Source organism: Enterococcus saccharolyticus subsp. saccharolyticus (genome assembly GCF_029023825.1).
In the GTDB taxonomy this organism is placed as follows: domain Bacteria; phylum Bacillota; class Bacilli; order Lactobacillales; family Enterococcaceae; genus Enterococcus_F; species Enterococcus_F saccharolyticus.
On record NZ_CP118957.1, the window covers coordinates 240780 to 298450 of the forward strand.

General features: G+C 38.8%; 67 protein-coding genes (2 of these 67 cut by a window edge). 59 read left to right on the forward strand and 8 right to left on the reverse strand.

Annotated elements, in window-relative coordinates; genetic code table 11:
* From PYW32_RS01350 to PYW32_RS01395, 10 genes are all read left to right on the forward strand, one after another.
* Window positions 1-79, forward strand: partial view of a cytidine deaminase gene (locus PYW32_RS01350; protein ID WP_016176323.1) — the 3' end only. 317 nt of this gene lie to the left of the window's left edge; 79 of the gene's 396 nt are visible here — the last part of the coding sequence; the start codon falls outside the window, past its left edge; it ends in the stop codon at window positions 77-79.
* 58 nt (window positions 80-137) lie between these two features.
* A complete protein-coding gene (locus PYW32_RS01355; protein WP_016176322.1) occupies window positions 138-1223 on the forward strand; it encodes a BMP family lipoprotein in 1086 nt (361 codons plus the stop codon).
* Window positions 1224-1304: 81 nt separating this feature from the next.
* Window positions 1305-2369 (forward strand): BMP family lipoprotein, encoded by a 1065-nt coding sequence (locus PYW32_RS01360; RefSeq protein WP_016176321.1) that lies wholly within the window; start codon window positions 1305-1307, stop codon window positions 2367-2369.
* A 197-nt stretch (window positions 2370-2566) separates the two neighbouring features.
* Window positions 2567-4105, forward strand: coding sequence for an ABC transporter ATP-binding protein (locus PYW32_RS01365; protein WP_102035483.1), 1539 nt, complete (start codon window positions 2567-2569; stop codon window positions 4103-4105).
* Complete coding sequence (locus PYW32_RS01370; protein WP_016176319.1) at window positions 4098-5231, forward strand: ABC transporter permease; 1134 nt, start codon at window positions 4098-4100, stop codon at window positions 5229-5231. The genes PYW32_RS01365 and PYW32_RS01370 overlap by 8 nt, the downstream gene beginning before the upstream one ends.
* Entirely contained in the window at window positions 5231-6187 is a 957-nt protein-coding gene (locus PYW32_RS01375) for an ABC transporter permease (RefSeq protein ID WP_016176318.1), read from the forward strand. The genes PYW32_RS01370 and PYW32_RS01375 overlap by 1 nt, the downstream gene beginning before the upstream one ends.
* A gap of 123 nt (window positions 6188-6310) precedes the next feature.
* A complete protein-coding gene (gene deoB / locus PYW32_RS01380; RefSeq protein ID WP_016176317.1) occupies window positions 6311-7477 on the forward strand; it encodes a phosphopentomutase in 1167 nt (388 codons plus the stop codon).
* Between the two features lie 10 nt (window positions 7478-7487).
* The gene (locus PYW32_RS01385; RefSeq protein ID WP_016176316.1) at window positions 7488-8306 is read left to right on the forward strand and encodes a purine-nucleoside phosphorylase; all 819 of its coding nucleotides are present in this window, start codon (window positions 7488-7490) and stop codon (window positions 8304-8306) included.
* 15 nt (window positions 8307-8321) lie between these two features.
* Window positions 8322-9026 (forward strand): purine-nucleoside phosphorylase, encoded by a 705-nt coding sequence (gene deoD, locus PYW32_RS01390; protein ID WP_016176315.1) that lies wholly within the window; start codon window positions 8322-8324, stop codon window positions 9024-9026.
* Window positions 9027-9049: 23 nt separating this feature from the next.
* Window positions 9050-10234, forward strand: a complete 1185-nt coding sequence (locus PYW32_RS01395) for an iron-containing alcohol dehydrogenase (protein ID WP_016176314.1) — start codon at window positions 9050-9052, stop codon at window positions 10232-10234.
* Between the two features lie 43 nt (window positions 10235-10277).
* Here PYW32_RS01395 and gpmA read toward each other — a convergent pair whose 3' ends face one another.
* Window positions 10278-10946 (reverse strand): 2,3-diphosphoglycerate-dependent phosphoglycerate mutase, encoded by a 669-nt coding sequence (gpmA, locus tag PYW32_RS01400; RefSeq protein ID WP_016176313.1) that lies wholly within the window; start codon window positions 10944-10946, stop codon window positions 10278-10280.
* Window positions 10947-11255: 309 nt separating this feature from the next.
* Between gpmA and gpmI the strand changes: the two genes are divergently transcribed.
* Window positions 11256-12779, forward strand: a complete 1524-nt coding sequence (gpmI, locus tag PYW32_RS01405; protein ID WP_016176312.1) for a 2,3-bisphosphoglycerate-independent phosphoglycerate mutase — start codon at window positions 11256-11258, stop codon at window positions 12777-12779.
* Between the two features lie 126 nt (window positions 12780-12905).
* Here gpmI and PYW32_RS01410 read toward each other — a convergent pair whose 3' ends face one another.
* Window positions 12906-13481, reverse strand: a complete 576-nt coding sequence (locus PYW32_RS01410; RefSeq protein WP_016176311.1) for a recombinase family protein — start codon at window positions 13479-13481, stop codon at window positions 12906-12908.
* A gap of 97 nt (window positions 13482-13578) precedes the next feature.
* The gene (gene rpiA / locus PYW32_RS01415) at window positions 13579-14256 is read right to left on the reverse strand and encodes a ribose-5-phosphate isomerase RpiA (protein ID WP_016176310.1); all 678 of its coding nucleotides are present in this window, start codon (window positions 14254-14256) and stop codon (window positions 13579-13581) included.
* 304 nt (window positions 14257-14560) lie between these two features.
* On the opposite strand from rpiA, the gene rpsL reads away from it, so the two are divergent.
* The 10 genes from rpsL to PYW32_RS01465 all read left to right on the forward strand — a co-directional run bounded on the left by rpsL (window position 14561) and on the right by PYW32_RS01465 (window position 24913).
* On the forward strand, window positions 14561-14974 hold the full coding sequence (gene rpsL, locus PYW32_RS01420; protein ID WP_016176309.1) for a 30S ribosomal protein S12: 414 nt from the start codon (window positions 14561-14563) through the stop codon (window positions 14972-14974).
* A 62-nt stretch (window positions 14975-15036) separates the two neighbouring features.
* Window positions 15037-15507 (forward strand): 30S ribosomal protein S7, encoded by a 471-nt coding sequence (gene rpsG / locus PYW32_RS01425; RefSeq protein ID WP_016176308.1) that lies wholly within the window; start codon window positions 15037-15039, stop codon window positions 15505-15507.
* Window positions 15508-15572: 65 nt separating this feature from the next.
* Window positions 15573-17657, forward strand: a complete 2085-nt coding sequence (gene fusA / locus PYW32_RS01430) for an elongation factor G (RefSeq protein ID WP_016176307.1) — start codon at window positions 15573-15575, stop codon at window positions 17655-17657.
* A 150-nt stretch (window positions 17658-17807) separates the two neighbouring features.
* Window positions 17808-18995, forward strand: coding sequence for an elongation factor Tu (gene tuf, locus PYW32_RS01435; protein ID WP_016176306.1), 1188 nt, complete (start codon window positions 17808-17810; stop codon window positions 18993-18995).
* A 247-nt stretch (window positions 18996-19242) separates the two neighbouring features.
* Window positions 19243-19557: a PTS cellobiose transporter subunit IIB gene (locus PYW32_RS01440; protein WP_016176305.1), complete on the forward strand. Its 315-nt coding sequence runs from the start codon at window positions 19243-19245 to the stop codon at window positions 19555-19557.
* A gap of 20 nt (window positions 19558-19577) precedes the next feature.
* The gene (locus tag PYW32_RS01445; RefSeq protein WP_016176304.1) at window positions 19578-21581 is read left to right on the forward strand and encodes a BglG family transcription antiterminator; all 2004 of its coding nucleotides are present in this window, start codon (window positions 19578-19580) and stop codon (window positions 21579-21581) included.
* Between the two features lie 13 nt (window positions 21582-21594).
* A complete protein-coding gene (locus tag PYW32_RS01450) occupies window positions 21595-21909 on the forward strand; it encodes a PTS cellobiose transporter subunit IIA (RefSeq protein ID WP_016176303.1) in 315 nt (104 codons plus the stop codon).
* A 37-nt stretch (window positions 21910-21946) separates the two neighbouring features.
* Window positions 21947-22459 carry a hypothetical protein gene (locus tag PYW32_RS01455; protein ID WP_016176302.1) on the forward strand — a complete coding sequence of 171 codons (513 nt, stop codon included), beginning with the start codon at window positions 21947-21949 and terminating at the stop codon, window positions 22457-22459.
* Window positions 22460-22473: 14 nt separating this feature from the next.
* The gene (gene celB, locus PYW32_RS01460; RefSeq protein WP_016176301.1) at window positions 22474-23826 is read left to right on the forward strand and encodes a PTS cellobiose transporter subunit IIC; all 1353 of its coding nucleotides are present in this window, start codon (window positions 22474-22476) and stop codon (window positions 23824-23826) included.
* 190 nt (window positions 23827-24016) lie between these two features.
* Window positions 24017-24913: a helix-turn-helix transcriptional regulator gene (locus tag PYW32_RS01465; protein ID WP_016176300.1), complete on the forward strand. Its 897-nt coding sequence runs from the start codon at window positions 24017-24019 to the stop codon at window positions 24911-24913.
* 25 nt (window positions 24914-24938) lie between these two features.
* On the opposite strand, the gene PYW32_RS01470 is transcribed toward PYW32_RS01465, so the two are convergent.
* Complete coding sequence (locus tag PYW32_RS01470; protein WP_016176299.1) at window positions 24939-25664, reverse strand: nitroreductase family protein; 726 nt, start codon at window positions 25662-25664, stop codon at window positions 24939-24941.
* Window positions 25657-27090, reverse strand: coding sequence for an aminotransferase-like domain-containing protein (locus PYW32_RS01475; RefSeq protein ID WP_016176298.1), 1434 nt, complete (start codon window positions 27088-27090; stop codon window positions 25657-25659). Before PYW32_RS01475 ends, PYW32_RS01470 begins: the two co-directional genes overlap by 8 nt.
* 100 nt (window positions 27091-27190) lie before the next feature.
* On the opposite strand from PYW32_RS01475, the gene thiD reads away from it, so the two are divergent.
* The 35 genes from thiD (at window position 27191) to truA (ending at window position 46599) form a co-directional block, all read left to right on the forward strand.
* On the forward strand, window positions 27191-28009 hold the full coding sequence (gene thiD / locus PYW32_RS01480) for a bifunctional hydroxymethylpyrimidine kinase/phosphomethylpyrimidine kinase (RefSeq protein WP_016176297.1): 819 nt from the start codon (window positions 27191-27193) through the stop codon (window positions 28007-28009).
* A gap of 2 nt (window positions 28010-28011) precedes the next feature.
* Window positions 28012-28560, forward strand: a complete 549-nt coding sequence (locus PYW32_RS01485) for an ECF transporter S component (RefSeq protein ID WP_016176296.1) — start codon at window positions 28012-28014, stop codon at window positions 28558-28560.
* 299 nt (window positions 28561-28859) lie between these two features.
* Entirely contained in the window at window positions 28860-29168 is a 309-nt protein-coding gene (gene rpsJ / locus PYW32_RS01490) for a 30S ribosomal protein S10 (RefSeq protein WP_016176294.1), read from the forward strand.
* Between the two features lie 21 nt (window positions 29169-29189).
* Window positions 29190-29819 carry a 50S ribosomal protein L3 gene (gene rplC / locus PYW32_RS01495; RefSeq protein ID WP_016176293.1) on the forward strand — a complete coding sequence of 210 codons (630 nt, stop codon included), beginning with the start codon at window positions 29190-29192 and terminating at the stop codon, window positions 29817-29819.
* A 29-nt stretch (window positions 29820-29848) separates the two neighbouring features.
* The gene (rplD, locus tag PYW32_RS01500) at window positions 29849-30472 is read left to right on the forward strand and encodes a 50S ribosomal protein L4 (RefSeq protein WP_016176292.1); all 624 of its coding nucleotides are present in this window, start codon (window positions 29849-29851) and stop codon (window positions 30470-30472) included.
* Window positions 30472-30759, forward strand: a complete 288-nt coding sequence (locus tag PYW32_RS01505) for a 50S ribosomal protein L23 (protein WP_016176291.1) — start codon at window positions 30472-30474, stop codon at window positions 30757-30759. The genes rplD and PYW32_RS01505 overlap by 1 nt, the downstream gene beginning before the upstream one ends.
* A gap of 37 nt (window positions 30760-30796) precedes the next feature.
* Window positions 30797-31627 carry a 50S ribosomal protein L2 gene (rplB, locus tag PYW32_RS01510; RefSeq protein WP_016176290.1) on the forward strand — a complete coding sequence of 277 codons (831 nt, stop codon included), beginning with the start codon at window positions 30797-30799 and terminating at the stop codon, window positions 31625-31627.
* Window positions 31628-31669: 42 nt separating this feature from the next.
* On the forward strand, window positions 31670-31948 hold the full coding sequence (rpsS, locus tag PYW32_RS01515; RefSeq protein ID WP_016176289.1) for a 30S ribosomal protein S19: 279 nt from the start codon (window positions 31670-31672) through the stop codon (window positions 31946-31948).
* Between the two features lie 20 nt (window positions 31949-31968).
* Window positions 31969-32316 (forward strand): 50S ribosomal protein L22, encoded by a 348-nt coding sequence (rplV, locus tag PYW32_RS01520; RefSeq protein ID WP_016176288.1) that lies wholly within the window; start codon window positions 31969-31971, stop codon window positions 32314-32316.
* Between the two features lie 13 nt (window positions 32317-32329).
* Window positions 32330-32986, forward strand: a complete 657-nt coding sequence (rpsC, locus tag PYW32_RS01525) for a 30S ribosomal protein S3 (protein ID WP_016176287.1) — start codon at window positions 32330-32332, stop codon at window positions 32984-32986.
* A gap of 2 nt (window positions 32987-32988) precedes the next feature.
* A complete protein-coding gene (gene rplP / locus PYW32_RS01530) occupies window positions 32989-33423 on the forward strand; it encodes a 50S ribosomal protein L16 (protein ID WP_010734464.1) in 435 nt (144 codons plus the stop codon).
* The gene (gene rpmC / locus PYW32_RS01535; RefSeq protein WP_016176286.1) at window positions 33413-33601 is read left to right on the forward strand and encodes a 50S ribosomal protein L29; all 189 of its coding nucleotides are present in this window, start codon (window positions 33413-33415) and stop codon (window positions 33599-33601) included. The genes rplP and rpmC overlap by 11 nt, the downstream gene beginning before the upstream one ends.
* Before the next feature lie 24 nt (window positions 33602-33625).
* Window positions 33626-33892 (forward strand): 30S ribosomal protein S17, encoded by a 267-nt coding sequence (gene rpsQ / locus PYW32_RS01540; RefSeq protein WP_016176285.1) that lies wholly within the window; start codon window positions 33626-33628, stop codon window positions 33890-33892.
* Between the two features lie 59 nt (window positions 33893-33951).
* Window positions 33952-34320 carry a 50S ribosomal protein L14 gene (gene rplN / locus PYW32_RS01545; protein ID WP_016176284.1) on the forward strand — a complete coding sequence of 123 codons (369 nt, stop codon included), beginning with the start codon at window positions 33952-33954 and terminating at the stop codon, window positions 34318-34320.
* A gap of 35 nt (window positions 34321-34355) precedes the next feature.
* Window positions 34356-34667, forward strand: coding sequence for a 50S ribosomal protein L24 (gene rplX / locus PYW32_RS01550; protein WP_016176283.1), 312 nt, complete (start codon window positions 34356-34358; stop codon window positions 34665-34667).
* A 28-nt stretch (window positions 34668-34695) separates the two neighbouring features.
* Entirely contained in the window at window positions 34696-35235 is a 540-nt protein-coding gene (gene rplE / locus PYW32_RS01555) for a 50S ribosomal protein L5 (protein ID WP_016176282.1), read from the forward strand.
* 18 nt (window positions 35236-35253) lie between these two features.
* Window positions 35254-35439, forward strand: coding sequence for a type Z 30S ribosomal protein S14 (locus PYW32_RS01560; protein WP_007207616.1), 186 nt, complete (start codon window positions 35254-35256; stop codon window positions 35437-35439).
* 35 nt (window positions 35440-35474) lie between these two features.
* Window positions 35475-35873 carry a 30S ribosomal protein S8 gene (gene rpsH / locus PYW32_RS01565; protein ID WP_016176281.1) on the forward strand — a complete coding sequence of 133 codons (399 nt, stop codon included), beginning with the start codon at window positions 35475-35477 and terminating at the stop codon, window positions 35871-35873.
* A gap of 31 nt (window positions 35874-35904) precedes the next feature.
* Entirely contained in the window at window positions 35905-36441 is a 537-nt protein-coding gene (rplF, locus tag PYW32_RS01570; RefSeq protein WP_016176280.1) for a 50S ribosomal protein L6, read from the forward strand.
* 58 nt (window positions 36442-36499) lie between these two features.
* Complete coding sequence (gene rplR, locus PYW32_RS01575; protein ID WP_016176279.1) at window positions 36500-36856, forward strand: 50S ribosomal protein L18; 357 nt, start codon at window positions 36500-36502, stop codon at window positions 36854-36856.
* A 20-nt stretch (window positions 36857-36876) separates the two neighbouring features.
* Entirely contained in the window at window positions 36877-37377 is a 501-nt protein-coding gene (gene rpsE / locus PYW32_RS01580; protein WP_016176278.1) for a 30S ribosomal protein S5, read from the forward strand.
* Between the two features lie 14 nt (window positions 37378-37391).
* Window positions 37392-37571, forward strand: a complete 180-nt coding sequence (rpmD, locus tag PYW32_RS01585; protein WP_016176277.1) for a 50S ribosomal protein L30 — start codon at window positions 37392-37394, stop codon at window positions 37569-37571.
* A 45-nt stretch (window positions 37572-37616) separates the two neighbouring features.
* Window positions 37617-38057 carry a 50S ribosomal protein L15 gene (gene rplO, locus PYW32_RS01590; protein ID WP_016176276.1) on the forward strand — a complete coding sequence of 147 codons (441 nt, stop codon included), beginning with the start codon at window positions 37617-37619 and terminating at the stop codon, window positions 38055-38057.
* Entirely contained in the window at window positions 38057-39349 is a 1293-nt protein-coding gene (gene secY, locus PYW32_RS01595; protein ID WP_016176275.1) for a preprotein translocase subunit SecY, read from the forward strand. The genes rplO and secY overlap by 1 nt, the downstream gene beginning before the upstream one ends.
* Window positions 39350-39410: 61 nt before the next feature.
* Window positions 39411-40055: an adenylate kinase gene (locus tag PYW32_RS01600; protein WP_016176274.1), complete on the forward strand. Its 645-nt coding sequence runs from the start codon at window positions 39411-39413 to the stop codon at window positions 40053-40055.
* A gap of 188 nt (window positions 40056-40243) precedes the next feature.
* Window positions 40244-40462: a translation initiation factor IF-1 gene (gene infA, locus PYW32_RS01605; RefSeq protein WP_002288695.1), complete on the forward strand. Its 219-nt coding sequence runs from the start codon at window positions 40244-40246 to the stop codon at window positions 40460-40462.
* A 32-nt stretch (window positions 40463-40494) separates the two neighbouring features.
* The gene (gene rpmJ / locus PYW32_RS01610; protein WP_010742772.1) at window positions 40495-40611 is read left to right on the forward strand and encodes a 50S ribosomal protein L36; all 117 of its coding nucleotides are present in this window, start codon (window positions 40495-40497) and stop codon (window positions 40609-40611) included.
* An 18-nt stretch (window positions 40612-40629) separates the two neighbouring features.
* The gene (gene rpsM, locus PYW32_RS01615) at window positions 40630-40995 is read left to right on the forward strand and encodes a 30S ribosomal protein S13 (RefSeq protein WP_016176273.1); all 366 of its coding nucleotides are present in this window, start codon (window positions 40630-40632) and stop codon (window positions 40993-40995) included.
* Window positions 40996-41022: 27 nt separating this feature from the next.
* A complete protein-coding gene (rpsK, locus tag PYW32_RS01620) occupies window positions 41023-41412 on the forward strand; it encodes a 30S ribosomal protein S11 (protein WP_016176272.1) in 390 nt (129 codons plus the stop codon).
* An 80-nt stretch (window positions 41413-41492) separates the two neighbouring features.
* Window positions 41493-42431, forward strand: a complete 939-nt coding sequence (locus PYW32_RS01625) for a DNA-directed RNA polymerase subunit alpha (protein WP_016176271.1) — start codon at window positions 41493-41495, stop codon at window positions 42429-42431.
* 23 nt (window positions 42432-42454) lie between these two features.
* On the forward strand, window positions 42455-42835 hold the full coding sequence (gene rplQ, locus PYW32_RS01630; protein ID WP_016176270.1) for a 50S ribosomal protein L17: 381 nt from the start codon (window positions 42455-42457) through the stop codon (window positions 42833-42835).
* A 446-nt stretch (window positions 42836-43281) separates the two neighbouring features.
* The gene (locus PYW32_RS01635; protein ID WP_016176269.1) at window positions 43282-44121 is read left to right on the forward strand and encodes an energy-coupling factor ABC transporter ATP-binding protein; all 840 of its coding nucleotides are present in this window, start codon (window positions 43282-43284) and stop codon (window positions 44119-44121) included.
* Entirely contained in the window at window positions 44097-44963 is an 867-nt protein-coding gene (locus PYW32_RS01640; RefSeq protein WP_016176268.1) for an energy-coupling factor ABC transporter ATP-binding protein, read from the forward strand. The genes PYW32_RS01635 and PYW32_RS01640 overlap by 25 nt, the downstream gene beginning before the upstream one ends.
* Window positions 44953-45750 (forward strand): energy-coupling factor transporter transmembrane component T family protein, encoded by a 798-nt coding sequence (locus PYW32_RS01645; protein WP_016176267.1) that lies wholly within the window; start codon window positions 44953-44955, stop codon window positions 45748-45750. The genes PYW32_RS01640 and PYW32_RS01645 overlap by 11 nt, the downstream gene beginning before the upstream one ends.
* Before the next feature lie 108 nt (window positions 45751-45858).
* Window positions 45859-46599, forward strand: coding sequence for a tRNA pseudouridine(38-40) synthase TruA (truA, locus tag PYW32_RS01650; RefSeq protein ID WP_016176266.1), 741 nt, complete (start codon window positions 45859-45861; stop codon window positions 46597-46599).
* Window positions 46600-46641: 42 nt separating this feature from the next.
* Here the strand turns inward: truA and glnA are convergent, their stop codons facing one another.
* Window positions 46642-47982, reverse strand: a complete 1341-nt coding sequence (glnA, locus tag PYW32_RS01655) for a type I glutamate--ammonia ligase (RefSeq protein ID WP_016176265.1) — start codon at window positions 47980-47982, stop codon at window positions 46642-46644.
* A gap of 318 nt (window positions 47983-48300) precedes the next feature.
* Between glnA and gltB the strand changes: the two genes are divergently transcribed.
* Together gltB and PYW32_RS01665 are read left to right on the forward strand one after the other, a co-directional pair.
* Window positions 48301-52785: a glutamate synthase large subunit gene (gene gltB / locus PYW32_RS01660; protein WP_016176264.1), complete on the forward strand. Its 4485-nt coding sequence runs from the start codon at window positions 48301-48303 to the stop codon at window positions 52783-52785.
* Between the two features lie 7 nt (window positions 52786-52792).
* Window positions 52793-54235: a glutamate synthase subunit beta gene (locus PYW32_RS01665; protein WP_016176263.1), complete on the forward strand. Its 1443-nt coding sequence runs from the start codon at window positions 52793-52795 to the stop codon at window positions 54233-54235.
* Between the two features lie 54 nt (window positions 54236-54289).
* Here the strand turns inward: PYW32_RS01665 and PYW32_RS01670 are convergent, their stop codons facing one another.
* A complete protein-coding gene (locus PYW32_RS01670; RefSeq protein ID WP_245558502.1) occupies window positions 54290-56845 on the reverse strand; it encodes a YfhO family protein in 2556 nt (851 codons plus the stop codon).
* A gap of 182 nt (window positions 56846-57027) precedes the next feature.
* On the opposite strand from PYW32_RS01670, the gene PYW32_RS01675 reads away from it, so the two are divergent.
* A complete protein-coding gene (locus tag PYW32_RS01675; RefSeq protein WP_016176261.1) occupies window positions 57028-57471 on the forward strand; it encodes an 8-oxo-dGTP diphosphatase in 444 nt (147 codons plus the stop codon).
* A gap of 37 nt (window positions 57472-57508) precedes the next feature.
* Here the strand turns inward: PYW32_RS01675 and PYW32_RS01680 are convergent, their stop codons facing one another.
* Window positions 57509-57671 carry the 3' portion of a hypothetical protein gene (locus PYW32_RS01680; protein ID WP_016176260.1) on the reverse strand. It continues 380 nt past the right edge of the window, so 163 of the gene's 543 nt are visible here — the last part of the coding sequence; the start codon falls outside the window, past its right edge; the stop codon is at window positions 57509-57511.

Genomic DNA, 57671 nt, shown 5'->3' on the forward strand with positions numbered 1-57671 from the left:
GGTCGGTGATGATGGTGTAACCAAAGAAACAACTGTGGGAGAGTTATTACCGTATTCTTTCACGAACAAAGATTTATAAGAATTAACAGTCAGTGACTGTTGAAAATAAAACTATTTTAGTAGGGGGCTTTATACAGATGAAAAAAGCAAAATTATTTAGTTTTGGTGCTGTAGCAATGGCGAGCGCTTTGTTGTTAGGTGCATGTGGTAACGGAGGAAATAGTGCAGGTACAGATGGGTCTGACGGAGGAAATTCAGGAGACAAACCCGCAGCTACAATTGCGTTAATTACCGATACAGGTGGGGTAGATGACCGTTCATTTAACCAATCAGCTTGGGAAGGTTTCAAAGAGTGGGGCGATGAAAATGGTTTCTCTCGTGGTGCGAATGGCTACCAATATTTCCAATCTGCAAATGAATCTGATTATGTACCAAATATTGACCAAGCCTTAAATGCTGGTTTCAATACAATTTTTGGTATTGGTTATAAACTACAACCTGCGATTAAAGAACAAGCAGAATTAAACCCAGATACAAACTTTGTTATTGTCGATGAAGTTATTGATTTACCAAACGTTGCTTCAGCAACATTTAAAGATCATGAAGCTTCTTACTTAGCCGGAATCGCTGCTGCATACACAACAGAAACTGGAACAGTTGGTTTTATTGGTGGTGTTGAAGGGGAAGTTATCGACCGTTTTGAAGCTGGTTTTAATGCTGGTGTGGAAGCTGCTGCTAAAGAATTAAATAAAGAAGTCGAAGTGAAAAACCAATATGCTGGTGATTTTGCTGCGCCGGATAAAGGTCGTTCAATTGCACAAGGGATGTATGCACAAGGTGCAGATATTATCTTCCATGCTTCAGGTGGTACAGGAAACGGTGTCTTCCAAGAAGCAAAAGCTCGTAACGAATCTGGCGATGAAAAAGTTTGGGTAATCGGAGTAGACCGTGACCAAACAGCTGATGGTGATTACAAAAAAGATGGAAAAGATGAGAACTTTACATTAACTTCTACATTAAAAGGTGTGGGATCAGTATCAAAAGACTTGGCGCAAAAAGCACTTGAAGGTAACTTCCCTGGTGGAGAACATGAAGTGTATGGCTTGAAAGAAGATGGCGTGGGCTTAACAGAAGGTCAATTATCTGACGAAGCAAAAGCTGCTGTTGAGAAAGCGAAAGAACAAATTATTGCTGGTGAAATTGAAGTGCCAGAAAAACCTTAATTTTAAATTCATTCAGTCATTCTTTGTTTTATAAAACAAAGAATGACTGATGTTCAAGTCTACAGGGGGATATACAAAACAATGAGAAAAACAAAATTATTTAGTTTAAGTGCTTTAGCAGTTATCGGTGGCTTGTTATTAGGAGCTTGTGGCAACAATGGAAAAGAATCATCTGCGAGTAAAGAAAAACCAGCAGCGACAATTGCATTGATTACAAATGCTGGTGGGGTAGATGATCGTTCGTTTAACCAAGCCGCTTGGGAAGGATTTGAAGCATGGGGAGAAGATAATGGTTTTTCTCGTGGAAATAATGGCTATCAATATTTCCAATCAAACAATGAAGCAGACTATGTACCAAATATTGATCAAGCCTTAAATGCTGGTTTCAATACTATTTTTGGAATTGGTTACCGTCTAGCACCAGCGATTGAAGAGCAAGCAACAGCGAATCCAGAGACGAATTTTGTCATGGTTGATGAAGTGATTGACTTACCTAATGTAGCATCGGTTACCTTTAAAGATCACGAAGCTGCCTATCTAGCAGGAGTTGCAGCAGCCTATACAACAAAAACAGATAAAGTTGGTTTTGTTGGTGGGATTAAAGGCGAAGTTATTGGTCGTTTTGAAGCAGGTTATAATGCTGGTGTGAAAGATGCAGCCAAAGAATTAAATAAAAAAATTACAGTAGAAAACCAATATGCGGGTGATTTTGATGCACCTGATCGTGGTCGTTCGATTGCTCAAGGAATGTATGGTCAAGGCGCAGATGTGATTTATCATGCTTCAGGCGGAACAGGTAGTGGCATTTTCCAAGAAGCCAAAGCCCGTAACGAAGCAGGTAGTGACAAAGTTTGGGTTATTGGTGTTGACAGTGACCAAGCAAGTGAAGGGGAATACCAAAAAGATGGTCAAACAGAAAACTTCACGCTAACCTCTACTTTAAAAGGTGTGGGAACAGTTGCTCATGATTTAGCTCAAAAAGCGTTAGACGGAGAATTTCCAGGTGGACAACACCAAGCATATGGTTTGAAAGAAGATGGTGTGGATTTAACAGATGGCAATCTATCTGATGAAGCCAAAGCTGCTGTCGAACAAGCGAAAGAAAAAATTATTGCTGGTGACATTGAAGTCCCAGAAAAACCTTAATTAAAGAATACTCAATCATCACCTGATCAAAGGTGATGATTGTCTTCTGTTTTTTCTTTCAAAAGAGCTTTTTTCAATAAAAAGTTCTTTTGAGAGAACAAACTCTCTAATTTTATTAGCGATTATTGATTGTAATTGTACCAGGTTACTTGAAAAGGGATGTGAGAATTGTGACAGAAGAAAAATTTGCCATAGAGATGCGCAATATCACCAAAAGTTTCGGAACATTCAAAGCAAATGATCAAATCAATTTGCAAATTCGAAAAGGTGAAATTCATGCATTGCTTGGTGAAAATGGGGCTGGAAAGTCCACGTTAATGAATGTCTTATCAGGTTTATTAGAGCCAACTTCCGGCGAAATCTTAATGAATGGTAATGTCGTGAACATTTCTAGTCCGACAAAAGCGAATCAGTTAGGAATTGGAATGGTTCATCAGCATTTTATGCTTGTCGATGCCTTTACGGTGACAGAAAATATTATTTTAGGAAACGAACCGAGTCGTTTAGGTAAATTGGATCGTAAAAAAGCACGTGAAGAAATCAAAAAAGTTTCTGAACAATATGGCTTATCTGTTGATCCAGATGCGTATATTCGTGATATTTCGGTCGGTATGCAACAACGGGTGGAGATTTTAAAAACACTTTATCGTGGTGCCGATATTTTAATCTTTGACGAACCGACTGCCGTATTAACTCCCCAAGAAATTGATGAGTTAATCGAAATTATGCGAGGGTTAGTGCGTGAAGGGAAATCGATTATTTTAATCACGCATAAATTGGATGAAATTAAATCTGTTGCAGATCGTTGTACGGTTATCCGCCGTGGTCAAGGAATTGGCACTGTGGATGTGAAGGATGTATCTTCTCAACAATTAGCCGATATGATGGTAGGTCGTGCTGTTTCTTTCAAAACAGTGAAAAAACCAGCTGCTCCACAAGAATTAGTTTTATCTATTCAAGATTTAGTCGTGAAGGAAAATCGTGGTCTTGAAGCAGTGAAGCATTTGAACTTGGAAGTTCGTGCAGGGGAAGTTTTGGGAATTGCCGGTATTGACGGAAATGGTCAATCAGAGTTAATTCAAGCAATTACTGGTTTACGTAAAGTAGAAAGTGGAAAAGTTATTTTATCAGATAAAGATATTACCAACTTACGTCCACGTAAAATTACCGAATCTGGTTTAGGTCACGTACCAGAAGACCGCCACAAATATGGTTTAGTGTTAGATATGACATTAGCTGAAAACATTGCTTTACAAACGTACTATCAAGAACCATTTAGCAAAATGGGTGTCTTGAACTATTCAGAAATGAACTACAACGCAGAAGATTTAATCAAAGAATTTGATGTGCGTACAGTAAATGAATTAGTACCCGCTAAAGCATTATCTGGTGGGAATCAGCAAAAAGCGATTATTGCCCGCGAAATTACGCGCGACCCAGATTTATTAATTGTTGCAAACCCAACACGTGGGTTAGACGTTGGTGCGATTGAATTTATCCATAAACGTTTAATTGAACAACGTGATCGTTTTAAAGCAGTCTTGCTAATTAGTTTCGAGTTAGAAGAAATCTTGAATGTTTCCGATAAAATTGCTGTTATCCATGATGGTCAAATCGTTGGTACAGTAACACCAGAAGAAACAAGCGAACAAGAATTAGGTCTATTGATGGCCGGCTATTCACTTGAAAAAGCAAGAGCAGAATTAGCGCAACAGGGGGTGGCGACAAATGAATGATCGCAATGAAAAAATTCGCAATCTATTAGTGCCAATTTTATCCGTTGTTATGGGATTGGTTTTAGGCGCAATTATCATGGCTGCCTTTGGGTATAACCCAATTGTGGGGTATCAATCAATGTTGAACGCAGCTTTAGGTACGCAACGTGGAATCGGTGAAACCCTACGTCAGGCAACACCGTTAATCTTTACAGCCTTAGGTTTCTCGGTTGCCAATTCAGCAGGTTTCTTTAATATCGGGTTATCTGGACAAGCATTATGTGGGTGGATTGTCAGTGTCTGGACAGCGTTAGCCTTTCCTGACCTACCGAAATTAATCTTATTGCCATTATGTGTCATTTTAGGTGCGGCTGCTGGTGCGGCTGCGGCAGCAATTCCAGGGATGTTGCGTGCATTCTTTGGTACGAGTGAAGTCATTGTAACTATCATGATGAACTACATCTTGTTATATACAAGCACGTTTATGTTGCAAGATGTGATGCCAGAAAGTTTCCGTTCAAGTTTAGATTCAACGAATGCTATTACGCAAAATGCAAGTTTGCGTTTACCATGGTTAACACAATTCTTTGGTGGTTCTCGTGTAAGTGGCGGGTTATTCTTAGCCTTGATTATGTTAGTTCTTGTATGGTTCTTAATGAAGAAAACTACACTTGGTTTTGAAATTCGTTCTGTAGGGTTGAACCCATTTGCATCAGAATATGCTGGGATGAGTAGTAAACGTACAATCATCTTATCTATGATTATTTCTGGTGGATTAGCTGGTTTAGGCGGGGTTGTTGAAGGTTTAGGAACTTACCAAAACTTCTTTGTTCAAACAACATCTTTAGCTATCGGATTTGATGGAATGGCGGTTTCCTTATTAGGTGCTGGTTCTGCGATTGGTATTTTCTTATCCGCGATTTTATTCAGTATCTTGAAAATCGGTGGTTTGGGTATGCAGACAATTGCTGAAATTCCATTTGAAATTGTGAATGTGTCAATTGCTTTGATTATCTTCTTTGTAGGAATTAACTTTGTTATTCGCTTAGCGATGGCAAAAATCTTACCAGATAAAAAACAAGTAGAAATTGTCAAAACGATTGAAACAAAACCAAATGATCAAAGTCAAGAAGGGGGCGAATTATAATGTCAACAGTAGGCTTAATTGCATTGATTTTAACATCTACCTTGGTTTATTCAACGCCTTTGATTTTGACTGCATTAGGGGGTACTTTTTCAGAGCGAAGTGGTATTGTCAATGTAGGTTTAGAAGGTATTATGGTCATGGGTGCATTTAGTGCAGTTGTTTTCAACCTTTCAATGGCGGATCAACTAGGCGCATGGACACCATGGGTTGCGATTTTAGTCGGTGGTGGTGTCGGCGTACTCTTTTCACTACTACATGCCGTGGCAACTATTAGTTTTCGTGCAGACCACATTATTAGTGGTACAGTAGTCAACTTAATGGCACCAGCGTTAGGGGTCTTCTTGATTAAAGTCCTTTATCAAAAAGGTCAAACAGACAACATCAGTTATAACTTAGGGTATTTCTCATTCCCTGTGTTAAAAGATATTCCTGTTATCGGAACAATTTTCTTTAAAAATACGTTTTTACCAGCTTACTTAGCGATTTTAGTGGCAGTGTTAGCTTGGTATATTATTTACAAAACACGTTTTGGTCTACGTTTACGTTCGGTTGGGGAAAACCCACAAGCAGCAGATACATTAGGCATTAACGTATACAAATTCCGTTATGCTGGCGTATTAATTTCTGGTTTATTAGGTGGAATGGGTGGTGCGATTTTTGCACAATCAATTTCAGGGAATTTCTCAGCTGGTACGATTGTCGGTCAAGGGTTTATCTCGATGGCGGCAATGATTTTTGGTAAATGGAATCCACTTGGAGCCATGGGTGCTGCGTTATTCTTTGGTTTTGCACAAAGTTTAAGTATTATCGGGGCACAGTTGCCAGTGATTTCGTCTATTCCTCCAGTATTATTACAAATTGCGCCATATTTATTAACCGTGATTGTATTAGTCCTATTCTTAGGAAAAGCTTCTGGACCAAAAGCAGGCGGAAAGAACTATATCAAATCAAAATAACTTTTCATCAAGAAGGGTGGGGCGAAGGGACAAAGTTCTTCGTTCTGCCCTTCTTAGTTAAAATAAATAGAAAAGTAGTATATGATAGAAATGAAATTAGTTTGAGGAAAGCAGGTTGAAAAAATGTTTAAACGAGTACATTTAATCGTGATGGATTCTGTCGGAATTGGCGAAGCGCCCGATGCAGAAAAATTCAATGACAAAGGAGCCGATACGTTAGGACATATTGCCAAAGAAGCGGGTCTAACGATTCCAAACTTGGAACAATTAGGTCTAGGAACCATCCGTCCTTTAGAAGGTGTCAAAAATGTTGAAGACCATCAAGGCTATGCAACAAAACTAGAAGAAATTTCAGTCGGAAAAGATACCATGACCGGTCACTGGGAAATCATGGGCTTAAATATTCAAAAACCATTCCGTGTCTTTCCAGAAGGATTTCCAGAGGAGTTATTAAAACAAATTGAAGACTTTTCTGGTCGCAAAATTGTTTGTAACTTGCCTTATTCAGGAACAGCGGTTCTTGATGACTATGGGAAACATCAGATGGAAACGGGAGATTTAATTGTCTATACTTCTGCTGATCCAGTGTTGCAAATTGCGGCACATGAAGAAATTATCCCGCTAGAAGAATTGTACCGTATCTGTGAATATACACGTGAAATTACCAAAGACGAACCGTATATGATTGGCCGTATTATTGCGCGTCCTTATCTGGGTGAACCTGGAAACTTTACACGAACAAGTAATCGTCATGATTATGCGTTAGATCCATTTGGTAAAACAGTATTAGATTCGTTAAAAGACAACGACAAAGATGTGATTGCTGTTGGTAAAATCAACGATATTTTTAACGCGCAAGGTATTACCGAATTCGTTCGTACGAAAGATAACATGGATGGCGTAGATAAATTACTAGAAGTGATGCAAAAAGATTTCACTGGTTTAAGCTTTACAAACTTAGTTGATTTTGATGCGTTGTATGGTCATCGTCGCGATGTTGACGGATATGCGCGTGCGATTGAAGATTTCGATGGCCGCATCCCAGAAATTTTGGATGCGATGGCAGAAGATGATTTATTAATGATTACAGCCGATCATGGAAACGATCCAACTTTTGCTGGAACAGACCATACGAGAGAATATGTACCATTGCTTGTATTTAGCAAAAAATTCGAGGGACAAGGCAAATTACCTCAAGGATTTTATGCAGATATTTCAGCAACGATTGCCGAGAATTTTGGCGTGCCAGCCACTGAAAATGGCGTAAGTTTCTTAAACAATTTAAAGTAGGAGTGACAACATGACAAAATTACAAGAACAATTACAAGAGACAACTACTTTTCTTCAAGAGAAAGGTGTAAAAGACATTGAATTTGGGTTGATTTTAGGTTCAGGTCTAGGCGAATTAGCAGATGAAATTGAAGAAGCAATCGTTATTCCATATGCTGAAATCCCATATTTCCCTGTATCAACGGTTGTTGGTCATGCAGGACAATTAGTTTATGGCACATTATCTGGTAAGAAAGTGTTAGCAATGCAAGGTCGCTTCCATTATTATGAAGGACATTCTATGCAAACAGTGACCTATCCAGTACGTGTCATGGCAGCGATGAAGGCACATTCAATGATTGTTACCAATGCTTGCGGTGGTGTGAACGAAAGCTTTGCACCGGGGGATTTAATGTTAATTACAGACCACATCAACTACACAGGTGACAATCCATTAATCGGTGAAAATGCAGATGAAATGGGTCCACGTTTTCCTGATATGAGTAATGCTTATACACCTGCATACCGTGAAGTAGCGAAAGAAGTAGGCGCGAAAAAAGGCTTGCATCTAAAAGAAGGGGTCTATATGGGATGGTCAGGTCCTACTTATGAAACACCAGCAGAAATCCGAATGTCTCGTGTGATTGGTGCGGATGCGGTTGGGATGTCTACTGTACCAGAAGTGATTGTCGCAACACACAGCGGATTGAAAGTACTAGGTATTTCATGTATCACCAACTTAGCTGCCGGTATGCAAGCGACATTAAATCATGCAGAAGTTGTCGAAACAACGGAACGTGTCAAAGCAGAATTTAAAGAATTAATCAAAGAAACATTAGCCGTTTTATAAAAAGGAGCGAAAAAAATGAGCGTTCATATTGAAGCAAAACCAGGTGAAATTGCCGATAAAATTCTACTTCCTGGTGATCCATTACGTGCCAAATATATTGCGGAAAAATTTTTAGAAGATCCCATTTGCTATAACAATGTCCGCGGAATGTTAGGTTATACAGGTATTTATAAAGGAGAACGCGTGTCTGTTCAAGGAACAGGGATGGGAATGCCTTCTGCGACAATTTATGCACATGAACTAATTAATTCTTATGATGTGAAAAAATTGATTCGTGTGGGAACATGTGGCGCAATTTCAACGGATGTTCATGTCCGTGATTTAGTTATTGCGCAAGGTGCAGTGACAAGTTCATCAATTATTCAAAAAAACTTTGATCAATTCCATTTTGCACCAATTGCCGATTTCCAATTGTTAAAAACAGCGTATGAAATCGCACAAGAAAATGGCTTTACCACACATGTTGGAAATATCTTATCTGAAGATAGTTTTTATAAAGATGATATGACGGAAACATTAAAATTGGCCGAATTAGGTGTGATGGGTGTTGAGATGGAAGCAGCAGCTTTGTATTATTTAGGTGCAAAATTCCATGTTCAAACGCTAGCGATTTGTACTGTCAGTGACCATATTATTACTGGAGAAGAAACGACTCCAGAAGAACGTCAAACAACTTTTGATGATATGATTAAAGTTGGTTTGGAGACAGCCATTCACTAAAAGCGATTAATGGAGGGATTTTGATGGAAAATTTTAATTTTCACGTAGCAACAGATATTCGTTTTGGGAAAGACCGCTTATCGGAATTACCAGAAGTAATCAATACCTTTGGAAAAAATGTGCTATTGGTTTACGGTGGCGGGAGCATTAAACAAAATGGTTTATATGATAAAGTACGTCATGCTTTGCAAGCGGCTACGGTCGTTGAATTAGCTGGTGTTGAACCGAATCCACGCATTGAAACAGTCACAAAAGGTGCGGCATTATGTAGAGAACATCATATTGATGTTATTTTAGCAGTTGGTGGAGGTTCTGTTATCGATTGTAGTAAAGCGATTGCTGGTGGTGCGTATGTCGAAGGTGACTTGTGGGAAAATCTTGTGTTGAAACGGCAATATAATGGTCCAGCGATTCCAATTGTGACTATTTTGACCTTAGCCGCAACTGGTAGTGAAATGAATCGTGGGGGCGTTATTTCCAATATGCAAACCCAACAAAAATTAGGGATGGGCGGTAAAAACTTATTGCCAAAAGTTTCTTTCTTAGACCCAACCAATACATTCACGGTGAATGCTTATCAAACAGCTGCTGGTTCAGCCGATATTTTTAGTCATTTAATGGAAAACTATTTTAATGCAACTCCCGGGACAGATGTACAAGATGGTGTGGCAGAAGGATTAATGAAAACCGTCATTCATCATTTACCAATTGCACTAAAAGAACCAGAAAACTATGATGCGCGTGCAAATTTAATGTGGGCAAGCACCTTGGCTTTAAATGGTTTAACGGGTAGTGGTAAAACAGGTACGTGGTCTTGTCATGCGATGGAACATGAGCTAAGCGCGTTTTATGATATTACGCATGGTATTGGTTTAGCCATTTTAACACCACGTTGGATGGCGCACATTTTAAATGAAACAACTGTGCCTAAATTTGCACGCTTTGCCAAAGAAGTATGGGGAATTCAAGAAGAAAATCCAGAGCAAGCAGCGCGAAAAGGTATCCAAGCGTTGTATGATTTCTTCTTAGAAAATGGCGTACCAATGACTTTACCAGAAGTGGGGATTGATACAGAAAAAGATTTCGATCAAATGGCGCAACAAGCAATTGCCCACAGTACCATCAGCAAAGCGGCTTTTGTGCCTTTGCAAAAAGAAGATGTGATTCAAATTTATCAAGCATCGCAAACACCTTCAACTTTTATATAAGAAAAAAGAGACTATGACTTACGTCACGGTCTCTTTTTGTAGCTTATAAATAATACTTTTCAATGACAGATAAATCATCGTTTAGTTCATAAACAAGTGGTTTACCTGTTGGAATTTCAAGTCCCATAATGTCGTCATCAGAAATACCTTCAATGTGTTTTGCTAAAGCACGTAAAGAGTTACCATGTGCGGCAACTAACACCGTTTTACCATCTAATAATGCTGGGGCAATTTCATCTTCCCAAAATGGCAATGCACGTTCTAAAGTTACTTTTAGATTTTCGCCACCAGGAACAGTGCGCGGATCTAAGTGTGCGTAACGACGGTCTGGTTTTGCATCTGATAATGGAGGCAATGTATCGTAAGAACGACGCCAAATAAGAACTTGCTCGTCTCCGTACTTATCACGAGTGGCTTGTTTGTTTAATCCTTGTAATGCACCATAGTGACGTTCGTTTAAGCGCCATGATTTAATTGTAGGTACCCATAATTGGTCTGAGTATTCTAAGATGTAGTTACAAGTTTTGATTGCACGGGTTAAGACAGAAGTGTATGCAATATCAAATTCGATGCCGGCTTCCTTGATTTTGCGTCCACCTTCTATGGCTTCTTCAACACCCTCAGGAGCCAAATCAACATCTTCCCAACCAGTAAACTGATCTAACTTGTTCCATTCACTTAATCCATGACGTGAAAAAACTAATTTTGGCATAAAACCCTCTCCTTTATTCATCTGGTTTCTGAAATTTCCATTCCAAATTTATTATACACCCGTTGCTACTTAAATTTCCAATGATACTATGTCATCATTTAGTTAGGAGAATGATATTGGATTTTACTAACCATCCATTTAATGTTATTATGGTAAGGCTGAATGAACTTTGTGTAGGATGCAAGACTGCAAATATACATGGTTTGTTGTCAGTAAAAAATCTATCTTAATAAGAAGGTTACGATAGATTTTTGAGCGTCTGTTATTAAAATTTTTTTGAATTGAGTAAGGGAAAGTAGGAATAGCAAAATGGACAAAAAACCTGTAATTTTAATGATTTTAGATGGATTTGGCCTAAGAGACGAAACAGTCGGTAACGCTGTAGCATTGGCTAATACACCGAATTTTGACAAATACTGGAGCAAATACCCACATAGCACATTAAAAGCGTCTGGTTTAGATGTTGGTCTACCAGAAGGTCAAATGGGTAACTCAGAAGTTGGCCACACAAATATTGGTGCTGGTCGTATTGTTTATCAAAGTTTAACGCGTATTGACAAATCAATCCTTGATGGCGAATTTGCACAAGAAAAAGCCTTGTTAGATTTATTTGATTTCGTGAAAAAAAATAACTCTAACTTACATTTAATGGGCTTAGTTTCTGACGGTGGTGTTCATAGCCACATTAACCATCTATTTGCCTTATTAGAAGAAGCGAAAAAACATGGCGTACCAGCCTTTGTTGATGTAATTTTAGATGGTCGTGATGTTTCTCCAACATCAGGTATCAACTATGTAAAACAATTACAAGCAAAAATTGACGAATTAGGTCATGGAAAAATTGCTTCAATTTCAGGAAGATATTACGCAATGGACCGTGACAAACGTTGGGAACGTGTCCAACAATATTATGATGTTGTGATTCACGGCGAAGGCGAAAAATCAACAGATGCAGTTGATGTTGTTGAGAAAAGTTATGCAGCAGGCGTGACAGATGAATTCTTGTTACCAACAGTGATTGTTGAAAACGATCAACCAGTTGCGACAATTAACGACAATGACGGTGTTTTATTCTTCAACTTCCGTCCTGACCGTGCCTTACAAATGTCTCAAGCACTAACTGAAAAAGAATGGGAATTCTTTGAACGTGGCCAAACGCCACAAAATGTGAAATTAGTGACAATGACACAATACTCAGACAAATTAGATACTGAAGTTGTATTTGCACCAATTTCATTAGATAACGTATTAGGTGAAGTTTTAGACAAAAACAACATCAACCAATTACGTATTGCCGAAACAGAGAAATACCCACACGTTACATTCTTCTTCAACGGTGGTTCAAATACTGTATATGGTACTGAAGAACGTATTTTAATTGCTTCTCCAAAAGTAGCAACCTATGATTTACAACCTGAAATGAGTATCTATGAAGTAACAGATGCGTTAGTGAATGCTATCAATGACGAGAAATTTGAAGCAATCATCTTAAACTTTGCAAACCCTGATATGGTTGGTCATTCAGGAATGGTTGAACCAACTGTAAAAGCTATTGAAGCAGTAGATGAATGTTTAGGACGTGTTGTTGAAACTATTTTAGGTAAAGAAGGATTTGCGATTATTACAGCAGACCACGGAAATTCAGAAACATTAATGGATGAAAATGGTAATCCTCATACTGCGCATACAACTGTTCCAGTACCAGTTATCGTTACTAAAGATAATGTGGAATTAAGAACAGATGGACGTTTAGCAGACTTAGCACCAACAATGTTAGATTTATTAGACATTGAATTACCTGCTGAAATGACTGGTAGAAGCCTAGTAAAATAAATGTGATGAACTAGAGGTTGTGTCTACAACCTCTAGTTTTTTTAGACAAAAAATTACGGGAAAACCTTGAAAAATGATCACTTTTCAAAGTTTTCCCGTAATTTTGTATAGAATCTTAATCGTGGCTTATTTTTGTAGTAAAGTAGCAATTTCACTTTCCGATAAATGAATATATTTGTAACATGTTCCAATCGATACTTGACAGGTTGTAGCGATTGTTTGGATCGACTCTTTCTTTTCGAAGAACAGGAACCGAATTTTTTGTACAGTTTCTGCATCGATTTTTGGTCGACCACCAATTTTTCCTTTTTGACGTGCACGACTTAAGCCGAGTAGTGTACGCTCTTTTAGCAGTGCGCGTTCCATAGAAGCCATTTGGTTCATCCATTGGAAATATAATTTACCAGCTGAACCGCGGGTATCAATATTATCCGTTAAACAAATTAAATCAAATTGACTTGCTTGAAAACGCAACATTAAATCTGCTAGTTGTCTTGTTGATTTTCCTAAGCGATAAAGTTGATCAACAACCAACGCATCGCCAGTTTCCATTTGATCGAGGATGTCATCAAGTGATGTCGATTCGGGTTTCAGATAATCTTCATGGAAAATTTCTGTACAACCGAATTCTTGCAAACTCGTCATTTGTGGTTGAGGATTTTCATCCGTAATTGTGGTACGGATATATCCGTATAATTTCATGTTTCATCCCATCCTATTTGTAGAAAATAAATAATAAGAAGAATATCATAAACTAAGTTAAATAGATACCCCCAAATTGACAAAACAGTAGAGTAAATTATCGAACGACTGTTACTGTGTTCGGCCCTTTTTCTTCACCAACGATTATCATATGAACCATATTTAAAAATAATCCATGTTCTACAACACCAACTAATTGATTTAATTCTTCATTTAATTTAAATGGATCTTCAATGACATCTAAATGCAAATCAATGATTGAATGTCCACAATCTGTTATTTTTTTCTCTGTTTCATTTTCCAACCGAAACGTTGGACGATATCCTTTTTCTTCAAAAATACGGAAAAGATGTTCTTCTCCATAAGGAACAACTTCAACAGGCAAAGGAAATTTTCCTAGTTTATCCACCATTTTTGATTCATCAACAATCCAAATCACTTGATCAGAATAAGAGGCAACGACTTTTTCAAATAAAAGCGCAGCGCCACCACCTTTTATTCCTTGAAAATCTGCACTGATTTCATCGGCACCATCAATTGTCAAATCCACACGTGTGACTTCATCAATCGTTTTTACAGGAATCCCTAGTTCTAATGCTTGGTTACGTGAAGCAGACGAAGTCGGGACGCCAACAATGTTTAATTGCTCTTCATTGACTCTGCGACCTAACTCTTCAATCATATAGTAGGCAGTTGAACCCGTACCTAGGCCAACGACCATTCCGTCTTTGACATAGTTTGCAGCTTCAATCCCGACCATTTTTTTTAAATTCAACCTATTCGCCACCTTTAAAATTATTATTTCTTCTATTATTATATAATTCTTATGCGTAAAATGGTAGCTGACAAAAAAATAAAATTAATTGGGAAAAGTAAATAAATATCGTTGACACTATAGAAAATCCATGATATTCTAACGAAGGTGCTTTATGAACAGGTCTCTGGATAGAGACGTGCTGACTGTAGTAAAAGTACAATCTGATAAAGATGCATATTATTGCATTATTTTTTATCGCCAAAAAAGAACCACCTGGATGTGTGGAACTAAACAGCGAATCAAGGAAGGAGGAAAACAAGGAATGCCTACAATTAACCAATTAGTACGTAAACCTCGTAAATCCAAGGTTGAAAAATCAAATTCACCTGCATTGAACAAAGGATATAATAGTTTCAAAAAAGCTCAAACAAACGTGAGCTCACCTCAAAAACGTGGGGTAGCTACTCGTGTCGGAACAATGACACCTAAAAAACCGAACTCGGCTTTACGTAAATATGCGCGTGTTCGTTTGTCTAACTTGATTGAAGTTACGGCTTATATCCCAGGTATCGGACATAACTTACAAGAACACAGTGTAGTATTATTACGCGGTGGACGTGTAAAAGACTTACCAGGGGTACGTTATCATATCGTTCGTGGTGCTTTGGATACGGCTGGTGTAAACGACCGTAAACAATCTCGTTCTAAATACGGTACTAAACGACCAAAAGCTTAATTTTATTCTACAAACTAAAACGACTATTTAAATAAAACCAATTTCGGAAGGAGGAGTTACGGATGCCTCGTAAAGGTCCTGTTGCAAAACGTGATGTATTACCAGATCCTATTTATAACTCAAAATTAGTAACTCGTTTAATCAACCGCGTAATGGTTGACGGTAAACGTGGAGTTGCTGCGAATATCATCTACAACTCATTTGATATTATTAAAGAATCTACAGGCAATGATCCATTGGAAGTTTTCGAACAAGCAATGAAAAACATCATGCCTGTATTAGAAGTAAAAGCTCGTCGTGTTGGGGGTTCTAACTATCAAGTACCAGTTGAAGTTCGTCCTGAACGTCGTACAACTTTAGGTCTACGTTGGGTTGTTAACTACGCTCGTTTGCGTGGAGAACACACAATGGAAGAACGTCTAGCTAAAGAAATCATGGATGCTGCTAACAATACTGGTGCTTCAGTTAAAAAACGTGAAGACACTCATAAAATGGCAGAAGCTAACCGTGCATTTGCACACTATCGTTGGTAAGATACAAGCTACTTTTTTAGGTAGTATGTATTGTGACAACAATTAGAGAGGAGAACAATCCCACAATGGCAAGAGAATTTTCTTTAGAAAACACTCGTAATATTGGTATCATGGCCCACGTTGATGCTGGTAAAACAACGACAACTGAACGTATCTTGTATTACACTGGTCGTATCCATAAAATTGGTGAAACTCATGAAGGAGCTTCACAAATGGACTGGATGGAACAAGAGCAAGAACGTGGAATTACGATTACTTCTGCTGCGACAACTGCGCAATGGAAAGGTAACCGTGTAAATATCATCGATACACCAGGACACGTGGACTTCACAATTGAAGTACAACGTTCTCTACGTGTACTTGACGGTGCTGTAACTGTATTGGACTCACAATCAGGTGTAGAACCACAAACAGAAACAGTTTGGCGTCAAGCGACTGATTACCGTGTACCACGTGTTGTATTCTGTAACAAAATGGATAAATTAGGTGCTGACTTCTTGTATTCAGTATCTACATTGCATGACCGCTTGCAAGCAAATGCACATCCAATCCAATTACCAATTGGTGCAGAAGACGACTTCACAGGAATTATTGACCTTGTGAAAATGAAAGCTGAAATCTATACAAATGACTTAGGTACAGAAATCGAAGAAACTGAGATTCCTGCTGAGTACGTTGAACAAGCTGAAGAATGGCGCGAAAAATTAATCGAAGCTGTAGCAGATACAGACGAAGATTTAATGATGAAATTCTTAGACGGTGAAGAAATCACTGAAGAAGAATTAAAAGCTGGTATTCGTAAAGCAACATTAACGGTTGATTTCTTCCCAGTAATGTGTGGATCAGCCTTCAAAAATAAAGGTGTACAATTGATGTTGGATGCAGTTATTGACTACTTGCCAGCACCAACTGATGTACCTGCAATCAACGGGATTAACCCTAAAACTGATGAAGAAACTGAACGCCCATCATCTGATGAGGCACCATTTGCTTCATTAGCATTTAAAGTTATGACTGACCCATTCGTAGGTCGTTTGACATTCTTCCGTGTATACTCTGGCGTACTTAACTCTGGATCATACGTATTGAATGCATCAAAAGGCAAACGCGAACGTATCGGACGTATCCTACAAATGCATGCGAACACTCGTGAAGAAATTCAAACAGTTTATTCTGGAGATATCGCTGCAGCTGTTGGTTTGAAAGATACAACTACAGGGGATACATTATGTGATGAAAAAGATCCAGTTATCTTAGAATCAATTGAATTTCCAGAACCAGTTATCGAAGTTGCTGTTGAGCCTAAATCAAAAGCTGACCAAGATAAAATGGGTGTTGCTTTACAAAAACTTGCTGAAGAAGATCCATCATTCCGCGTAACAACTAACGTTGAAACTGGTGAAACAGTTATCGCAGGTATGGGTGAACTTCACTTAGACGTCTTAGTTGACCGTATGCGTCGTGAATTCAAAGTTGATGCGAACGTTGGTGCGCCACAAGTATCATACCGCGAAACATTCCGTGCAAGCACTCAAGCCGAAGGTAAATTTGTACGTCAATCAGGTGGTAAAGGTCAATACGGTCACGTATGGATCGAATTTACACCTAACGAAGAAGGAGCAGGTTTCGAGTTCGAAAACGCAATTGTCGGTGGTGTGGTTCCTCGTGAATACATCCCTGCAGTTGAAAAAGGTTTAGAAGAATCAATGGAAAACGGTGTATTAGCTGGTTATCCATTAGTTGATATCAAAGCTAAACTTTATGATGGTTCTTACCATGATGTCGACTCAAATGAAACTGCCTTCCGTGTTGCTGCTTCTATGGCATTGCGTGCTGCTGCTAAAAAAGCACAACCTGCAATTCTAGAACCTATGATGAAAGTAACAATTACAGTTCCTGAAGAATATTTAGGTGATGTAATGGGTCACGTTACTGCTCGTCGTGGACGTGTAGAAGGTATGGAAGCACATGGTAACTCACAAATCGTTAACGCAATGGTGCCGTTATCTGAAATGTTTGGTTACGCAACAACTCTACGTTCTGCAACTCAAGGACGTGGAACATTCATGATGGTATTTGACCACTATGAAGATGTACCGAAATCAATTCAAGAAGAAATTATTAAGAAAAATGGCGGAAACGCTGGTTAATCTTAATTGATTCTATGAAATTATCCAAATAACTATATTTTTTGGAGCATTTCGTGTACAATATATTACGATGATATGGGCAAGGAATCTTTTAGATTCCTTACCTATCAAATATAAAATAAAAACGCATTTTTAGGAGGAACATTTAAAATGGCAAAAGAAAAATTTGACCGTTCTAAAGCCCATGTAAACATTGGTACTATCGGACACGTTGACCATGGTAAAACTACATTAACAGCTGCAATTACAACTGTTTTAGCTAAAAAAGGTTGGGCACAAGCTTCTGCTTACGACCAAATCGATGGTGCTCCAGAAGAGCGCGAACGCGGAATCACTATCTCAACTGCTCACGTTGAATACGAAACTGAAACTCGTCACTACGCTCACGTGGACTGCCCAGGACACGCGGACTATGTTAAAAACATGATCACTGGTGCTGCTCAAATGGACGGCGCGATCTTAGTAGTATCTGCTGCTGATGGTCCTATGCCTCAAACTCGTGAACACATCTTGTTATCTCGTAACGTAGGTGTTCCTTACATCGTTGTATTCTTAAACAAAATGGATATGGTTGATGACGAAGAATTATTAGAATTAGTAGAAATGGAAGTTCGTGACTTATTATCAGAATACGATTTCCCAGGCGATGACACTCCAGTTATTGCAGGTTCTGCTTTGAAAGCTTTAGAAGGCGATCCAGTTTACGAAGAAAAAATCTTCGAATTAATGGCTGCAGTTGACGAATATATCCCAACTCCAGAACGTGATACTGAAAAACCATTCATGATGCCAGTTGAGGATGTATTCTCAATCACTGGTCGTGGTACTGTTGCTACAGGTCGTGTTGAACGTGGACAAGTTCGCGTTGGTGACGTTGTAGAAATCGTTGGTATCGACGAAGAAACAGCTCAAACTACTGTAACAGGTGTTGAAATGTTCCGTAAATTATTAGACTACGCTGAAGCAGGCGATAACATCGGTGCTTTATTACGTGGGGTTGCTCGTGAAGACATCCAACGTGGACAAGTATTAGCTAAACCAGGAACAATCACTCCTCATACAAAATTCGTAGCTGAAGTTTACGTTTTAACTAAAGAAGAAGGTGGACGTCATACTCCATTCTTCACTAACTACCGTCCTCAATTCTACTTCCGTACAACTGACGTAACTGGTGTTGTAGAATTACGCGAAGGTACTGAAATGGTAATGCCTGGTGACAACGTAACTATCGACGTTGAATTAATCCACCCAATCGCTATCGAAGACGGAACTCGTTTCTCTATTCGTGAAGGCGGACGTACTGTTGGTTCAGGCGTTGTTAGCGAAATCAAAGCTTAATTTGATAACTGCTTTCCAAACTCTCCAAACTATTTATAGTTTGGAGAGTTTTTTTGTATCTTATTTCCGTATCGATACGGAAATAACCTCTATTCTAAAATGAAAGCGTTTTATGTTATGATGCAAAAGTAGTCAGGGGTGTCTAAACACAACCATTAGTTAAATCATTTTTTATAAATGGTATGATATGTGAAGACGATGGCTGTATAAAAGTAAAAAATAAATGAACTTTTAGGAGGAAAAGAGTATGAAAAAAGCGTTAATCATCTGTGCTGGAGGCATGTCTTCTTCAGTAATTGCTAAAAAAACAACAGAGTTTTTTGCAAGTAAGGGAAAAGAAATTGAATTAGATGCAACTTCGGCTTCACAAGGTGCAAGCACAATTTCGAAAGATGAATATGATTTATATTTAGTTAGCCCACAAACCAAAATGTATTTTGATAATTTGAAAAAGGCTGCTGATAAAACAAATAAACCAATCGTAAATATTCCACCACAAGCGTATGTTCCAATTCCAATGGGGATTCAAAAACTAGCTACTGTGATTGAAGAAAATATTTAATACTTAAAGGTTGAGAGAAAATGTTGAATCAAAAAGAATTATCAATAATCAAATTACTTTTTGCCAATCGTCATAGTTACACAACAAGTCAGGAAGTTGCTTCCAATCTTTATATATCCGATCGAACAGCACGTAAATATTTGCATTTAGTCGGAGATATTTTAGAAAAAAATGGCGCTCATTTAGAGGCGAAACAAGGACAAGGGTATCGATTGTTGATAACTGAAGATCAACAATTTCAACAGTTTTATCAACAAGAAGCGCAAGATGTATCGTTGGTCCGAGATGTCACCACGATTCATGAGTCAGAAGACCGCCAATACTTCATCTTACATCGCTTGCTGTTTGAGCAAAATGAAGCACGAGTAGATGACTTAGCGAGTGAACTTTTTGTCTCTCGTTCAACGATTTCCAATGATATTGTAGAAATCAAAAAAATGCTAAAATCTTATAAACTTGAAGTCAAAAGTAAATCAGGTGTGGGTATTTATATTGTTGGCGACGAGCAAAACAAACGACATTTTGTTATGAGTTACTTTTTCATGAATCATCTGCACGATAATTTATATACATTTTCGATGTATGCCGATTTACTTAAAGGAATTAGTATTGAGGAAATCGTGATTATCGTGCTAGATGAATGTCGGGAATCACGGTTAAAACTGTCTGATTTTATTATTTATAATATTGTTTTGCATATCGGTTTAGCAATTAAACGTCTACAAACCGGTTTTCAAATTGAACAAAGTCATGTGACTATTTCAGAAAAATCCAAGGAATATCAAACGGCTCTCAATATTATTCAACGAATAAAAACGAGCATGGGGATTGAATTTCCTAAAGAAGAAGCAACGTACATTTCAATGCATTTGCGCAATCGTTTATCGACAAGTAAAGTATTGAAAAAAACTGATTACAATGAATCTGAAATCAAGAACCAATTATTGATAACGCTAGCGAGCTTAGATAAAAAAACTGGTTTTCAGTTTGAACAAGACACGAGCTTAATTAATGGATTAATGATGCATTTTACACCATTGTTGTTGCGACTACAAAATGGTACGAGTATCAAAAATCCTTTATTAGATGAAATTAAGCAAAAATATTCCCAATTATTTGAGATGACGATTCAGTATTTTTCAGAAATGCCTGTTTTTGAAAAGTATCAAGTCACCGAAGAAGAATGGGCGTATGTCACCATCCATTTAACCGCTGCGGTCGAACGCTTTTTCAATGATCAAAAAGCCCGTGTGTTAGTAATTTGTGCGACAGGACTGGGAAGTTCTCAAATGTTGAAGATTCGTTTGGAGCATGAATTCAGTTCAAAAATCGTTATTGATTCGGTCGTGGGTTATTATGAATTATCCAATCAAAAACTAGATGATATTGACTTAATTATCTCATCGATTGCTTTACCGATGGATGGCTACAATATTCCCGTGATTCATGTGAGTGTTTTTCTTGGTGAAGGCGATATTCAACGAATTAATCATGAATTATCGAAACATAAAGGCATTCAACGTGTGAATAGTCAAACAATGTTATTAACAGGTGAGTCTAAAAAACAGCAAATTGCTTTAGTCGATCAATATTTTGCACCTGAATTGTTTTTGTATCTTCCTGGTAAAAGCGTTAAAGAGCAAGTAATCAAAGAATTGGTTGCACGAGTTGAAAAAATAGAAGGATCACCTTTAAGTGAACGTTTAATGAAACAATTGCAGTTACGGGATACGTATAGTTCAGTTGCTTTCTCTTCTTCTTTAGCAGTGCCGCATCCAATCGAACCAGTTACACAAAATGCTCATGTTGCTGTGGCAATCGCGCCAGAGGGGATTTTTTGGGATGATGAACATCCTGCAGTACAATTGGTCTTTTTATCTTTACCAGATAAAGCAAGACAAGTTCAAATTGATAAAATTAATCAAATGTTTGTACCAATTTTAGAAGACAAAGAATTTGGGGATTCTTTAGTTGCTAGTCAATCATTTGATGAATTTATGAAAAAATTTGTTAGTTATTTATAAAAGGAGAAAGAAAATGGAGTCGGAAAAAATACAGGAAATCGCTTTTGAGATTATTTTATACAGTGGTGATGCGCGTACTTTAGTTCATGAAGGTTTTCAAGCAATGCGTGCGGATAAATTTGAAGAAGCTGCAGAGAAATTGGAAGCTGCCAATGAATCATTAGTGAAAGCCCACAAATCACAAACAGGCTTGTTACAAGCTTATGCAAATGGTGAGAAAGTCGTAATGGAAGTTATCATGGTGCATGCACAAGATCATTTGATGACAACGATGACGTTACGCGAAGTGGCACTGGAAATGTTAGCTTTATATGAACGAGGACGTTAACCTCGTTGATAAACTTGGGTCAGAAGGGTGAGAAATCATGAAACAAAACACAAAACAACAGCGACAACAATTTAAAAAAGAAACTGCCGTCAAAAATTTCAGATATAATCGCTATTTATTCTTACGTTATATGTTAGCGGTGTTCTTTTTTGCGAATTTGTACTGGGCGCTAGGTCTTGTGTTGGGTGGCGAGATGACTGCTCTTTTACCGGGATTTTTGATTGTGTTTAGTCTGATGGCAGTCGCCGAACATGTGAAATTATATGGCGCAAAAGAATATGATTCAAGACAATTGCATTACAATCGTTTGTATCATTATTGTCAACTAGGGGTTAATTTATTGATGATTTTGATTTCTTTAACAGGAGTAGGGTATTCATTCTTCTTTCCGTTTTTAGAGACAACGATGAAAGCACGCTTGATAATTTCTGGTTTTTTAGCTATTGGAAGTGTCATTTCTTTTGCCTGTATCAAACGGATGCAAGCAATTGACCAGCAGACAGATAAACATTATCAATATATTCAGGAATTTGAAAAAGAAATGAAATAAGAGGAGTGTACACAATGGAAGAACAAAGTAAATTATTTTCAATTTTGGAAAAAACTGTCATGGGACCTATGGGTAAAGTTGCGCAATACAAAATTGTACGTGCCATTATGGGTGCCGGGATGGCAACAATTCCATTTACGATTGTTGGATCAATGTTTTTAGTATTGAATGTATTGCCATTAACGTTTCCTGTATTAGAAGGATTCTTTAATGCAACATTCTTCAAGTTTAGTGATTTATACATGTTAGCAAACAGTACAACAATGGGTATTTTAGCATTGTATTTCTGTATTGTATTAGGCTATGAGTATTCAAAAATTATTGCAGAAGAAGACGGGTTAGATTTATCACCAATGAATGGTGCGTTATTATCTATGTTCGCTTTCTTTATGGCAATTCCTCAATTAGTTTTTACTGAAGGAACAATGGTTCGTGTCAATGATGCCGAATCTGTAATTATTAACGGTTGGGCAATCGGTGGTGACGGTCCGGCTCGTTTAGGAACAGTCGGTATCTTTACGGGAATTATTATGTCAGTTATTGCAGTTCAATTGTACCGTTTATGTGTAGCGAAAAAATGGGTTATCAAAATGCCTGAAGAAGTGCCATTGGGTGTTGCTCGTGCCTTTACAGCATTAATTCCAGCATTCGTTGTAGCATTTGCTGTGATTATTATCAATGGTGCATTAGTAATGTTAGGTACAGATATTTTTGAATTAATTTCTATTCCATTTGGTTTCGTAACAAACTTAACAGACACTTGGTTGGGTCTAATGGTTATTTACTTCTTAGTGCATGCATTATGGTTAGTAGGTATCCACGGTGCGAACATTATCTTCTCATTCATTAACCCAATTGCTTTAACCAATCTGGCAGCAAATGTAACAGGTGCGAATTATGCGTTAGCGGGTGAATTTAACAATGCATATGTAACAATTGGTGGATCAGGTGCAACGTTAGGTTTCTGTCTATTCTTAGTATATATGGCAAAATCAAAACAATTATCTGTATTAGGTAAAGCATCTATCGTTCCAGCTTTGTTCAATATCAATGAACCATTGATTTTCGGGGTACCAATTATTTATAACCCATTCTTAGCATTGCCATTCTTCTTAGCACCAATGGCATCTGCATCAATTGCCTTTTTCGCAATTAAATTAGAGTTCATTAAACCAATCATTGCGCAAATGCCTTGGCCATCACCAATCGGTATCGGTGCATTCATCGGAACTGGTGGCGACATTATGGCGGCTCTAGTAGCAGTTTTATGTGCAGTCGTTTCATTCTTAATTTGGTTCCCATTTGCTAAATCTTATGATGCACGTCTTGTGAAAGAAGAGCAAGAAGCTGGCGAAGAATTAGTATAATCATTCATCACTCAAATGAATGAACCAAACGACTAGGAATTCAATCATGAATTCTTAGTCGTTTTTATTTTTTTTGTGAATGTCTGAAAAAGCTGATCTATCAAGGTGCAACTAATAAGTGCGTGTGAAAAACTAACCTTTTTAGTAAGATTAAAAGCAAATAACTGCTTGTTTTAGGAGGAATGTACCAATGACATTAGCACAAAATATTATTCGTTTTAGAAAAGAAAATGAGTTGTCGCAACAGCAACTTGCTGACCAATTAACTATTTCGAGACAGTCTGTTTCTAAATGGGAGAACGGCGAAAGTTTACCGGGAATTGACAATTTACTTTTATTGAGTGGGTTGTTGAATATTTCCTTGGATGAATTAATTACTGGAGAAGCGTATTTGAGTTTTCCGTTGCATTATGGTAAGCCGAAACGTGATAAGCCCATCGTTTTGTTAAGTGTTTTAGCTCTTATTGGTGTGGGCTTGTTTAGTTCTTTTATAAGTTATTTTGAAGGTGAGCAGATACCGATGCATGTGCTAGTGGGAATCGGTTTATTTACATTGTTTATGCTGTTGATTTTTTATGTGATGTTTGCCTACTGTACGCCTTTTGATTTCAAACGTTATTACAGTTATTGGACATTGGAGAAAAAAGGCATTCGTTACCCTGTTTTTCGTTCTAAACCAATAGGGAAAATTGGTCCCTTTACGGAATTTATTTTGCCGTTTGTCGCGTGTTTTGGATTGCGTAAAACAGTCTTTGTTCCATATCAAGAGATTACTAAAATGAAGCTGTGTTTTATCCCGTTTAAATACAATCCTACGAAAACAGCGATTAGTATGAATGGCTATACTCCACGCATGCACCAAACGATGCGTGAACCATTTTATTTAGAAGTAACGACCCGAGTAGGTGAAGTCATTGAACTAGATCTGCGTGGATACTATCGTGTGACTTCAAATGAACGAAAAATGTTAGGTACGATGCTGTCTTTCTTAAAAAGAAAGCAGTTTGCTTTTATAGACGATCAACATATCTATGCAAAAGTTCGAAAACAAGAGAATATTATTGACTCTATGTATGAAAAAGCTTAGGACATCGCGATGTCCTAAGCTTTTCTTATTTGATTAATTTTTGTTTTTTCAAATAGGTATCAATATTTTCCGCAGGTTTTTGGCTAAAGTAGTCGGCGAATTTTTTCGTCCAGCGTTTGGTTTCACGGGCTTCGCCAAATTTTTCCATTGTTTCGTCATAATCAGCAATTACTTGTTCATCATATGGCGTATAGGTATCGTAATGAACGACAGCTTGTTCTGGTAGGCGTGGTTTTACTTTCATATCAACAATGGGTTTGCCGATACTTAAGCCGGCAACTGGATAAACGTAATCTGGTAAATGCAGTAGTTCGCTAATTTCTGCAATGTGATTTCTGACGCTCCCAACAGGAACGACGCCTAAACCAAGCGATTCACTAGCAATAATCGCATTTTGCAATGCTAGACTGGTGTCGGTTGTGGCGATGATTAGCGGGTGTAATCCTTCATCGACTGGATAATCTGCGTCTAGTTGTTTGGCAACTAATTGTGTTCGTTTTAAATCTGCGACAAATAACAAGAAGACCGAACTGTTTAGCATATGCGGATTTCCAGGATTCCACTCGACTAGTTGCTTTCGAATGGTTTTATCTTTAATCACAATAATAGAGTACATCTGTCCGTTCATCCAAGAAGGTGCTTGGCGTGCGGCATCTAAGATTTCTTGTAATTCTGCATCAGGAATTTGATAATCAACATCGAAATTGCGGTAACTCCGGTGACTTTTTAACAACTTAATTGTTTCATTCATAAACAGCATCCTTTCTAATTCGCTCTGTAATCCGCATTAGTGTTTGTTGAAAAAGGGCTAATTGTGCGGTGGAGAGTCGTGTATAATTTATTCTAACAGACATTGTCTCATTGCTGAATAGAAATGCTGGCGCGGTCAAGAGATTTTCTTCGAGAAAAAGTTGCCAATCTTTTCGAGTTAATGTTTGGTGGCGCCAAGTAAGCCAATAATACAATCCACCTTGAATCGGTGCATAGGACCAATCGGCAGCTAGGGGCATCATGACGTGTTCAAAATTTTGACTGCGGTGACGCAATTCTTCTAACAGTTGTGTTTGTTTTTGTTCATAGTTCGTTGAAGTTAAAGCAGCAGTTGCGAGTAATTGTGGAAAAAGATCAGTCTCGCTTTCCATTCTTTTTTTGGCACTTGCCAAACTGGTAATCAGAGTTTGGGGTGCAAGCAACCAACCAATTTTAATTGTGGAACCAAAAATTTTAGATAAAGAACCGACATAAATGACTTGATCAGGAGCCAAACTTTTTAATGAAGGCAAAGCCTCGGTAAAGCCTAACTCATGAAAGACATCATCTTCTATAATTGGTAGATGGTATTTTTCGCATAAAGCAACGACTTCTTTCCGGCGTACCAACGACATTGTACGACCGGTTGGATTTTGATAATTAGGATTAAGATAGAGCAACTTGATTTTTTTTGTTTGAATGGCATGTTCTAACTCTTGGCAATCAATGCCCTCGTCATCTTGTTTGATACCGATCAAATGAATACCTAATGAAGCAAATAAGGGCAACGCAAACAAGAAAGAAGGATCTTCGGTTGCCATGTAACTTCCCGTATCAAGTAATACTTGAATCAATAGGAAGATTCCTTGCGTAGATCCCGAAGTAATCAACAAGTCTTGCCCCTTCGTTGGCAAAGCAAATTCCCTCGCTAAATGATTGAGTAAATGCTGTTTTAAAGGGAGATAACCTGTGGGATGAATTTTTTTCTCTTCATATAACACTTGTTCCCACGTAATTGCTGGAAACTCAAAGTCAGGTATCAATTCTGCGGGTAAATCACCGGTATACAAATCTAGCGTATCTACAGTATTTTGTTTTTGTTTTAGTTCACTCACGTAAGGATCTTCTTTTAAAAACGGACTTGAGAGTAACGAGCGCCATTGGTTCATTAATAGTTGACGACTGCCCCAACGACCTTGTGCAACACGTGTGCCGCTACCTTGTTTTCTGGTGATCCAACCTAAACTCACGAGCTCTTCTAATGCACGGACGACAGTGGAACGATTCACTTCATAAGATTGAGCAAGTTGCCTTTCAGGAGGCAGCTTGTCACCAGGCATGAGTTGGCCTTGTTGAATGGCTTGAATAATTTGTGAGGTGATTTGTTGGTACAAAGGTTTTTTATCTTGTTTGTTAATCTGCCACATTGCGAATCTCCTTTGAAATTGGATGGTTTAAAAATAAGCCAATTGGCTGTTTTCGTCAAGCAATCGATTCGCTATACTAAAAAATACGAGGGGGGAGCGTATGGAAAAAGTAGTAACGATTGCAGGATCAGACTCAACAGGTGGTGCTGGTTTGCAAGCAGATTTAAAAACATTTGAAGAATATGGTGTCTTTGGGTTTTCTAGTATCACATCTATTGTGACGATGGACCCAGAAAATGGATGGTCGCATGAAGTGACAGAATTGCCAGAAGAACTTTTGCGTAAACAGCTGATTTCGGTTTTTGCGGGTGGTTCTGTAGATGCCTTAAAAACAGGGATGATGGGGAATGAAAAAAATATTCAGGTGGCAAGTGAGTTTATCGAACGTTACCAAGTGAAACATGTGGTGATTGATCCAGTAATCGCTTGTAAAGGTACCGCACAAATTTTACAACCCAAGAGTGTGGCGGGAATTAAGGACTATTTATTACCAAAAGCGTATGTTACGACACCCAATTTAGTCGAAGCAGGTATTTTATCGGGCTTGGGTGATTTAACTTCAATTGAAGATATGAAAGCAGCAGCCACAATTATTCATCAATTAGGCGCCCAATATGTGGTTGTGAAAGGTGGTCATCGCTTAGGATTGGCAAAAGCAATCGATGTTTTTTATGACGGGAAAGAATTTACGGTATTAGAAAATGAGTTGATCCCAACTGATTGTAACCACGGGGCAGGCTGTACTTTTGCGGCTGCCATTACGGCTGGTTTAGCAAAAGGCTATTCAGCTAAAGAAGCTGTCATCTTAGCGAAAAAATTTGTCGCACAAGCCATCCAACATGGCGTACAAATTAATCCATATGTGGGTCATGTGTGGCATGGCGCTTATAATGAAGCAGAAAAACGAATGGAGGAGTAGGAATGAAACAGACAAGCATTCAGACAATCGTCTTAGTGGCATTATTTACAGCGTTAACAGTGATTGGAACAATGATTAAAATTCCGTTGCCAACAGGTGCGTTCGTCCATTTAGGCAATGCGGTTTTATTATTATCTGTTTTATATTTGGGATATGTGAAAGGCTCATTAGCAGGTGGGTTAGGTTTTGCTATTTTCGATGTTTTAAATGGCTATGCTAGTGAAGCACCGTATTTTATCTTGGAAAGTTTTATTGTCGGCGCCGCAGCATATGGTGTGTTTCTTCTATTTAAAAAGAATCCTACACATATTTGGCAAATTTTAGTGATTGCAGCTGGGACTGGTGTGGCGAAATTAGTGATGACACAAGTTAAAAATACTGTGCGTCAACTCTTCTTAGGAATGGATTTATTGCCAGCCTTTACTACCGCAGCAATTAAGTTGCCGGCAACACTGATTAATGTTTGCTTAACAGCAATCATTGTTTCTTTTTTATATTTCCCATTGAAAAAAGCAATGGATCGTACTTTTAGACAATCATTTGGTCGATAATTTGCAACAAACCACGCGCGCTTAGCTGCGTGGTTTTTCTATTGAAAACGACTTTGCTATTATTTTCAGAAAAAAATAAAATTTATTGAATAAAATGCTTGCTATTCTAGTGCAGATATAATATACTCATTGAGGTGCTGCATATGAAAGAGTATGTTACACACAGTGGCAGAGAAAAATCTGCCGGCTACGAAACGAGAGGTTGCGACACGCCCGGACGCTTTGCCATGGACGAGCGTGACGGAAAATTTTCGTGGAGCTATGTCTACTTTTCAAAATAGACGAAGGAGGGAAAACAAATGGCAAAACAAAAAATTCGTATCCGTTTAAAAGCGTATGAACATCGTATTTTAGACCAATCAGCGGATAAAATCGTAGAAACTGCAAAAAGAACTGGAGCTACTATTTCAGGTCCAATTCCATTGCCAACAGAGCGCAGTCTATACACAATCATCCGTGCTACACATAAATACAAAGATTCTCGCGAACAATTCGAAATGCGTACACACAAACGTCTAATCGACATTGTGAACCCAACACCAAAAACAGTTGATGCTTTAATGAAGCTAGACTTACCATCAGGTGTTAACATTGAAATTAAACTATAATAAATAACTGGAGGTGTAATCATGACCAAAGGAATCTTAGGGAAAAAAGTGGGAATGACTCAAATCTTCACAGAATCAGGTGAATTAATTCCAGTAACTGTAGTTGAAGCTACTCCAAACGTTGTTTTACAACTTAAAACAGTTGAAAACGATGGTTACGAAGCAGTTCAAGTAGGTTACCAAGATTTACGTGAAGTTTTAAGTAACAAACCTGCGAAAGGTCATGTTGCAAAAGCAAACACGGCTCCTAAGCGCTTCATTCGCGAATTCAAGGATGTTGAGCTAGAGGGCTTAGAAGTAGGATCAGAAATTAAAGTTGACGTATTCCAAGCTGGAGACATCGTTGACGTAACAGGAACTACCAAAGGTAAAGGATTCCAAGGCGTTATCAAACGTCACGGACAATCTCGTGGACCAATGGCTCACGGTTCTCGTTACCATCGTCGTCCTGGATCAATGGGTCCAGTTGCACCTAACCGTGTATTCAAAGGCAAACGTCTTGCAGGACGTATGGGCGGCAATCGCGTAACTATCCAAAATTTGGAAATCGTACGTGTAGATGCTGAACGTAATGTTATCCTTATTAAAGGTAACGTTCCTGGCGCGAAAAAATCATTGATTACAATTAAATCAGCTGTGAAAGCTAAATAAGTAGATAGGAAGAAAGGAGGAACTAAGGAATGCCGAATGTAGCATTATTTAAACAAGATGGAAGCCAAGCTGGCGAAATCACTTTAAACGAAGAAATTTTCGGAATCGAACCAAATGAATCAGTTGTTTTTGATGCAATCATCATGCAACGTGCTTCATTAAGACAAGGAACACACGCTGTTAAAAACCGCGGTGAAGTTCGCGGTGGCGGACGTAAACCATGGCGCCAAAAAGGAACAGGTCGTGCTCGTCAAGGTTCAATCCGTTCACCACAATGGCGTGGAGGTGGCGTTGTCTTCGGACCAACACCGCGTTCATACAGCTACAAACTTCCTAAAAAAGTTCGTCGCTTAGCAATCAAATCTGTTTTATCAGAAAAAGTTGCTGAAAATAACTTGGTAGCAATTGAAGGATTAAGCTTCGATGCACCAAAAACTAAAGAATTCAAACAAGTTCTTGCTAACTTGTCTATTGACTCTAAAGTATTAGTAGTATTAGAAGAAGGTAACGACTTTGCAGCTTTATCTGCTCGTAACTTACCAAACGTTTCTGTAGTTGCTGCTAATAACGTAAGTGTTCTAGACGTTGTTTCAAACAACAAAGTGTTAGCAACTCAAACTGCTCTTACTCAAATTGAGGAGGTGCTTGCATAATGAACTTACTAGACGTAATTAAACGCCCAGTGATCACTGAAAAATCTATGCTTGCTATGGATGAAAAGAAATATACTTTCGAAGTTGACACTCGCGCAAACAAAACATTAGTAAAACAAGCTGTTGAAGCAGCATTTGGTGTTGACGTGAAAAGCGTAAACATCATCAACGTGCGTCCAAAATTCAAACGCATGGGTAAATATGCGGGATACACAAAAAAACGTCGCAAAGCTGTTGTGACTTTAACTGAAGATTCAAAAGAAATCGAAATTTTCTCAGCTGAATAAGCTGTAAGAACTAGAATAAAATAGGAGGGAAAAAGACGTGGCAATTAAACATTACAAGCCTACCTCAAATGGTCGTCGTAATATGACTTCTTCTGACTTTGCAGAAATTACTGCTTCTAAACCAGAAAAATCATTATTAGCACCATTGAAAAACCATGCAGGTCGTAACAACAACGGTCGCATCACTGTACGTCACCAAGGTGGCGGTCACAAGCGTCAATACCGTTTAGTCGACTTCAAACGTAACAAAGATAACGTAGTTGCATTAGTGAAAACTATCGAGTACGATCCAAACCGTTCTGCTAACATCGCGTTAGTACATTACGAAGATGGAGTTAAATCATATATCTTAGCACCTAAAGGATTGGAAGTTGGCATGACTGTCGTTTCTGGACCAGATGCAGATATTAAAGTAGGTAACGCATTACCACTAGAAAACATTCCAGTAGGTACAGTTATCCACAACATCGAAATGAAACCAGGAAAAGGCGGACAATTAATCCGTTCAGCTGGTACAAGTGCTCAAGTACTTGGTAAAGAAGGTAAATACGTATTGATCCGCTTGAACTCAGGCGAAGTTCGTATGATCTTAGCAACTTGCCGTGCAACAATCGGTTCTGTTGGTAACGAACAACACGAATTAATCAATATCGGTAAAGCAGGTCGCTCTCGTTGGATGCGTAAACGCCCAACTGTACGTGGTAGCGTAATGAACCCTAACGATCACCCACACGGTGGTGGTGAAGGTAAAGCACCTATCGGACGCCCAGCTCCAGTATCACCTTGGGGTCAACCAGCTATTGGTTACAAAACTCGTAGCAAAAAAGCGAAGTCAGATAAACTTATCGTTCGTCGTAAAAATAAATAATTACATTAACCATGTGTTGCACATTTTGAGAGGAGGTTCACCATGGGTCGTAGTTTAAAGAAAGGACCTTTTGTCGATGATCATTTGATGAAAAAGGTCGAAGCACAACAAGGCGCTGAAAAGAAAAAAGTAATTAGAACTTGGTCTCGTCGTTCTACAATCTTCCCAAGTTTTATCGGGTTTACCATCGCAGTTTACGATGGACGTAAACATGTGCCAGTTTATATCCAAGAAGACATGGTAGGACATAAACTAGGTGAATTTGCACCAACAAGAACTTATCGTGGCCACGTTGCTGACGATAAGAAAACAAGACGTTAATTTGAGGGGAGGATATACAAATGGCAGAACAAATCACATCAGCGAAAGCAACTGCTAAAACAGTCCGCGTTTCTCCTCGTAAATCACGTCTAGTTATCGATTTAATTAGAGGAAAAAGCGTTGCTGACGCAATTGCTATCCTAAAGTTCACACCGAACAAAGCTGCTGGAATCATTGAAAAAGTATTGATGTCAGCAATCGCAAATGCAGAAAATAACTTTGACTTAGATGTTGAAAACTTAGTAGTATCTGAAGCCTTTGTAAACGAAGGACCAACGATGAAACGTTTCCGTCCTCGCGCGAAAGGTTCAGCATCTCCAATCAACAAACGTACAAGTCATATTACGGTAGTTGTATCAGAAAAATAAGGAGGGACAATCAGTGGGTCAAAAAGTACATCCAATTGGAATGCGTGTAGGCATCATCCGTGACTGGGATGCAAAATGGTATGCTGAGAAAGACTACGCAGACTTTCTACACGAAGATTTAAGAATTCGCAAATTTATCGCATCTAAACTTGCTGATGCCGCTGTGTCAACAGTTGAAATCGAACGCGCTGCAAACCGCGTGAACGTTTCAATTCACACAGCTCGACCAGGTATGGTTATCGGTAAAGGCGGTTCTGAAGTCGAAAGCCTAAGAAAAGAATTGAACAAATTAACTGGTAAGAGAGTACACATCAACATTGTAGAAATCAAAAAACCAGATTTAGACGCTAAATTAGTAGGCGAAGGAATTGCACGTCAATTAGAAAATCGTGTTGCTTTCCGTCGTGCTCAAAAACAAGCAATCCAACGCTCAATGCGCGCTGGCGCTAAAGGAATCAAAACTCAAGTATCAGGACGTTTAAACGGTGCGGATATCGCTCGTGCGGAAGGTTACTCTGAAGGAACTGTTCCTTTACACACATTACGTGCGGACATCGATTACGCATGGGAAGAAGCAGATACAACATACGGAAAACTTGGTGTTAAAGTATGGATCTATCGTGGAGAAGTTCTTCCAACTAAAAAGAACACTGAGAAAGGAGGGAAATAAGCATGTTAGTACCTAAACGTGTAAAACACCGTCGTGAATTCCGCGGAAAAATGCGTGGTGAAGCTAAAGGCGGTAAAGAAGTAGCTTTTGGTGAATACGGCTTACAAGCTGTTGAATCTCATTGGATTACAAACCGCCAAATTGAAGCTTCTCGTATTGCAATGACTCGTTACATGAAACGTGGCGGGAAAGTATGGATCAAAATTTTCCCTCACAAATCTTATACAAGTAAAGCTATTGGGGTTCGTATGGGTAAAGGTAAAGGGGCTCCAGAAGGTTGGGTAGCACCAGTTAAACGTGGTAAAATCATGTTTGAAATCGCTGGCGTATCTGAAGAAGTAGCTCGCGAAGCATTACGTCTTGCTTCACACAAATTACCAATGAAAACTAAAATCGTAAAACGTGAAGAAATGGGTGGTGAATCGAATGAAGGTTAAAGAAATCAGAGAATTAACCACTGCCGAAATGCTAGATCAAGAAAAACAATTAAAAGAAGAATTGTTTAACTTAAGATTCCAATTAGCTACAGGTCAACTAGAAAACACTGCACGTATCCAAGAAGTACGTAAATCGATTGCACGCATCAAAACAGTTTTGCGTGAACAAGCAAAGTAATAGTGGAAGGAGGCCATTTAGCGTATGACTGAAGAAAGAAATCAACGCAAAGTTTATCAAGGTCGCGTGGTATCCGACAAAATGGATAAAACAATTACAGTAGTAGTTGAAACTAAGAAAAACCACCCTATCTACGGTAAACGTATGAAATATTCTAAGAAATACAAAGCACACGATGAAAACAACGAAGCAAAAGTTGGCGATATCGTGAAAGTTATGGAAACTCGTCCATTATCAGCTACGAAACGTTTCCGTCTAGTAGAGATTGTTGAAAAGGCAGTGATTATTTAATCACACGAGATTTTCCTATATAGATTGAATTTCCAAAATCTGAAAGGAGGATACACATCGTGATCCAACAAGAAAGTCGTTTAAGAGTCGCTGACAACTCAGGCGCACGCGAAATTCTAACGATCAAAGTCCTTGGTGGCTCAGGTCGTAAAACTGCCAATATCGGTGACGTAATTGTTGCTACGGTTAAACAAGCAACGCCAGGTGGAGTTGTTAAAAAAGGTGACGTAGTTAAAGCAGTTATTGTTCGTACGAAATCAGGCGCTCGTCGTGCAGACGGTTCTTACATTAAATTTGATGAAAATGCTGCGGTTATTATCCGTGACGATAAGAGCCCACGTGGAACTCGTATCTTCGGTCCAGTTGCTCGTGAACTACGCGAAGGCAACTTCATGAAGATCGTTTCCCTAGCACCAGAAGTACTATAATTGTTATCCATTATCAAAGGAGGTGCGAAACAGTAATGTTTGTTAAAAAAGGCGATAAAGTTAAAGTTATCACTGGGAAAGACAAAAACAAAGAAGGTATTGTATTAGAAGCTTTACCTAAAAAAGATAAAGTCGTTGTTGAAGGTGTTAACATCGTGAAGAAACACCAAAAACCTTCTCAAGCTGCTCCTCAAGGCGGAATCGTTGAAGTTGAAGCGCCAATTCATGTTTCTAACGTGATGGTGATTGATCCTTCTAACGGTGAAGCTACACGTGTTAGCTACAAAGAAGTTGACGGCAAAAAAGTCCGCGTTTCTAAGAAAACCGGAGAAGTTATCGATAAATAATCAAATTAAGGAAGGAGGGGCTTACTGAATGAACCGCCTTAAAGAAAAATATACAAAAGAAGTTGTTCCATCATTAATGGAAAAATTTGAATATAGTTCTGTAATGCAAGCACCAAAAGTTGACAAAATCGTTATCAACATGGGTGTGGGTGATGCAGTATCTAACGCAAAAAACTTAGATAAAGCTGTTGAAGAATTAGCATTAATCTCTGGTCAAAAACCATTGATTACTAAAGCTAAAAAATCTATCGCTGGCTTCCGCTTACGTGAAGGAATGCCAATCGGTTGTAAAGTTACTCTACGTGGAGAAAGAATGTACGAATTTTTAGATAAATTAGTATCAGTTTCATTACCACGTGTACGTGACTTCCATGGTGTAAGTAAAAAAGCGTTCGACGGACGTGGAAACTATACATTAGGTATCAAAGAACAATTAATCTTCCCTGAAGTTGATTACGATTTGGTAGACAAAGTACGTGGGATGGATATCGTTATTGTAACTACTGCCAACACAGATGAAGAATCTCGTGAATTGTTAACGCAATTAGGCATGCCATTCCAAAAATAAAAAAAGGAGGCGAACTACGTGGCTAAAAAATCAATGATTGCTAAAAATAAACGCCCAGCAAAACACTCAACTCAAGAATATACACGTTGCGAACGTTGCGGACGTCCACATTCAGTTTATCGTAAATTTAAACTTTGCCGTATTTGCTTCCGCGAACTTGCCTATAAAGGTCAAATTCCCGGCGTGAAGAAAGCTAGCTGGTAAACAAGTAAACTCGCATAAAGGAGGTAAATCATCTAATGGTCATGACAGATCCAATTGCAGATTTTCTAACGCGCATTCGTAATGCCAACATGGTAAAACACGATGTATTAGAAGTGCCTGCTTCAAAAATCAAACGTGACATCGCTGAAATCTTGAAAAAAGAAGGTTTCATCCGTGATGTTGAATATATCGAAGATGACAAACAAGGCGTGATCCGTGTTTTCCTAAAATATGGAAAAAATGGTGAACGTGTTATCACTAACTTGAAACGTATTTCTAAACCTGGTCTACGTGCTTATGTTAAAGCTGACGAAGTACCAAAAGTATTAAACGGTTTAGGTATTGCAATCATCTCAACTTCTGAAGGTGTTATCACTGATAAAGAAGCTCGAGTTAAAAATGTCGGCGGCGAAGTTGTCGCTTATGTATGGTAATTTAAAATAATACACAAGGAGGTGTCTCTACGTGAGTCGTATCGGTAATAAAGTAGTCGTTCTTCCTGCTGGTGTTGAAGTCAAGCAAGAAGGAAATGACGTTACAGTTAAAGGACCTAAAGGTGAATTAACTCGTACTTTCTCTTCAGATATTACAATGAATATCGAAGGAAACGAAGTAACTTTCACTCGTCCAAATGACAGCAAAGAAATGAAAACAATCCACGGAACTACTCGTGCAAACTTCAATAACATGGTTATTGGCGTAAGCGAAGGTTTCAAAAAAGGATTAGAACTTATCGGGGTTGGGTACCGTGCTCAATTACAAGGTTCAAAACTTGTATTGAACGTTGGTTATTCAAATCCAGTAGAAATGAACGCACCAACTGGAGTTACAGTTGAAGTTCCTTCTAATACTTCTATCGTTGTATCAGGAACAAGCAAAGAAATGGTTGGCGAATTTGCAGCTAACATTCGTGGCGTTCGTCCTCCAGAACCTTACAAAGGCAAAGGTATTCGCTATGTTGGTGAATTCGTACGCCGTAAAGAAGGTAAAACTGGTAAATAATCGTAAACTAGGTTTACGATTCGCGGCTTAGGCTAGCAAAATTAAAGAGGTGACAATTGTGATTACAAAACCAGATAAAAATAAAACACGTCAAAAAAGACATAAACGTGTACGTAGCAAAATCTCTGGTACTGCTGAGTGCCCACGCTTGAACGTTTTCCGTTCTAACAAAAACATCTACGCGCAAGTAATTGATGACGTAGCGGGTGTGACGCTAGCAAGTGCCTCTGCCTTGGATACAGAAATTTCAGGTGGAACAAAAGTTGAACAAGCACAAGCTGTTGGTAAATTAGTAGCAGAACGTGCAGCAGCAAAAGGTATTAAAGAAGTAGTCTTTGACCGTGGTGGATACCTTTACCATGGCCGTGTAGCAGCTTTAGCTGAAGCAGCTCGCGAAAATGGACTAGAATTTTAGAAGAAGGAGGAACACCATTCATGGTTTATATTGATCCAAAACACTTGGAATTAGAAGACCGCGTTGTTGCGATTAACCGCGTAACAAAAGTTGTTAAAGGTGGACGTCGTTTACGTTTCGCAGCTTTAGTTGTTGTCGGTGATAAAAACGGACACGTAGGATTTGGTACTGGTAAAGCACAAGAAGTGCCAGAAGCAATCCGTAAAGCAGTTGAAGATGCTAAGAAAAACTTAATTGAAGTACCAATGGTTGGTTCTACAATCCCACACGAAGTTATCGGTGTATTCGGTGGCGGACGTATCTTAATGAAACCTGCTGTAGAAGGTTCTGGGGTAGCCGCTGGTGGACCTGTTCGTGCCGTATTGGAGTTAGCTGGGGTAGCTGATATCACATCTAAATCTCTAGGTTCAAACACACCTATCAACGTTGTTCGCGCAACAGTTGAAGGATTAAAACAATTAAAACGCGCTGAAGAAGTGGCAGCACTTCGCGGTAAATCAGTTGAAGAATTAATCGGTTAAGGAGGACAAAAATAATGGCTGAATTAAAAATTACTTTAAAACGCAGTGTTATCGGACGTCCTCAAAACCAACGCGATACTGTAAAAGCGTTAGGTCTAGGTAAAGTGAACAGTACTGTTGTTAAACCTGCTAATGATGCAATCAAAGGCATGGTTAACACTGTAGCTCACTTAGTGGACGTAGAAGAAATTTAAGTATCAATTTTGATAGATTTACTTTGATTAAGGAGGTGCCAAACCATGAAACTTCATGAATTAAAATCTGCAGAAGGATCACGTCACGTACGTAACCGTGTAGGTCGTGGTACATCATCTGGTAATGGTAAAACAGCTGGACGCGGACAAAAAGGTCAAAAAGCTCGTTCAGGTGGTGGAGTTCGTTTAGGTTTTGAAGGTGGACAAACACCATTGTTCCGTCGCTTACCAAAACGCGGATTCACTAATGTTAACCGTAAAGAATATGCAGTAATTAACCTTGACCTTCTAAATCGCTTTGAAGACGGAACTGAAGTAACTCCTGTAACTTTAGTTGAAGCTGGATTAGTTAAAAACGAAAAAGCTGGAATCAAAGTGTTAGGAAACGGTGAATTAACTAAGAAATTAACTGTGAAAGCAGCTAAATTCTCTAAAGCAGCTGAAGAAGCAATCGTTGCTGCTGGTGGATCAATCGAGGTGATCTAATGTTAAAACTTTTAAAGGATGCTTTTAAAGTCAAGGATATTAGATCAAGAATTTTGTTCACTGTAATGATTTTATTCGTCTTTCGCTTAGGGACACATATTACTGTACCTGGTGTAGATGTAACTAAGTTGCAAGCTATCTCTAGCTTACCTTTCTTGAATATGCTTGATTTGGTAAGTGGTAGTGCGATGCAACGTTTCTCTATTTTTTCCATGGGGGTTTCGCCATATATCACAGCATCGATTATCGTTCAATTGATGCAAATGGATATTGTACCGAAATTCGTTGAATGGTCAAAACAAGGGGAAGTGGGTCGTAAGAAATTGAATCAAGCAACACGCTATTTGACATTAGTCTTAGGATTTTTACAATCGATGGCGTTAACTGCGGGATTTCAAATGTGGACTCAGTTCGGGTTTGTGCCAAATCCAAATGCGGCAACCTTTATTCTTATTGGTATCGTATTAACCACAGGGACAATGTTTGTCACTTGGTTAGGGGAACAAATTACGGACAAAGGAATTGGGAATGGTGTTTCAATGATTATCTTTGCGGGTATCATTTCACGCCTACCAATTGATATTAAGGCATTAATCGAAGACTACTTTATTAATATTGATAAATCAGATTTATGGAAATCAATCTTATTTATGGTGATTCTAGTGATTGCAGTGTTGGCAATTGTTACTTTTGTGACATATTTCCAACAAGCTGAACGAAAAATCCCAATTCAATATACAAAACGAGTAGCTGGTGCACCAACAAGTAGTTACCTTCCATTGAAAGTAAATGCGGCTGGGGTTATTCCAGTTATCTTCGCTAGTTCTTTTATCACAACACCAAATGCTATCTTACAAGCATTCGGTTCATTCCAAGGTGAAGCTTGGTTTGATATCGTCCAAACGGTTTTTAATTATAATACTGTCCCTGGGGCAATTTTATATACAACATTAATCGTTGGATTCACGTTCTTCTATGCTTTTGTTCAGGTCAATCCGGAAAAATTAGCTGAAAACTTGCAAAAACAAGGGAGCTATATTCCAAGTGTTCGACCAGGTAAAGGAACGGAAGAATATGTCTCAAAACTATTGATGCGTTTAAGTACTGTCGGGTCTCTATTCTTAGGGCTTGTCGCATTATTGCCAATTTTGGCACAAATGATTTGGAACTTACCACAATCAATTGGTTTGGGAGGAACAAGTTTGTTAATCGTTATTGGTGTTGCACTAGAATCTGCTAAGCAGTTGGAAGGTCTAATGCTAAAACGTAAATATACTGGTTTCATCAATTAAAGTTTTATGAAGTGTTGAGGATTTCCTCAACACTATTCAAAAACTTACAGGAGGAGTTAAAATGAACCTCATTTTAATGGGACTACCCGGTGCTGGGAAAGGCACTCAAGCAGAACGTATTATTGCTGAGTACAATATTCCGCATATTTCAACGGGCGACATGTTTCGTGCCGCAATGGCCAATGAAACAGCTCTTGGCCTGGAAGCAAAATCATACATGGACAAAGGTGAACTTGTACCTGATGCAGTAACAAACGGGATTGTAAAAGAACGTTTGGCTGAACCAGATACAGACAAAGGTTTCTTATTAGATGGTTTCCCTCGTACATTGGATCAAGCCGAAGCGTTGGATCAAATGTTGAAAGACCTTGGAAAAGAAATCGATGCCGTCATCGAAATTCATGTCCCTGAAGAAATTCTTGTTGATCGTCTAGCAGGACGCTACATGTGCCGTACTTGCGGTGCGACTTATCATAAAGTATTCAACCCTACAACAGTAGAAGGTACTTGTGATCGTTGTGGCGGACACGATTTCTATCAACGAGAAGATGATAAGCCTGAGACGGTCAAAAATCGTCTAGCTGTCAATGTGAAAAGTAGTGAACCAATTTTAGCATATTACAAAGAAAAAGGTTTATTGCAGTTAATTGATGGTAATCGTGAAATCGATGCTGTATTTGCAGATGTAAAAAATATCATCGAGTAACGATCGATTGCCCGCATCCGACTTGCAATTTGATAACTTTCTCTTGCTAAGTATGATATATTATGCTAAAATGTATCAGTCCGACTTCTAAGAAATTAGAAGACTGTTTTGAGAATCTAAGGTGGGAACACTGGTTTCCGCCATTTTATCGTGTGAAAATGCGAAACAAGTACAAGGAGGTACTGTGCGTGGCAAAAGAAGATATGATTGAAGTCGAAGGTACAGTCGTCGAAACTTTGCCGAATGCAATGTTTAAAGTCGAATTGGAAAATGGACACCAAGTTCTTGCTACTGTTTCTGGTAAAATTAGAATGCACTACATTCGCATTTTACCTGGAGACAAGGTGACAGTTGAACTATCACCGTACGACTTGAACCGTGGCCGTATTACTTATCGTTTTAAATAATTGTACTCCGTAAAACCACAGGAGGTATTATCATGAAAGTAAGACCATCAGTAAAACCAATGTGTGAACATTGTAAAGTAATTCGTCGTAATGGGCGCGTTATGGTGATTTGCCCAGCAAATCCAAAACATAAACAACGTCAAGGATAATCGGAGGTGTAACAAGATATGGCTCGTATTGCAGGAGTAGATATTCCTCGTGATAAACGTGTAGTCGTTTCTCTTACTTATATCTATGGTATTGGTAACACGACTGCAAAACAAGTTCTAGCAGATGCTGGCGTTTCTGAAGACGTTCGTGTTCGTGATTTAACGAATGAACAAACAGACGCTATCCGTGCAGAAATTGATAAATTAAAAGTTGAAGGTGACTTACGTCGTGAAGTTAACTTAAACATCAAACGTTTGATGGAAATCGGTTCATACCGTGGTATCCGTCACCGCCGTGGATTGCCAGTTCGTGGACAAAACACGAAAAACAATGCACGTACTCGTAAAGGCCCGTCTAAAACAGTAGCAGGCAAGAAAAAATAATTCCTAAGTGAAGGAGGTTAAAACTTCATGGCAGCAAAAAAAGTGAGTCGTAAACGCCGTGTGAAAAAGAATATTGAAGCAGGTATCGCGCATATCCACTCAACATTCAACAATACAATTGTGATGATCACTGATACTCATGGTAACGCGTTAGCATGGTCATCAGCTGGTGCATTAGGATTCAGAGGAAGCAGAAAATCAACACCATTTGCAGCTCAAATGGCAGCAGAAACTGCAACAAAAGCAGCAATGGAACACGGATTAAGAACTGTAGAGGTAACTGTGAAAGGTCCTGGTTCAGGACGTGAAGCAGCAATTCGTTCATTACAAGCAGCAGGTTTGGAAGTGACTGCAATTCGTGACGTGACTCCAGTTCCTCATAATGGATGCCGCCCTCCAAAACGCCGTCGTGTTTAATGAGTGCCGCTCATTTTGAGTTTCAATAATTACGTCATTGAACAAGACACTTTTCGTTTTGAAAGGGGTAAGAGATAAGAATGATTGAATTCGAAAAACCAAGAATTGCAAAAATTGATGAAGAGAAAGATTATGGAAAGTTCATCGTTGAACCTCTAGAAAGAGGCTACGGAACTACTCTAGGAAATTCCCTACGTCGCATTTTGTTATCTTCTCTACCAGGTGCAGCAATCACTAATATTCAAATTGATGGAGTCCTACACGAATTCTCAACTGTTAAGGGTGTTCGAGAAGACGTCGCTCAAATCATTTTGAATATCAAAGGTCTTGCATTAAAAATGTACGGTGAAGAAGAAAAGACCCTTGAAATCGATATTACTGGACCAGCTACAGTAACTGCCGGCGATATTATCGTTGATAGTGATGTAGAAATCCTTAATAAAGATATGTACATTTGTACAGTTTCTGAAGGAACAACTTTCCATGCGCGCTTAACAGTTAGACCTGGCCGTGGATATGTTCAAGCAGACGAAAATAAAAAAGAAGATATGCCAATTGGTGTTCTTCCAGTTGATTCAATCTACACACCTGTACGTCGTGTGAACTACCAAGTAGAAAATACACGTGTTGGTCGTCGTGATGATTTCGACAAATTAACGATGGAAATTTGGACAGATGGTTCAATTGAGCCATTAGACGCAATGAGTTTAGCTGCAAAAATCATGACTGAACATTTAGACATCTTTGTTAACCTAACGGATGAAGCGAAAAACGCTGAAATCATGGTTGAAAAAGAAGAAACTCAAAAAGAGAAAATGTTAGAAATGACAATTGAAGAATTAGACTTATCTGTTCGTTCATATAACTGTCTAAAACGTGCAGGAATTAATACTGTACAAGAATTAACAAATAAATCTGAACCAGAAATGATCAAAGTACGTAATTTAGGCCGTAAATCTCTAGAAGAAGTAAAAGCAAAATTACATGATCTAGGTTTAGGCTTACGTAAAGACGATTAATTTTTACGAAGGAGGGAAACCACGTGAGTTATCGTAAACTAGGACGCACATCTAGCCAACGTAAAGCGATGTTGCGTGATTTAACAACTGATTTAATCATTAACGAACGCATCGTTACGACTGAAGCTCGTGCGAAAGAAGTTCGCTCAACTGCTGAAAAAATGATCACTCTAGGAAAACGCGGTGATTTACATGCACGTCGCCAAGCTGCTGCATTCGTTCGTAATGAAGTAGCAAGTGTACGTGAAGAAAACGAAGAAATCGTTATCGAATCAGCTTTACAAAAGCTATTTAGCGATATCGCTCCTCGTTATGCAGATCGCCAAGGTGGCTACACACGTATCTTGAAGACAGAACCAAGACGCGGAGATGCTGCACCAATGGTTATCCTAGAACTAGTTTAAAATCACACTTAATAAACGGCTTGCCGTTTAGCATCACTTTGTAGATGAACTTTAAGAGTGTTATGATGTTGGAGGGCAACCTCCGAGTCTAGCTCGGCGCTACCCCCTGGAAGATTTTCAGGGGGTATGCACTCATCATAAAGTGTTTTTTTTTATCCTCGATTACCTGTCAAGACACCTTGGCCTGATGGAGGATGAAAAAAATTCGGATTTTCCATGAAAACCTTCAGAATAATTGAAATCTACCTTGTTTTTTGGTAGTGTTAGTTAGAATCACGTTGCATCAAAGTCTTCATTACACGAGAGTTATGAGTAAAATCGTGTATTCATAAAAATAAAATGGAATAGATGATGATAATTAGAATATTCATTCCGTTTCATCCTAAACATGCGTTTTACAATAAGGTCCGGAATGGTAAATGAATCTATTCATACAAGGAGTATTTATGAAACCTATTATTGAGTTAAATAATCTTACATTCAAATATCAACGAACGGATGCTCGTCCTGCTTTAGAGGATGTTTCATTATCAATTAATCAAGGCGAATGGGTCGCCATTATTGGGCATAATGGTTCAGGGAAATCAACGCTCGCAAAAACGATTAATGGCTTATTACTTCCTGAAAGTGGTTCGGTGGTTGTCGGAAATAAAGAATTAAATGAAGAGAATATCTGGTCTGTGCGTAAAATGGTCGGCATGGTGTTTCAAAATCCTGATAACCAGTTTGTTGGGGCTACAGTAGAAGATGATGTTGCATTTGGTATGGAAAACCAAGGAGTTCCTCGTGATGAAATGGTGGAACGTGTTAAAAATGCTTTAGAACAAGTACGCATGTCTAATTTTGCAACGAAAGAACCCGTACGTCTATCAGGTGGTCAAAAACAACGTGTCGCCATCGCTGGCGTTGTTGCTTTACGTCCTGATATCATTATTCTGGATGAAGCAACAAGTATGTTAGATCCAGAAGGTCGTGCAGAAGTTATTGCTACTATTAAACAAATTAAAGAAGAAAATAATTTAACGGTGCTTTCGATTACTCACGATATTGACGAAGCTGCCAATGCCAATCGTGTCTTGGTAATGCGCCAAGGAAAATTGGTTGATGAAGGAACGCCAGAAAAGATTTTTTCTGCTGGTCCAAAATTAGTAGAGATGGGCTTAGATTTGCCTTTTCCAGAAAAACTAAAACAATCATTAAAAGAGCGTGGTGTAGCTGTACCACAAAACTATTTGACTGAAGAAGGGATGGTGGACTGGTTATGGACATCCATTTTGAACAAGTAAATTTTACCTATCAACCAAAATCACCTTTTGAGCAACGTGTTTTATTTGATATTGACTTAGATATCAAGGAAGGTTCTTACACTGCGTTAGTTGGTCATACAGGAAGTGGAAAATCTACTTTATTGCAACATTTGAATGCCTTGTTAAAACCAACTGAAGGAAAAGTGTTGATTGGTGATCGGGTCATTACTCCTGAAACAAATAATAAAAATTTAAAACCTATTCGTAAAAAAGTAGGGATTGTTTTCCAATTTCCAGAAGCGCAATTATTTGAAGAAACGGTTGAGAAAGATATTGCCTTTGGACCAAAAAACTTTGGGGTTTCTGAAGAAGAAGCGAAAGTTTTGGCCAAAGAAAATCTAACATTGGTTGGTTTAGATGATAGTTATTTAGAACGTTCGCCATTTGATTTGTCAGGTGGACAAATGCGTCGGGTAGCGATTGCTGGTGTCTTGGCGATGGAACCAGAAGTATTGGTTTTAGATGAGCCGACTGCTGGTCTAGATCCACAAGGACGGAAAGAAATGATGGAAATGTTTGAACGTTTGCATCAAGAAAAAAATATCACTATTATTTTAGTCACACATTTGATGGACGATGTGGCAAACTTTGCAGATTATGTCTATGTTTTAGAAAAAGGCCGGATTGTTAAACGTGGGACGCCAGCAGAGGTTTTCCAAGATGTTGCTTGGTTGCATGAAAAACAATTGGGGGTACCCACTGCTGCGGAATTTGCACAACGCTTGATTGCTAAAGGTGTCCATTTTGATTCTTTACCACTAACAGCCGAAGCTTTGGCAGATGCTCTGTTAGCGCAAGGAGGACTTGCTCATGATGAATAAACTGATTTTAGGACGGTATATTCCCGGTGATTCATTGATTCATCGTTTGGACCCACGTACGAAATTATTAATGAGTTTTTATTTTATCGGTATTATCTTCTTTGCGAATAATTGGCAAAGCTATCTCTTTTTAACAGTCTTTACGTTATTCTGTGTCTTTTTATCAAAAGTTGATTTTGGTTTCTTTTTACGTGGTGTCAGACCCTTATTATGGTTAATTCTATTTACGGTCGCCTTACAGATGTTCTTTACTAGTGGCGGTGAAATTTATTGGCAATGGGGCATATTTCGTTTAACTGAATTTGGCATACAAAATGGGATTTTTATTTTCTGTCGTTTTGTCTTAATTATTTTTATGTCAACGCTATTAACGTTAACCACTCCCCCATTAGAATTATCTGACGCGATTGAATATATTTTGCGACCATTAAAAGCGATTAAATTTCCTGTACATGAAATTTCACTGATGTTATCGATTGCTTTACGTTTTGTCCCAACATTAATGGATGAAACTGAGAAAATCATGAATGCGCAACGGGCGCGTGGTGTAGATTTCGGTGAAGGAAATCTCGTTCAGAAAATGAAGGCGGTCGTACCGTTGCTTATTCCACTGTTTGTAAGTAGTTTTAATCGAGCAGATGATTTAGCAACAGCGATGGAAGCGAGAGGCTACCAAGGTGGCGAAGGACGCAGTAAATATCGTGTGCTTCATTGGCATACGAGAGATACAGTGACTGTGATTGTCTATGTATTTGTTACAATTGGCTTGATTTATTTAAGAAACTAATAGAACTGTGACAAAAAGACAAGTACAAAATATCCGAACTATATTTTTCTAGTTCGGATATTTTATTGTCAAAAAGTGTCATAGAATCAGTTGAAGGAGACGAAAATAATGGTGCGATACAAAGCAATTATTGCCTATGATGGCACAAATTTTAACGGATTTCAGCGTCAGTCAACCGGACGTACCGTGCAAGAAGAAGTAGAAAAAACAATTACAAAAATGGCGAATCAACGTGTGGAAATCCATGGTTCTGGGCGCACGGATGCTGGTGTTCACGCGTTAGGTCAAGTCATTCATTTTGATTTTCCGTATGAACGACCGTTAGAAAAAATGCGATTCGGTTTAGATACGCAAACACCGGATGATGTTGCGGTAAAATCAGTGGAAATTGTTGCAGATGATTTCCATTCTCGTTATTTAGTAAAAGAAAAAATTTACGAATTCCGAGTGGATATTGGGAAACCACGTAGCCCGTTTCGTCGTTTTTATGCGAGTTATTTTCCTTATGCCGTTGATGTTGCGAAAATTGAGCGTGCTTTACCGGATTTTTTAGGGACCCATGACTTTACATCATTTTGTGCGACGGGGAGTTCGGTGGAAGATAAAACGAGAACGATTTATGAAGCTAATGTCACAGTAAATGAAGCTGGCGACGAGTTGGTATTTACTTTCCGTGGTGATGGTTTCTTATACAAAATGATTCGTATTATGGTCGGAACATTGTTAAAAATTGGCAACGATCGTATGCCCGCTGATAGTATCCCAGCGATTATTGCTGGAAAAGATCGTAATTTGGCAGGACCAACAGCCCATCCAGAAGGCTTGTATTTAAAAGAAGTACGCTATTAAAAAAGGAATGGAAATCTGTTTAGATTTCCGTTCCTTTTTTGTTTAATATAGTTCTAAATATTGTTTTCTTTCCCATTCTGAAACAGATTGTTTGTATGCATCCCATTCAAAACGTTTGGAGATTAGGAAATTGTTGAAGATGTGCTCACCGAGTGCTTCTTTGACCACTTCGTCTTTACGCAGTTCTTTTAAAGCGTTGTGTAAGGTAGAAGGTAAGTCTGAAATTTTTGCTGCTGTACGCTCATCTTCGTTCATCACATAAATGTTGCTGTTAACAGCAGGTGTTGGTGTTAATTCTCTTTTCACGCCATCTAAGCCAGCTTGTAATAAAACAGCCATTGCTAAGTATGGATTAGCTGAAGGGTCCACAGAACGCAATTCTAAGCGTGTAGAAAGTCCGCGTGATTCAGGGACACGAATCAATGGTGAACGGTTTCTACCTGACCAGGCAACGTAAACAGGTGCTTCATATCCTGGCACTAGACGTTTGTAAGAGTTGACTGTTGGGTTACAAATAGCTGTATAGGCACGTGCGTGTTCTAATAGTCCAGCTAAAAATTGATACGCAGTCGTGCTTAATTCCATGTCGTTTTCTGGATCGTAAAAGGCATTGTCATCGCCTTTGAATAAAGACATATTACAATGCATCCCTGAACCGTTAATACCGTATAAAGGTTTTGGCATAAAGGTTGCGTGTAGGCCGTGTTTTCTAGCAATTGTTTTCACAACTAGTTTGAATGTTTGAATGTTATCGCAAGCTTCTAAGACGTTTGCGTATTTAAAGTCGATTTCATGTTGTCCTGGAGCAACCTCATGGTGAGAAGCCTCTACTTCAAAGCCTAGGCTTTCTAATTCTAGTACGATATCGCGACGGCAGTTCTCACCTAAATCAGTTGGCGCGAAATCGAAGTAACCACCTTGGTCGTTTAAGTCGGTAGTAATTTCTCCATGCTCGCTTAATTTAAATAAGAAGAATTCTGGTTCTGGTCCTAAGTTAAAGGAAGTGAAACCAAGTGATTCCATATCTGCCAAAGCACGTTTTAAGTTGCCGCGAGGATCGCCAGCAAAAGGGGTACCATCAGGATTGTAAATATCACAAATTAAACGGGCAACTTTTCCATGTTCGCTTTCCCATGGAAAAATCATCCAGGTACTTAAATCTGGATAAAGATACATATCACTTTCTTCAATACGTACGAAGCCTTCAATTGAAGAACCATCGAACATCATCTTATTATCCAATACTTTATCTAACTGACTGATTGGAACTTCTACATTTTTTATTACGCCAAGAATATCGGTAAACATTAAACGTAAAAAGCGGACATTTTCTTTTTTGGCAATTTCTTTAATTTCGGCTACGGTATTGCTCGTTTTGGTCATAGTATCCCATCCTTTTTTATTAATCGTCATCGTTAAGTAGTAAGTTGAAGGAAGTCACTGAAAAAGTTGGTTTTCCTCGTTTCAGTGCGCTCCGTTCAATTTATATTGGAACTATACCAATTATTTTTTTACTTGTCAATCGTTTATGTTAGAAAATGTAACATAAAACAATATTTTTTTTAAATTGATAATGATTCTCACTTCTGAAAACAGGGGTCCCCTTGTTTTATTAAAAAACGATGTGATATAATCTAACATAATTAAAAACCGAAAAGTTTTCGCGGTTATTTTTCAGAATATTCAGAAGAAGGTGGTTTTATGAAAAGCGAAACAATGAAACAAACAATGTATAGTCCTAGTTTTGAAAAAGATGCTTGTGGCATGGGTTTTATTGCGCAAAGAGATGGAAAAGCTTCAAGAAAATTAATCGATTATGCGTTGATGATGTTGGAACGTATGAATCATCGTGGAGGAACTGGAGCAGAAGCCGATACGGGCGATGGTGCCGGAATTTTAATGGCGATGCCTGATCGCTTCTTTCGAAAAGAAGCATTGCATGCGGGTATTCATTTACCGCCAGCATCAGAATATGCTGTAGCAATGTTGTTTTTACCAAAAGATAAAGCAGAAAAACGTGTATTACAACAAGCAATGACCAAAGATATTTCAGCCGCTGGATTTCGTGTGTTATGGGAAAGAGAGGTGCCGTACGCCTTTTATCAATGTGGGCCTGGTGCACAAAAGGTGATGCCAAGCTTTGTGCAATTATTTATTGAAAAACCAATCGATGTAAAAGCGGGTAGACAGTTCGAAGACCAGCTATACCATTTGCGAAGAAACCTCGAAAAAAGCTATCAAGCCGATGAATTATCGATTTGTAGTTTATCTAGTCAAACGATTGTGTATAAGGGAATGTTACACGCGTATCAAGTCGGCTTATTTTTCACAGACTTACAAGACCCTGAAATGGAAACGAGTATTGCATTGACGCATTCTCGTTTTTCCACCAATACCTTTCCCAGTTGGAATCGCGCACAGCCTTTTCGCTTTTTAGCGCACAATGGTGAAATCAATACCTTACGTGGAGCAGAAAATTGGATGCACAGTCATCAAATTGAAATGTATGATGAAGAAAACTCTGATTCGGCTAAATTAGAGAACTGTTTAGAATATTTGTATCGCAATGGCCGAGACATTCCCCATTCTTTGATGATGATGGTTCCGGAAGCTTGGTCGAAAACGGCAAATTTATCTGAAGAATTAATAGCATTTAATGAATACAATGCTAGCTTTATGACACCTTGGGATGGACCGGCTGCATTATGTTTTACAGATGGTAAGATGGTTGGTGCGACTTTAGATCGTAATGGGTTGCGCCCATCAAGATATTGGATCACGGAAGAAGGGTTAGTCGTTGTCGCTTCAGAATCAGGCGTAGTGGATTTACCTGCGTCAACAATCATTGAAAAAGGCGTATTGGGGCCAGCGAATATGTTTTTAGTGGATACCACTACTGGAAAAATTCATCATAACAAAGAAATTAAAGCGCATTATGCCAATGCGCACCCTTACCGTAAATGGCTAGACAAACAATTGCTTTCTTTAGAAACCTTATCTGAAGTAACCGCAAATTCTGCATTTACAGACGGTGATATGCTGACATTGTGGAAAATGTTTGGTTATACAGATGAAATGATTCGGACATTGATTATTCCTATGGCAGAAAACGGCGAAGAACCGGTTGTTTCGATGGGATTTGATTCACCTTTAGCAGTATTGAGTGAACAACCTCAATCTTTATTCACGTATTTTAAACAACAATTTGCGCAAGTTACCAATCCACCGATTGATGCGATTCGTGAAAAGATGGTTATTGGTACGGAATTGTTTTTAGGACGCGATGGTGAAATTGAAAAAGATAGTGCCCAAAATTGTCAAAAATTAAAAATTAATAGTCCGATTTTAACGACCAGTGATTTCTTAAAAATTCAACAATTAAAACGAAAACATCAGAAAACGGCGACTCAATCAGTTTTATATGCATATTCAGAGACCAAACAAAATGGCTTGTATCACGCGTTAGATACGTTATTTCGAGAAGCCGAAGCAAAGATTGATCAAGGCGCTACTATTCTGATTTTATCGGATAGAAATGCGACGAAAGGGAAACGTCCGATTCCTATGCTATTAGCAGTGTCGGGTCTTTATAATTATCTAGTAAGACAGCGCAAAGGCGCCAAAGCCTCAATTGTTGTAGATACGGCCGAAGTTTGTGAGATTCACCATTATGCGACGTTAATTGGGTACGGTGCTAGTGGAATTCATCCATATGGTGCATATGCAACGCTCAACTATTTTGGGTTAGAGGAAAAAGTGGAGCAGTATCGTCAAGCCTGTGAGAAAGGCATCATTAAAATTATGTCACGGATGGGCATTTCGACGGTAGCTGGTTACCATGGTGCCCAATTGTTTGAAGTAGTCGGTATTTCTAAAGACGTAACGGACAAATATTTTACCGGAACGGTCTCACGAATTGGTGGTTTATCGCTGGCTCAAATTGAAAAAGAATATAGTTTACGTTATGAAGCGGCCTTTGGTGAAAAAAGTCAGGATTATTTGCCATCAGGTGGTAGTTTCCAATACAAAGCGGATGGGGAACATCATTTATATAACCCAACAACGATTTATAATTTCCAAAAAGCTGTGCGGACGAATGATTATCAACTATATAAAAAGTATGCCGCACAAATGGATCATGAAGCACTAGAAAATCCTACAACATTACGTGCGATGTGGATGTTTAAAAAGGCTAGACCATCGATTTCACTAGATGAAGTTGAACCAGCTACCACGATTGTGAAACGGTTTAAAGTTGGAGCGATGTCCTATGGTTCTTTAAGTGAGGAAGCACATAAATGTATTGCTGAAGCGATGAATAGTATTGGTGCAAAATCAAATTGTGGAGAAGGGGGCGAACACCGCGAACGCTTCAAAGTGCAACCTGATGGTAAAAATTATAATAGTAAAATTAAACAAGTTGCCTCAGGACGTTTTGGGGTAAATACAGAATATTTGATGAGTGCGGAAGAATTACAAATCAAAATGGCGCAAGGCGCAAAACCTGGTGAAGGGGGACAATTACCTGCGAATAAAGCTTTTCCGTGGGTCGCAGAAATTCGGGGTTCCACACCAGGTGTGCAGCTAATTTCACCGCCACCCCATCATGATATTTATTCGATTGAGGATTTAGCGCAATTAATTTATGACTTAAAAACAGTGAACCCTTATGCCAAGATTAATGTCAAATTGGTTTCTAGTACAGGAGTCGGAACGATTGCTACAGGTGTTGTTAAAGCCGGTGCGGATGTCGTAGTTATTTCCGGATATGATGGTGGAACGGGTGCTTCGCCACGAACCGCCGTCCGCGATGCGGGATTGCCATGGGAAATGGGTTTAGCTGAAGCGCACCAAACTTTGCTGATGAATAATTTACGCCAACGAATGACATTGGAAACGGATGGAAAGTTAATGACTGGTCGTGATATTGCAGTAGCTGCCTTATTAGGGGCCGAGGAATATAGTTTTGCGTCCTTACCATTGGTTGCTATCGGCTGTGTGATGATGCGTGTTTGTAGTTTAAATACCTGTCCGGTCGGAATTGCTACCCAAAATCCTGCTTTGCGTAAATTCTTTGCCGGCAAACCAGAACACATTGTCAATATGATGATGTATCTAGCGGAAGATTTGCGGGAAGTAATGGCAGAGTTAGGGTTTAAAACAATTGACGAAATGATTGGTCATGCGGAATGTTTGGTGCCACGTTTTGTTGCCAAAGGAAAAGCCAAGTCATTAGATTTCTCGAAAATGATTGGTCAGGAGTTAGGCATTGCTCGTAAGACGATTGATCCATTTTTAGAAAAACGACAATGGAAAGAATTGGATACGTATGCGCAAGCCGCGATTGAAGCAGAACAACCAACGATTGTACACCAGCCAATCAATAATGTGCAGCGAACAGTTGGGGCACGGATGGGTGGTTGGCTTGCGGAACGCTTTGGCAATTATACGCTAGAACCGGGCTTGCTCCGCTATACGTATACAGGTATTGCTGGTCAAAGTTTTGGCGCATTTACAGTTCAAGGAATGGAGCTAAAACTTATTGGTGAGGCCAATGATTATGTTGCTAAAGGCTTGAGTGGCGGTCGTTTGATTATTGTACCACCGGCTGATGCGGGTTACGATGTGGAAAATTCAACCATTGTAGGGAATGTGGCTTGTTTTGGTGCGAATCGAGGAGAAGCTTATTTTAGAGGAGTGGCCGGTGAGCGATTCTGTGTTCGAAATAGTGGCGCCAAGGTTGTCGTTGAAGGCGTGGGAGATCATGGTTGTGAGTATATGACGGGTGGAACTGTTGTTATTTTAGGGAAAACTGGCCGGAATTTCGGCGCAGGAATGTCTGGCGGTGTTGCGTATGTCTATGATCCTGAAAATCAATTTGCTGAAAAATGCAATTTGGAAATGGTTGAGCTGTATCGCGTCGGAGAGACGTCCGATGACCAACAATTAAGAACGTTAATTGAACAACATTTTCAATATACGGATTCGTTGAAAGCCGCCGAAATTTTACAAGACTGGGAAGCAACAAGTCGACATTTTGTCAAAGTCTATCCACGCGAATACCATCGTATGGTTGAAGCGACCAACGAGATGCGTCGCGCAGGTTTTTCAGAAGAAGAAGTCTTAACAAAAGCATTTGAATCAGTTGTCGGCACACAATTATCGATTCCAGTTGGAAAGGAGTGAGTGAAAAATGGCAGATCCATTTGGTTTCTTAAAATATCCCAAAAAAGAAAATCCGTATCGTGAGGTGGAGGAACGTATTCTTGATTGGCATGAATTACAAACGCCTTTACCAGAAGAAGAACGCCAAGAACAAGCGGCACGTTGTATGAACTGTGGCATTCCTTTTTGTCATACCGGCTCCTTTTATGGGGGCCAACGAGCAGTTTCAGGGTGTCCCAACGATAATCTTATTCCAGAGTGGAACGATTTGGTATTCCAAGGGCGTTATAAAGCCGCTTTTGAACGGCTAGCACGGACGAATCCATTGCCAGAAATGACCGGACGTGTCTGTCCGGCACCTTGTGAGAAAGGATGTACTGAAGCCTTAAATGGCGAGGGCGTCGCCATTCATGACAATGAACGGTTTATTATTGATACCGCATTTGAGAATGATTGGGTGAGAGAATCTGGTGTTCCAACCGAAGAAAAAACGGGTTTTAAAGTTGCAGTGGTTGGAAGTGGGCCAGCAGGTTTATCGGCTGCGTGGCGTTTAAATCAACTAGGGCATCAGGTGACTGTTTATGAACGTAGCGATCGTTTTGGTGGTTTGTTGATGTACGGTATTCCGAATATGAAATTAGATAAAGACATTGTCCAACGACGTATTGATTTGATGGCAGATTTAGGTATTGAATTTATTGCCAATACCGAAATTGGACGAGATATTTCCGCCGAAGAATTGCAAGAAATGTATGACCGTGTATTGCTTGCAACCGGGGCAAGTGTCCCTCGTGATTTAAAAATTCCTGGACGTGAATTAGAAGGGGTGCGTTTTGCGGTTGATTATTTAACAGAAGCTACCAGAGATGTCTTAAAACACGGCAAACAAGCGACAAGTCGTAAACTAGAAGGGAAACATGTGATTGTCATTGGCGGAGGTGATACGGGCAATGACTGTATCGGTTCGGCTGTTCGCCAAGGTGCGGCGTCTGTTCGCCAATTAGAAATTACGCCTGAACTACCGGGGCAACGACAAGCGACGAATCCTTGGCCGGAATATCCGATGACCAGTCGTCAAGGGTATGGACAAGCCGAAGCGACATTTTTATACAAAGCACCACTTACTACGTATGCTACAGCGACAAGTGCTTTCATTGGTGCCGAACGTGGGCAATTAATCGCCATTGAAACAGTGGAAGTGGGGCCGGATTTCCAACCAATTGAAGGAACGAAAAAAGTGTTAAAAGCAGATTTAGTCTTATTGGCAATGGGATTTTTAGGACCAGAAAATGCATTGTTTGATGCCTTTGCAGTCGAAGAAATTTACGATGACTATACCACAAATAATGAGCGTGTCATGGTTGCTGGTGATGCCAGACGTGGCCCTAGTTTAGTTATTTGGGGCATTCGTGAAGGTCGTCTCGCTGCCGAAAAGTTAGATGAATCATTACGTGCATTAAGCTACCAATAAAATAAAAAAACTGTTGGCAAAGTTGCCAACAGTTAGTCAACGAACAGCGTTATCTTATGCTGTTCGTTTTTTTGTGTAATAACGATTAAAGACGACGAACAAACCAATACAAATCACAAAAAGGAAAGCGCCGGCTACAAAGCCTGGTGGTAAGTAAGTCAATTTAATTTCATGGGTTCCTTCAGGAATATTTAAGCTGACAAATGCATCTTGGAACGCATCAATTGTTACTTTTTTTCCATCTAATGTTGCGTGCCATCCTTGGTCATAAGGAATAGTCGTAATCAACTGTTGCTCTGTATCAGTAGTAATCGTGCCTTTTGCACTACGTTTGCCAGTGGTCAGTTCTACACTTTGGTCACGAATGGTATCAATTGCTCGTTGATACGCTTGTGTATCTAAGGTGACTACTTGTGGGTGTTGGAATGAAACTTCTTTGGTTCCATAAAAACTTGCTGTAAATTGCACTGTCGTTGGAACGTCATAATAACCTAAATTATAATATTGTCCATTAATCCCAATTTGGGTTTTACGTGATTCGCCATTGACGGTCACGGTGGCTGTTGAACTTTCTAGCTGTGCAAAATTGGTTGGATACAAGCTTAAATAGGCTTGTGAATGCGCAGGAACTGTGACTTGCCACGTCACTTCTTTAGCTACATTACTAGCTTCTTCGGTGAATTTTGTATGGTTGCCTTGTTCAGTGATTTTTGTATTTTTAGAACCAACCAAAGAAATTGGGTAGAAATGGAAATAGCGTTCATCTAAGTGGGCTAAACCATTTAACAAGTTGGTTTGACTACCTAAATTATCATTCTCATATTGCTCAATCTCTTTAATTGACGGGTCAGCTAAAAAGGCTAATGGTAATGCGTTTTGGTTTTCGTACAGTTGATAGGCACCACTTGTTCCAACTTGAGAAAACCCATATTTTTCGACATCTTGTTTGGCGATATTGTATTTGACAGCCATCAAACTATCCATTAGCACCGTATTATTCGGGTAACGAATATTTAAATTTGTCCCGCGTGAACGGAAACCAAGTTGATTTAAGTAACTGGATGAATGACGATTGCGAATCGAAGAAAACAAACCAATCCCATTGTACCCATAATTAATGCTATCGTTTGAAGAAACTGGATCAAGATTTTCCAAACGATAAAAGCTATCGTTTTCTTTTTTCGTTTGGTTGACGAGCGTTTTAATATCTTTAAATGGTTCGGTATATAAACTACGAGAAGCATAATTCCAATCATCTAAAATACCATGAACCATGCCATTGGTATTTAACGCCATTTCCAATGAAACAAATAATAATGTAAATAAAGCAAAGCGCTTTTTGGTAAAGAAACCACCTTGATAAAAGGCAATCACCAAACTATACACAATTAAAAAGACAATGGTTAATACAAATGACGTCAGCGTAAGATAGTCATAACTTCCCTCTGGTATAAATCCGTAGGCTAATCCAAACATGACAATCCACGTTAAGACAATGCCCAACATGGTGCCGCGGTCTTGCTCTTTAAATTGTTCCCAACCATATCCCGCAAGCATCACAATTAAAAATGAGAGTAAATAGGCATAACGGAATAAAAACATATTGGGCGCGTGCATGCCATGCCAAAATAAATTAAGCGGTGTAATATAGAAACTAGCCATTAAAATAGCAAAGATACCTAGATAAAGCAGTTTATTTTTCCAAGGAATAGCACGTGAGACAAAATAAAGCGTACAAAACAGTAACGGTAGTAATCCGACAAAAATAAACGGAATGGAACCATATTTGGTGGTATCATAGACGCCAATCATATTTTTAATGAAGAAATCTAACCAACTTGTTGCGGCAGTTTTGAAGGTGGTGATTTGTGTTAGTTCTTCCCCATTGGTTCGTAAATCTAAAACAGCCGGTAGGATAATAATCATCGATGCGCCACCAGCTAAAAGTGAGGTAATCCCATATGGAATAATCCGTTTTTTATACGTGTGCCATTGACTAAGGAGACGGGCGATAAAATAAAGAACGGAAAAAATACCAATCATAAAACCCATGTAAAAACTAGAGAAAAACAACATAAAGTAACTAACAAATAAGAGTTTAGGTTTGCCTTCATCTAATAGTCGATTGATTCCCCAGATAATTAATGGCAGGTAAACAAATGCGTCTAGCCACATAATTAATTCTGAATGGGCTGTGACAAAAGACATTAATGCATAACAAATGGCTAACGTCACATGATGCCACTGATTTAACTTAAACGTGTGTTTGGCATAAAACCAGAAGGCTAAGCCAGCACTACCAATTTTAAGTAAGGTCAAAAAATACAGTGCATCGGGCATCCATTGATTCGGAAAAAAGAGCAGGAGCGGTGTAAAAAAGCCTCCGACATAATAAGAAATTAATGCAAGATAATTCAACCCTAAGGAAGCATGCCACGTATAAAAAATACTTTGTTTTCCTAGTAAAACATTTCGAAAACTCGCGTGGAAATTAGAAAATTGCGAAAATGCATCACTTGCTAACACACTTCGACTACTCCCAGGAAAAATGCCAATGGTCAAATAGATAATTGCCATTAACAGCAAGGGAATAAAGAAACTTGCGAGCATGTAGGTCTTATTTTGTTTACAAAACGCTTTGATCGTTGCCAAGAAAATTGCCTCCTAACATGGAATAAAATTTTTGCTTTAAGTGTAACATAGAATCAAAAGAAGTCACAAAAATAGCTGTAACAAAGCTATTTTTTTATGAAAAATATATGTTATGATACAAAAAATGAAAGGAGCCGACCATGTCACGAGCAGAGCAAGCAATATTTACCAATATGTGTATGATTGAAAATGAAAAAGGACAGATTTTGATTCAAGATCGTCAAAAAGCAAATTGGCCGGGTGTGACTTTTCCGGGTGGACATGTCGAAAAAGGCGAATCTTTTTGTGCGTCGGTCATTCGAGAAGTCAAAGAAGAAACCGGCTTAGTAATTTCAAATCCAGTGTTATGTGGTGTGAAGCAATTTCAAACACGCCATCACGAACGATATGTGGTATTTTTTTATCGCGCAAAAGCTACTGGAGTCCTACAAGCATCACGTGAAGGGGCGGTTTTTTGGATTGAAAAAGCCGACTTGACCAACTATGTTTTAGCTGAAGATTTTTTAGCGATGTATCAGGTTTTTGTAGATGATACATTGTCCGAATTTTATTATGATGAACACGAGCACGTACATTTATTGTAACGAAATCCCTATGGAAACCGGATTCCATGGGGATTTGTTAGTTGATGACAATCACTTGTTGGGAAATACGATCATATTTTTTGAGATAATTTCTGGCTTTTTCGGGATTTTTTTGCATTTTTTCGAGAGTTTCAAGATTTTTACTCGAGACAACGACACCCACAACATTATCAGGTTTGACTTTTTCAAAGGGAATAAAA

Coding starts and splice junctions, on each gene's coding strand:
- rpsJ (WP_016176294.1), top strand. CDS start 28,860: ATGGCAAAACAAAAAATTCGTATCCGTTTAAAAGCGTATGAACATCGT.
- PYW32_RS01675 (WP_016176261.1), top strand. CDS start 57,028: ATGTCACGAGCAGAGCAAGCAATATTTACCAATATGTGTATGATTGAA.
- rpsH (WP_016176281.1), top strand. CDS start 35,475: ATGGTCATGACAGATCCAATTGCAGATTTTCTAACGCGCATTCGTAAT.
- PYW32_RS01625 (WP_016176271.1), top strand. CDS start 41,493: ATGATTGAATTCGAAAAACCAAGAATTGCAAAAATTGATGAAGAGAAA.
- rpmJ (WP_010742772.1), top strand. CDS start 40,495: ATGAAAGTAAGACCATCAGTAAAACCAATGTGTGAACATTGTAAAGTA.
- rplX (WP_016176283.1), top strand. CDS start 34,356: ATGTTTGTTAAAAAAGGCGATAAAGTTAAAGTTATCACTGGGAAAGAC.
- rpsG (WP_016176308.1), top strand. CDS start 15,037: ATGCCTCGTAAAGGTCCTGTTGCAAAACGTGATGTATTACCAGATCCT.
- PYW32_RS01645 (WP_016176267.1), top strand. CDS start 44,953: ATGATGAATAAACTGATTTTAGGACGGTATATTCCCGGTGATTCATTG.
- tuf (WP_016176306.1), top strand. CDS start 17,808: ATGGCAAAAGAAAAATTTGACCGTTCTAAAGCCCATGTAAACATTGGT.
- truA (WP_016176266.1), top strand. CDS start 45,859: ATGGTGCGATACAAAGCAATTATTGCCTATGATGGCACAAATTTTAAC.
- PYW32_RS01365 (WP_102035483.1), top strand. CDS start 2,567: ATGCGCAATATCACCAAAAGTTTCGGAACATTCAAAGCAAATGATCAA.
- PYW32_RS01440 (WP_016176305.1), top strand. CDS start 19,243: ATGAAAAAAGCGTTAATCATCTGTGCTGGAGGCATGTCTTCTTCAGTA.
- gpmA (WP_016176313.1), bottom strand. CDS start 10,946: ATGCCAAAATTAGTTTTTTCACGTCATGGATTAAGTGAATGGAACAAG.
- gpmI (WP_016176312.1), top strand. CDS start 11,256: ATGGACAAAAAACCTGTAATTTTAATGATTTTAGATGGATTTGGCCTA.
- rplP (WP_010734464.1), top strand. CDS start 32,989: ATGTTAGTACCTAAACGTGTAAAACACCGTCGTGAATTCCGCGGAAAA.
- PYW32_RS01360 (WP_016176321.1), top strand. CDS start 1,305: ATGAGAAAAACAAAATTATTTAGTTTAAGTGCTTTAGCAGTTATCGGT.
- rplE (WP_016176282.1), top strand. CDS start 34,696: ATGAACCGCCTTAAAGAAAAATATACAAAAGAAGTTGTTCCATCATTA.
- PYW32_RS01505 (WP_016176291.1), top strand. CDS start 30,472: ATGAACTTACTAGACGTAATTAAACGCCCAGTGATCACTGAAAAATCT.
- rplV (WP_016176288.1), top strand. CDS start 31,969: ATGGCAGAACAAATCACATCAGCGAAAGCAACTGCTAAAACAGTCCGC.
- PYW32_RS01395 (WP_016176314.1), top strand. CDS start 9,050: ATGGAAAATTTTAATTTTCACGTAGCAACAGATATTCGTTTTGGGAAA.
- rpsL (WP_016176309.1), top strand. CDS start 14,561: ATGCCTACAATTAACCAATTAGTACGTAAACCTCGTAAATCCAAGGTT.
- gltB (WP_016176264.1), top strand. CDS start 48,301: ATGAAAAGCGAAACAATGAAACAAACAATGTATAGTCCTAGTTTTGAA.
- PYW32_RS01665 (WP_016176263.1), top strand. CDS start 52,793: ATGGCAGATCCATTTGGTTTCTTAAAATATCCCAAAAAAGAAAATCCG.
- fusA (WP_016176307.1), top strand. CDS start 15,573: ATGGCAAGAGAATTTTCTTTAGAAAACACTCGTAATATTGGTATCATG.
- PYW32_RS01600 (WP_016176274.1), top strand. CDS start 39,411: ATGAACCTCATTTTAATGGGACTACCCGGTGCTGGGAAAGGCACTCAA.
- rpmD (WP_016176277.1), top strand. CDS start 37,392: ATGGCTGAATTAAAAATTACTTTAAAACGCAGTGTTATCGGACGTCCT.
- secY (WP_016176275.1), top strand. CDS start 38,057: ATGTTAAAACTTTTAAAGGATGCTTTTAAAGTCAAGGATATTAGATCA.
- PYW32_RS01640 (WP_016176268.1), top strand. CDS start 44,097: ATGGACATCCATTTTGAACAAGTAAATTTTACCTATCAACCAAAATCA.
- rplD (WP_016176292.1), top strand. CDS start 29,849: ATGCCGAATGTAGCATTATTTAAACAAGATGGAAGCCAAGCTGGCGAA.
- PYW32_RS01635 (WP_016176269.1), top strand. CDS start 43,282: ATGAAACCTATTATTGAGTTAAATAATCTTACATTCAAATATCAACGA.
- PYW32_RS01375 (WP_016176318.1), top strand. CDS start 5,231: ATGTCAACAGTAGGCTTAATTGCATTGATTTTAACATCTACCTTGGTT.
- thiD (WP_016176297.1), top strand. CDS start 27,191: ATGGAAAAAGTAGTAACGATTGCAGGATCAGACTCAACAGGTGGTGCT.
- PYW32_RS01475 (WP_016176298.1), bottom strand. CDS start 27,090: ATGTGGCAGATTAACAAACAAGATAAAAAACCTTTGTACCAACAAATC.
- PYW32_RS01485 (WP_016176296.1), top strand. CDS start 28,012: ATGAAACAGACAAGCATTCAGACAATCGTCTTAGTGGCATTATTTACA.
- rpsQ (WP_016176285.1), top strand. CDS start 33,626: ATGACTGAAGAAAGAAATCAACGCAAAGTTTATCAAGGTCGCGTGGTA.
- PYW32_RS01465 (WP_016176300.1), top strand. CDS start 24,017: ATGACATTAGCACAAAATATTATTCGTTTTAGAAAAGAAAATGAGTTG.
- rpsM (WP_016176273.1), top strand. CDS start 40,630: ATGGCTCGTATTGCAGGAGTAGATATTCCTCGTGATAAACGTGTAGTC.
- deoB (WP_016176317.1), top strand. CDS start 6,311: ATGTTTAAACGAGTACATTTAATCGTGATGGATTCTGTCGGAATTGGC.
- PYW32_RS01470 (WP_016176299.1), bottom strand. CDS start 25,664: ATGAATGAAACAATTAAGTTGTTAAAAAGTCACCGGAGTTACCGCAAT.
- PYW32_RS01385 (WP_016176316.1), top strand. CDS start 7,488: ATGACAAAATTACAAGAACAATTACAAGAGACAACTACTTTTCTTCAA.
- rpsS (WP_016176289.1), top strand. CDS start 31,670: ATGGGTCGTAGTTTAAAGAAAGGACCTTTTGTCGATGATCATTTGATG.
- glnA (WP_016176265.1), bottom strand. CDS start 47,982: ATGACCAAAACGAGCAATACCGTAGCCGAAATTAAAGAAATTGCCAAA.
- celB (WP_016176301.1), top strand. CDS start 22,474: ATGGAAGAACAAAGTAAATTATTTTCAATTTTGGAAAAAACTGTCATG.
- PYW32_RS01355 (WP_016176322.1), top strand. CDS start 138: ATGAAAAAAGCAAAATTATTTAGTTTTGGTGCTGTAGCAATGGCGAGC.
- PYW32_RS01670 (WP_245558502.1), bottom strand. CDS start 56,845: ATGCTCGCAAGTTTCTTTATTCCCTTGCTGTTAATGGCAATTATCTAT.
- rplC (WP_016176293.1), top strand. CDS start 29,190: ATGACCAAAGGAATCTTAGGGAAAAAAGTGGGAATGACTCAAATCTTC.
- rpmC (WP_016176286.1), top strand. CDS start 33,413: ATGAAGGTTAAAGAAATCAGAGAATTAACCACTGCCGAAATGCTAGAT.
- rplO (WP_016176276.1), top strand. CDS start 37,617: ATGAAACTTCATGAATTAAAATCTGCAGAAGGATCACGTCACGTACGT.
- PYW32_RS01455 (WP_016176302.1), top strand. CDS start 21,947: ATGAAACAAAACACAAAACAACAGCGACAACAATTTAAAAAAGAAACT.
- rpsE (WP_016176278.1), top strand. CDS start 36,877: ATGGTTTATATTGATCCAAAACACTTGGAATTAGAAGACCGCGTTGTT.
- PYW32_RS01410 (WP_016176311.1), bottom strand. CDS start 13,481: ATGAAATTATACGGATATATCCGTACCACAATTACGGATGAAAATCCT.
- PYW32_RS01445 (WP_016176304.1), top strand. CDS start 19,578: ATGTTGAATCAAAAAGAATTATCAATAATCAAATTACTTTTTGCCAAT.
- deoD (WP_016176315.1), top strand. CDS start 8,322: ATGAGCGTTCATATTGAAGCAAAACCAGGTGAAATTGCCGATAAAATT.
- rpsK (WP_016176272.1), top strand. CDS start 41,023: ATGGCAGCAAAAAAAGTGAGTCGTAAACGCCGTGTGAAAAAGAATATT.
- PYW32_RS01450 (WP_016176303.1), top strand. CDS start 21,595: ATGGAGTCGGAAAAAATACAGGAAATCGCTTTTGAGATTATTTTATAC.
- PYW32_RS01370 (WP_016176319.1), top strand. CDS start 4,098: ATGAATGATCGCAATGAAAAAATTCGCAATCTATTAGTGCCAATTTTA.